General features: G+C 71.3%; 45 protein-coding genes and 3 pseudogenes. 22 read left to right on the top strand and 26 right to left on the bottom strand.

Annotation, left to right across the window (positions count from 1 at the left end):
• Positions 1-456, bottom strand: a 456-nt coding sequence (locus tag ABWI04_RS18625; RefSeq protein WP_502913136.1) for a DUF6928 family protein, incomplete at its 3' end; no start/stop codon positions are given.
• Between the two features lie 701 nt (positions 457-1,157).
• On the opposite strand from ABWI04_RS18625, the gene ABWI04_RS18620 reads away from it, so the two are divergent.
• Entirely contained in the window at positions 1,158-1,859 is a 702-nt protein-coding gene (locus tag ABWI04_RS18620; protein ID WP_353833204.1) for a VOC family protein, read from the top strand.
• Positions 1,860-2,019: 160 nt separating this feature from the next.
• Here the strand turns inward: ABWI04_RS18620 and ABWI04_RS18615 are convergent, their stop codons facing one another.
• Genes ABWI04_RS18615 through ABWI04_RS18600 form a run of 4 tightly spaced genes read right to left on the bottom strand, consistent with a single transcriptional unit; the run spans position 2,020 to position 7,295 of the window.
• A complete protein-coding gene (locus tag ABWI04_RS18615; RefSeq protein ID WP_353833203.1) occupies positions 2,020-3,453 on the bottom strand; it encodes an aldehyde dehydrogenase in 1,434 nt (477 codons plus the stop codon).
• 44 nt (positions 3,454-3,497) lie between these two features.
• Positions 3,498-4,916: a peptide MFS transporter gene (locus tag ABWI04_RS18610; RefSeq protein ID WP_353833202.1), complete on the bottom strand. Its 1,419-nt coding sequence runs from the start codon at positions 4,914-4,916 to the stop codon at positions 3,498-3,500.
• Between the two features lie 56 nt (positions 4,917-4,972).
• A complete protein-coding gene (locus ABWI04_RS18605; protein ID WP_353833201.1) occupies positions 4,973-6,040 on the bottom strand; it encodes a threonine aldolase family protein in 1,068 nt (355 codons plus the stop codon).
• The gene (locus ABWI04_RS18600) at positions 6,033-7,295 is read right to left on the bottom strand and encodes an amidohydrolase (protein WP_353833200.1); all 1,263 of its coding nucleotides are present in this window, start codon (positions 7,293-7,295) and stop codon (positions 6,033-6,035) included. The genes ABWI04_RS18605 and ABWI04_RS18600 overlap by 8 nt, the downstream gene beginning before the upstream one ends.
• A gap of 195 nt (positions 7,296-7,490) precedes the next feature.
• Between ABWI04_RS18600 and ABWI04_RS18595 the strand changes: the two genes are divergently transcribed.
• Positions 7,491-9,056 (top strand): GMC family oxidoreductase, encoded by a 1,566-nt coding sequence (locus ABWI04_RS18595; protein ID WP_353833199.1) that lies wholly within the window; start codon positions 7,491-7,493, stop codon positions 9,054-9,056.
• A 16-nt stretch (positions 9,057-9,072) separates the two neighbouring features.
• Positions 9,073-10,494 carry an aldehyde dehydrogenase family protein gene (locus tag ABWI04_RS18590; protein ID WP_353833198.1) on the top strand — a complete coding sequence of 474 codons (1,422 nt, stop codon included), beginning with the start codon at positions 9,073-9,075 and terminating at the stop codon, positions 10,492-10,494.
• Here ABWI04_RS18590 and ABWI04_RS18585 read toward each other — a convergent pair.
• Positions 10,482-11,273: an IclR family transcriptional regulator domain-containing protein gene (locus ABWI04_RS18585; protein WP_353833197.1), complete on the bottom strand. Its 792-nt coding sequence runs from the start codon at positions 11,271-11,273 to the stop codon at positions 10,482-10,484. The genes ABWI04_RS18590 and ABWI04_RS18585 overlap by 13 nt on opposite strands.
• A 115-nt stretch (positions 11,274-11,388) precedes the next feature.
• On the opposite strand from ABWI04_RS18585, the gene ABWI04_RS18580 reads away from it, so the two are divergent.
• From ABWI04_RS18580 to ABWI04_RS18560, 5 genes and pseudogenes are all read left to right on the top strand, one after another.
• On the top strand, positions 11,389-11,976 hold the full coding sequence (locus tag ABWI04_RS18580) for an NADPH-dependent FMN reductase (protein ID WP_353833196.1): 588 nt from the start codon (positions 11,389-11,391) through the stop codon (positions 11,974-11,976).
• Between the two features lie 79 nt (positions 11,977-12,055).
• Entirely contained in the window at positions 12,056-12,571 is a 516-nt protein-coding gene (locus ABWI04_RS18575; protein WP_353833195.1) for a DUF4863 family protein, read from the top strand.
• Positions 12,564-13,364, top strand: a complete 801-nt coding sequence (locus tag ABWI04_RS18570) for a nitroreductase (RefSeq protein WP_353833194.1) — start codon at positions 12,564-12,566, stop codon at positions 13,362-13,364. Before ABWI04_RS18575 ends, ABWI04_RS18570 begins: the two co-directional genes overlap by 8 nt.
• 15 nt (positions 13,365-13,379) lie before the next feature.
• A complete protein-coding gene (locus tag ABWI04_RS18565) occupies positions 13,380-14,063 on the top strand; it encodes a haloacid dehalogenase type II (protein WP_353833193.1) in 684 nt (227 codons plus the stop codon).
• 31 nt (positions 14,064-14,094) lie between these two features.
• Positions 14,095-14,271, top strand: a pseudogene (locus ABWI04_RS18560) (ACR3 family arsenite efflux transporter); the annotation flags it as partial.
• A gap of 96 nt (positions 14,272-14,367) precedes the next feature.
• On the opposite strand, the gene ABWI04_RS18555 reads toward ABWI04_RS18560, so the two are convergent.
• From ABWI04_RS18555 to ABWI04_RS18545, 3 genes are all read right to left on the bottom strand, one after another.
• Positions 14,368-15,654: a DMT family transporter gene (locus ABWI04_RS18555; RefSeq protein WP_353833192.1), complete on the bottom strand. Its 1,287-nt coding sequence runs from the start codon at positions 15,652-15,654 to the stop codon at positions 14,368-14,370.
• A 341-nt stretch (positions 15,655-15,995) separates the two neighbouring features.
• Positions 15,996-19,664, bottom strand: a complete 3,669-nt coding sequence (locus tag ABWI04_RS18550; RefSeq protein ID WP_353833191.1) for an nSTAND1 domain-containing NTPase — start codon at positions 19,662-19,664, stop codon at positions 15,996-15,998.
• 139 nt (positions 19,665-19,803) lie between these two features.
• Positions 19,804-20,796 (bottom strand): hypothetical protein, encoded by a 993-nt coding sequence (locus ABWI04_RS18545; RefSeq protein ID WP_353833190.1) that lies wholly within the window; start codon positions 20,794-20,796, stop codon positions 19,804-19,806.
• Positions 20,797-21,187: 391 nt separating this feature from the next.
• On the opposite strand from ABWI04_RS18545, the gene ABWI04_RS18540 reads away from it, so the two are divergent.
• Both ABWI04_RS18540 and ABWI04_RS18535 read left to right on the top strand, forming a co-directional pair.
• Positions 21,188-22,180 carry a DMT family transporter gene (locus ABWI04_RS18540; RefSeq protein ID WP_353833189.1) on the top strand — a complete coding sequence of 331 codons (993 nt, stop codon included), beginning with the start codon at positions 21,188-21,190 and terminating at the stop codon, positions 22,178-22,180.
• Between the two features lie 10 nt (positions 22,181-22,190).
• Positions 22,191-23,141, top strand: coding sequence for a LysR substrate-binding domain-containing protein (locus ABWI04_RS18535; protein WP_353833188.1), 951 nt, complete (start codon positions 22,191-22,193; stop codon positions 23,139-23,141).
• Between the two features lie 179 nt (positions 23,142-23,320).
• On the opposite strand, the gene ABWI04_RS18530 is transcribed toward ABWI04_RS18535, so the two are convergent.
• Positions 23,321-23,902 carry a DUF308 domain-containing protein gene (locus ABWI04_RS18530; RefSeq protein WP_345181878.1) on the bottom strand — a complete coding sequence of 194 codons (582 nt, stop codon included), beginning with the start codon at positions 23,900-23,902 and terminating at the stop codon, positions 23,321-23,323.
• A gap of 265 nt (positions 23,903-24,167) precedes the next feature.
• Between ABWI04_RS18530 and ABWI04_RS18525 the strand changes: the two genes are divergently transcribed.
• On the top strand, positions 24,168-24,797 hold the full coding sequence (locus tag ABWI04_RS18525) for a TetR/AcrR family transcriptional regulator (RefSeq protein WP_353833187.1): 630 nt from the start codon (positions 24,168-24,170) through the stop codon (positions 24,795-24,797).
• 392 nt (positions 24,798-25,189) lie between these two features.
• On the opposite strand, the gene ABWI04_RS18520 is transcribed toward ABWI04_RS18525, so the two are convergent.
• Positions 25,190-25,726 (bottom strand): dihydrofolate reductase family protein, encoded by a 537-nt coding sequence (locus ABWI04_RS18520; protein WP_353833186.1) that lies wholly within the window; start codon positions 25,724-25,726, stop codon positions 25,190-25,192.
• A 124-nt stretch (positions 25,727-25,850) separates the two neighbouring features.
• Here ABWI04_RS18520 and ABWI04_RS18515 point away from each other — a divergent pair, with 124 nt between their 5' ends.
• Together ABWI04_RS18515 and ABWI04_RS18510 are read left to right on the top strand one after the other, a co-directional pair.
• The gene (locus ABWI04_RS18515) at positions 25,851-26,501 is read left to right on the top strand and encodes a TetR/AcrR family transcriptional regulator (RefSeq protein ID WP_345181872.1); all 651 of its coding nucleotides are present in this window, start codon (positions 25,851-25,853) and stop codon (positions 26,499-26,501) included.
• Between the two features lie 322 nt (positions 26,502-26,823).
• Complete coding sequence (locus tag ABWI04_RS18510; protein ID WP_353833185.1) at positions 26,824-27,384, top strand: GNAT family N-acetyltransferase; 561 nt, start codon at positions 26,824-26,826, stop codon at positions 27,382-27,384.
• Positions 27,385-27,432: 48 nt separating this feature from the next.
• Here ABWI04_RS18510 and ABWI04_RS18505 read toward each other — a convergent pair whose 3' ends face one another.
• A complete protein-coding gene (locus ABWI04_RS18505; protein WP_353833184.1) occupies positions 27,433-28,266 on the bottom strand; it encodes a helix-turn-helix domain-containing protein in 834 nt (277 codons plus the stop codon).
• 165 nt (positions 28,267-28,431) lie between these two features.
• Between ABWI04_RS18505 and ABWI04_RS18500 the strand changes: the two genes are divergently transcribed.
• Positions 28,432-29,451 (top strand): aldo/keto reductase, encoded by a 1,020-nt coding sequence (locus ABWI04_RS18500; RefSeq protein WP_353833183.1) that lies wholly within the window; start codon positions 28,432-28,434, stop codon positions 29,449-29,451.
• Between the two features lie 88 nt (positions 29,452-29,539).
• Here ABWI04_RS18500 and ABWI04_RS18495 read toward each other — a convergent pair.
• The 4 genes and pseudogenes from ABWI04_RS18495 to ABWI04_RS18480 all read right to left on the bottom strand — a co-directional run.
• A pseudogene (locus ABWI04_RS18495) lies at positions 29,540-30,667 on the bottom strand (FAD-dependent monooxygenase); the annotation flags it as partial.
• An 18-nt stretch (positions 30,668-30,685) separates the two neighbouring features.
• Positions 30,686-31,549, bottom strand: a pseudogene (gene mca / locus ABWI04_RS18490) (mycothiol conjugate amidase Mca); the annotation flags it as partial.
• Positions 31,516-32,406 carry an alpha/beta hydrolase fold domain-containing protein gene (locus ABWI04_RS18485; RefSeq protein ID WP_353833182.1) on the bottom strand — a complete coding sequence of 297 codons (891 nt, stop codon included), beginning with the start codon at positions 32,404-32,406 and terminating at the stop codon, positions 31,516-31,518. The pseudogene mca and the gene ABWI04_RS18485, both read right to left, overlap by 34 nt.
• 12 nt (positions 32,407-32,418) lie before the next feature.
• Positions 32,419-32,547: a hypothetical protein gene (locus ABWI04_RS18480; protein WP_353833181.1), complete on the bottom strand. Its 129-nt coding sequence runs from the start codon at positions 32,545-32,547 to the stop codon at positions 32,419-32,421.
• Between the two features lie 259 nt (positions 32,548-32,806).
• Between ABWI04_RS18480 and ABWI04_RS18475 the strand changes: the two genes are divergently transcribed.
• The 4 genes from ABWI04_RS18475 (at position 32,807) to ABWI04_RS18460 (ending at position 36,863) form a co-directional block, all read left to right on the top strand.
• Positions 32,807-33,544, top strand: a complete 738-nt coding sequence (locus ABWI04_RS18475; RefSeq protein WP_353833180.1) for a VOC family protein — start codon at positions 32,807-32,809, stop codon at positions 33,542-33,544.
• A gap of 262 nt (positions 33,545-33,806) precedes the next feature.
• Complete coding sequence (locus ABWI04_RS18470) at positions 33,807-34,346, top strand: DUF1062 domain-containing protein (RefSeq protein ID WP_353833179.1); 540 nt, start codon at positions 33,807-33,809, stop codon at positions 34,344-34,346.
• Between the two features lie 129 nt (positions 34,347-34,475).
• Positions 34,476-35,603: a sensor histidine kinase gene (locus ABWI04_RS18465; protein ID WP_345181857.1), complete on the top strand. Its 1,128-nt coding sequence runs from the start codon at positions 34,476-34,478 to the stop codon at positions 35,601-35,603.
• A 219-nt stretch (positions 35,604-35,822) separates the two neighbouring features.
• The gene (locus ABWI04_RS18460) at positions 35,823-36,863 is read left to right on the top strand and encodes an AF_0692 family protein (RefSeq protein ID WP_353833178.1); all 1,041 of its coding nucleotides are present in this window, start codon (positions 35,823-35,825) and stop codon (positions 36,861-36,863) included.
• Positions 36,864-36,885: 22 nt separating this feature from the next.
• On the opposite strand, the gene rox is transcribed toward ABWI04_RS18460, so the two are convergent.
• Positions 36,886-38,313 (bottom strand): rifampin monooxygenase, encoded by a 1,428-nt coding sequence (rox, locus tag ABWI04_RS18455; RefSeq protein ID WP_353833177.1) that lies wholly within the window; start codon positions 38,311-38,313, stop codon positions 36,886-36,888.
• A 402-nt stretch (positions 38,314-38,715) separates the two neighbouring features.
• Between rox and ABWI04_RS18450 the strand changes: the two genes are divergently transcribed.
• The gene (locus tag ABWI04_RS18450; RefSeq protein WP_345181851.1) at positions 38,716-39,234 is read left to right on the top strand and encodes a MarR family winged helix-turn-helix transcriptional regulator; all 519 of its coding nucleotides are present in this window, start codon (positions 38,716-38,718) and stop codon (positions 39,232-39,234) included.
• A 27-nt stretch (positions 39,235-39,261) separates the two neighbouring features.
• Here ABWI04_RS18450 and ABWI04_RS18445 read toward each other — a convergent pair whose 3' ends face one another.
• Positions 39,262-40,248, bottom strand: coding sequence for a helix-turn-helix transcriptional regulator (locus ABWI04_RS18445; RefSeq protein WP_353833176.1), 987 nt, complete (start codon positions 40,246-40,248; stop codon positions 39,262-39,264).
• Between the two features lie 105 nt (positions 40,249-40,353).
• Here ABWI04_RS18445 and ABWI04_RS18440 point away from each other — a divergent pair, with 105 nt between their 5' ends.
• On the top strand, positions 40,354-40,779 hold the full coding sequence (locus ABWI04_RS18440) for a VOC family protein (RefSeq protein ID WP_353833175.1): 426 nt from the start codon (positions 40,354-40,356) through the stop codon (positions 40,777-40,779).
• A 72-nt stretch (positions 40,780-40,851) separates the two neighbouring features.
• Here the strand turns inward: ABWI04_RS18440 and ABWI04_RS18435 are convergent, their stop codons facing one another.
• Positions 40,852-43,161 carry an ATP-binding cassette domain-containing protein gene (locus ABWI04_RS18435; protein WP_353833174.1) on the bottom strand — a complete coding sequence of 770 codons (2,310 nt, stop codon included), beginning with the start codon at positions 43,159-43,161 and terminating at the stop codon, positions 40,852-40,854.
• A gap of 81 nt (positions 43,162-43,242) precedes the next feature.
• On the opposite strand from ABWI04_RS18435, the gene ABWI04_RS18430 reads away from it, so the two are divergent.
• Positions 43,243-44,049: a TetR/AcrR family transcriptional regulator C-terminal domain-containing protein gene (locus tag ABWI04_RS18430; RefSeq protein ID WP_353833173.1), complete on the top strand. Its 807-nt coding sequence runs from the start codon at positions 43,243-43,245 to the stop codon at positions 44,047-44,049.
• Between the two features lie 81 nt (positions 44,050-44,130).
• On the top strand, positions 44,131-44,790 hold the full coding sequence (locus tag ABWI04_RS18425; protein WP_353833172.1) for a hemerythrin domain-containing protein: 660 nt from the start codon (positions 44,131-44,133) through the stop codon (positions 44,788-44,790).
• A 32-nt stretch (positions 44,791-44,822) separates the two neighbouring features.
• Here the strand turns inward: ABWI04_RS18425 and ABWI04_RS18420 are convergent, their stop codons facing one another.
• The 7 genes from ABWI04_RS18420 to ABWI04_RS18390 form a co-directional block, all read right to left on the bottom strand.
• On the bottom strand, positions 44,823-46,634 hold the full coding sequence (locus ABWI04_RS18420) for a complex I subunit 5 family protein (RefSeq protein WP_353833171.1): 1,812 nt from the start codon (positions 46,632-46,634) through the stop codon (positions 44,823-44,825).
• Positions 46,631-46,984, bottom strand: a complete 354-nt coding sequence (locus ABWI04_RS18415) for a sodium:proton antiporter (RefSeq protein WP_345181837.1) — start codon at positions 46,982-46,984, stop codon at positions 46,631-46,633. The genes ABWI04_RS18420 and ABWI04_RS18415 overlap by 4 nt, the downstream gene beginning before the upstream one ends.
• Entirely contained in the window at positions 46,981-47,655 is a 675-nt protein-coding gene (locus ABWI04_RS18410; protein ID WP_353833170.1) for a Na(+)/H(+) antiporter subunit B, read from the bottom strand. Before ABWI04_RS18410 ends, ABWI04_RS18415 begins: the two co-directional genes overlap by 4 nt.
• Entirely contained in the window at positions 47,652-48,050 is a 399-nt protein-coding gene (locus ABWI04_RS18405; RefSeq protein ID WP_345181833.1) for a DUF4040 domain-containing protein, read from the bottom strand. The genes ABWI04_RS18410 and ABWI04_RS18405 overlap by 4 nt, the downstream gene beginning before the upstream one ends.
• Positions 48,051-48,056: 6 nt before the next feature.
• On the bottom strand, positions 48,057-48,347 hold the full coding sequence (locus ABWI04_RS18400) for a monovalent cation/H(+) antiporter subunit G (RefSeq protein ID WP_353833169.1): 291 nt from the start codon (positions 48,345-48,347) through the stop codon (positions 48,057-48,059).
• 13 nt (positions 48,348-48,360) lie between these two features.
• Positions 48,361-48,627 carry a monovalent cation/H+ antiporter complex subunit F gene (locus tag ABWI04_RS18395; RefSeq protein ID WP_345181828.1) on the bottom strand — a complete coding sequence of 89 codons (267 nt, stop codon included), beginning with the start codon at positions 48,625-48,627 and terminating at the stop codon, positions 48,361-48,363.
• Positions 48,624-48,964, bottom strand: a 341-nt coding sequence (locus ABWI04_RS18390) for a hypothetical protein (protein WP_353833168.1), incomplete at its 5' end; no start/stop codon positions are given. The genes ABWI04_RS18390 and ABWI04_RS18395, both read right to left, overlap by 4 nt.

Genomic DNA, 48,964 nt, shown 5'->3' with positions numbered 1-48,964 from the left:
TTCGCCTGCCCAGTAGGGGTGTTCGAATTCCAAGGGCGTCCCGATGTTCTCGGTGACTCCGGTGGCGGGTGACAGGCTGAGTGATCGCAGCAGGGCGCCGTTTTCCCAGATCGCGTAGGCGAACCAGTCGGTGCCGCTGTGCATGGCGTGCAGGATCACCTGGCCGCTGTGGGTGCCGGCGCGTAGGAGATGGGCGGGGACTTGGGACGGGCGGCCCACCATCACCTGCTGGTCGCAGAGCACGTCGATGCCGGGGAAGCTGCCTGCGTAGGCGACCCCTTGATCGGGATAGATGTAGTCGTCCAGGTTCCCCGGGGAGGTGGTGGATCCGTCCCAGCCGGGGTTGGTCCGACTGATCAGCGCCGCGGTGGCCGCCGGGTCGGGCTCGGGCGTGCTGCGCAGTAGGTCGGCGAGGTGGCCGTCGGTGTAGATGAGGACGGCCGTTTTGGCACCCATGATTGATCACCTTCCGTTGTCCACCAGCCCATCTGGTCACAACTGGAGGGAACTTACATGGTCATTCAGACAGCGGGCCGGGGAGATCCTCGTCCTCCTGCAACGAGAGGAAGGTGGGTGCCCCATCTTCCGGGAGTACGGGTATGCAGCGGCCGCGCGTAGGTACCGAAAGCCGGTCGTGGACCGCTTCAGTCTGCCGGGAGGCGGACGCTGAAGACGTCCGGGTAGTGATGCACCACGGCGGACTCCACCGCGGCACGCAGCGCCGCAACACGGTCCCCGTGAGCCGCCCGTCGCTGACGCCGCCGACCAGTTCGGCAGTGACGAGGCACCTGTAAGGCTGGCTGGCATGTACGCCTGGAACGCCTCAACCAGAACAATTCTGCCCGGCGAGAGATCATCGTCAACGTCATCCGTACCTACCTGGACATGCCGCCTTGGTCCACATCGCGATGACCGAACTCATGACCCACCGCTCACCGGCGAGAGCACCCCCACCTGGCGCGGCACCTGCCCGAACTAGGCAGAACCGCAGGACGGAACAGCCACGAATTAGTCAAGGGGAGTCCTTCTATGTACAAGGCGATTACTACCTGGGCGATAGCCTGGAGGTCTCTTGTATGGGGGGTCTCGTGAACGAGGTAGTGGCATACGAGGTAGGAGAGCCCTGTTGGGCTGGCTTGTACAGTCCGAATACCGAGGTGTCGACGGCCTTCTATGAAGGTTTGTTCAATTGGAATTCGTACACGATCTCCTATGAACGGCTCGGCGACTGCACCACTTTCACCATGGGGCCGGACTCTGTCGAGACAGCGGGGATGACGAGGCTCCAGGACGACACTGAGGCACCTGGCTGGACCTGTTTCTTCAGCGTCACCGACACCGATGCGGCCGTCGGTACGGTCGAGGGGGCGGGCGGGCGTGCCTACTCGGACCCGTACGACAACGCCCATCTCGGCCGGGCGGCGCTGTGCGCGGATCCACTGGGCGCCGGGTTCGGCCTCTGGCAGGCGTACATCTGGCGCGGCGCGTTGAAGAGCGGAGAGCACGGGACGCTTGCGTGGATCGAGTTGCTCTGCCCGGACGTCGAAGCGGCGAAGCGCTTCTACGCGGACGTGTTCGGCTGGACGTTCACCACCGAGGACCACGGCTCCGGCGCATACACCTTGTGCCGCCTCGGTGACCGCTATGTCGCGGGCATGTCCCAGGCAGACCGCCTCCAATACGGGGACGCGCCCGCCTGGGCTCCTTACTTCACGGTCACCGACTGCGATGCCTCTGCGGGCCGGGCCGTCGAGTTGGGAGGTAGCGTCGAGGTACCGCCGATGGAGGGCCCGGTGGGCCGCGTCGTCGTCATCGCCGATCCCACTGGAGCACAGGCGGGACTCGTTCAAGGCGGTTGACCGGGCCGCGTGAACTCCTTCTGCGTTCTGCTGCCATCGCGTTCGCTTGGCACGGCGCCAGGACCGCCAGGCAGTGCTGCACCTGACGGTCCCGTGTCGAGTTTCCTGCCGCGGTAGTCGTCTGGCCGGTGTTCGCCCGGTCGGAGCGGCGCTCACTGTGTCAGCAGTAGACGGACTTGAGTTGCTGGTAGCCGGCCATGCCCTCAGGGCCGAGTTCGCGGCCGATACCGCTGGCCTTGACGCCGCCGAAGGGCGCGGCCGGGTCGGGCATGTACCTGTTGATGCCGATCGTTCCCGTGCGGACCCTGCGGGCCAGGCGCAGTGCCCGGTCGGTGTCGGTAGACCAGACGGTGCCGCCCAGGCCGTAGTCGGAGTCGTTGGCGATTCGCACGGCATCCTCGTCGTCGCGGTAGGGGATGACGGTGAGGACCGGCCCGAAGATCTCCTCCCGGCTGATCGCGGCGTCGTTGTCAACGTCGGCGAACACGGTCGGGTCGACGAACCAGCCGCGGTCGTGGTCGGCGGGGCGGCCGCCGCCCGTCGTGACGCGGCCGCCCTCGGCCCGGCCCTTGGCGATGAAGGACTCCACGCGGTCCCGTTGGCGGGCTGTGGCCATCGGCCCAATCTGTGTGCCCGGATCGAGGGAGTCGCCGACGCTCATCGAGCGGGCGAACTCGGTGAAGACGTCCACGACCTCGGTGTACCGGTGCCGCGGCGCGAGCACCCGGGTTCCGAGGAAGCAGGTCTGGCCGTTGTTCGCCAGGGTGGCGACGAAAAGGTCGGCGCCGATGGTGCCCAGGTCCAGGTCGGCATCGTCCAGGACGATCGCGGCCGATTTGCCGCCCAGCTCCAGTGTGACCGGGCGCAGCAGCCGCCCGCAGGTCTGGGCGATCTCTCGGCCGGCGGCGGTGGACCCGGTGAAGGCGACCTTGTCGACCCCCGGGTGGGCGACGAGATGCGCGCCGAGGTCACGGCCGCCGGGGACGATGGTGAGGACACCCGGTGGCAGGCCAGCGTCGATCGCTGTTCGGGCCAGGAGGAAGGCGTCCAGGACGGTCTCGGGGGACGGCTTGACGACGACGGTGCAGCCGGCGGCCAGCGCGGGGGCGATCTTCATGAAGCCGAGCGTCTGAGGGAAGTTCCACGGCACGATCGCCGCGACGACCCCTACGGGTTCTCTGAGTACCTTGATGCTCCCGCCCAGCATGCCTGGGCGGTTCTCCTCCTGCTGCGCTTCGGCGAGATCGGCGTAGTAGCGCAGCAGGAGGGCCGGGTAGAGGGCTTCCAACTGGGATGCGACCGCCACCGGCATCCCGTTCTGGGAAGAGACGAGCTCGGCGAACCGGTCCTTGCGGGCTTCGATCAGGTCGGCGAAGCGGCGCAGCGTTGCGGCCCGCCCGGCGGGGTTGAGGTCCCGCCATGCGGGGAACGCGGCGCGGGCGGCTGCCACGGCGGCGTCGGCGTCGGCCGGCCCGGCGGCCGGCACCTCGCCGATCGGCTCCTCGGTGTTCGGTGACACGACGCGGATCGTCATTCGGGTTGTCGGGGCCACCCAGTCGCCGCCGATAGGCAGCGAATCGTATCGCTTGATCATTGGTTTCCTTCCTTCTGTGCCTTGCGGAGGCTGTGCTCGCCGATTCACCGGGAGCCGTTCAGCATGGATTTGATCCAGGGAATGGTCATCGCGAAGAGTGCGGCCGCCCCGAGCGAGGCGAGGCCGAGGACGGAGAAGTAGGCGCCCTCGCGTGCGGGGGAATAGAAGCCTGCCAGCATGCCCGAGGCGGCCGATCCCGCCGCTGTGGACAAGAAAAGCAGGGCGACTGTCTGGGTCTGGAACGCCTTCGGTGCGAGTTGGGTCGACAGCGCCAATTGCACGGGGGACACGAAGAGTTCCGCCAGCGTGAAGACCAGGAGGATCCCGGCCAGCGCGAGCGGCGGGTTGACCGCGCCGTCGTTTCCGGCCATGGGGAGAAAGAGCAGGAACGACAGGCCGATCAGGACGACTCCGACGAGGAACTTCGTCGGCGTGGACGGCTCGTGGGACCCGGCGCGGGCCCACAGCGACACGAGAATCGGGGTGAGGAGGATGACGAAGAACGGCACTGCTGAGCTGAAGAACTCCGGCGGCATGGCAAAGCCGAGGACGTGGAGGTCGAGGCGGGTTGCCGCGTAGACCTGCACGACCGTGAACTGCTGCTGGTAGAGCGCCCAGAAAACGCAGTTGATGAGGAACATCGGGATGAGCCCGTACACGCGGCGCCGTTCCGCGGCCGATACCTTCGCGCTGCACAGCATGGTCGTGAAATAGCCGACGATGACCGCCACCACGACGACGGTGATCGCGGTCGCCAGATGACGGATCGACAGCGCACCCACCGCGGCCGCCGGCACGAGGAGGAGGAGGACGCCGGCCGCTGCGGCGGCCGCCTTCACCATCGCGGACCGGGGCAGCTGGTCCGGCACGGTACGCCCGCGCGGGGCCAGGTGCCGACGTCCTCCGTAGAGCAGGACCAGGCCGATGGCCATGCCGATCGCCGCGATCCCGAAGCCGTAGTGGAATCCCAGGCGGGTGCGTGCGAGCCCGGTGAGAAGGGGGCCCGCTAGGGCTCCGATGTTGAGGCCCATGTAGAAGAGCAGGAATCCGTTGTCGCGGCGCCGGTCCCCTTCGCCGTACAGGTGCCCCAGCGAGGAGGTCAGGTTGCCGATCTGGCCACCGCTTCCCACCACGAGCAGGGCGAGCCCGATCCAGACGCCGGCGAATCCCGGAACGATGGCGAGTGCGACGTGACCGAGCATGATGAGCGTGACGCTGCAGAAGAGCGTCCGCTCCGAGCCCAGGAGCCGGTCGGCGACCCAGCCGCCGATCACCGTGCAGAGGTAGACCAGGCCGCCGTACGCGCCGATGACCGACGTGGCCTCTGCCTTGGACAGGCCCAGCCCGCCTTCCGACACCGGGAAGAACAGGTAGTACAGAAGGACGACCTGCATGCCGTAGAAGGAGAATCGCTCCCAGAGGCCGATTCCCGCTAGCGTCACCAGTCCTCGCGGCTGGCCCACGATCGTTGTCGGTCTCGCCGGGTCCGCATTCGTTGTGGTCATGGTGGCGCCCTTCTCTAGGCGGTCATCAAGGTCCGTGCCGTGGTGATGAAGTGGTCGATATCGGTGGTCTCGGTGTCGAAGGAACAGACGAACCGAACGGTGCCGGCCGCCGCGTCCCAGGTGTGGAAGGAGAATTCGTCCGCCAGGCGTGCCGTCATGGTCGGCGGCATCCTCGCGAACACCGCGTTCGCCTGAACCGGATGGAGGACCTCGACGCCCGGGACGGTGCTGAGGCTCGAGGCGAGGTAGGAGGCGGCGGAATTGGCCGCCATGGCGTTGCGACGCCACAGCCCGTCGGTGAGCAGGGCCACGAACTGCGCGCTCAGGAATCGCATCTTCGAGGCCAACTGCGTCACCTGCTTGCGGGTGTGCAAGTAGTGCTGCGCGGCGGCGACTCCTCCGGCGCTCCCCGCGAAGACGACGGCCTCCCCGAAAAGCAGCCCGTTCTTGGTGCCACCGAACGAGAGGATGTCGACGCCCGCCGCTGTGCTGACCTCGGCGAGCGAGCTTCCGACCGACACGGCCGCGTTGGCCAGCCGGGCGCCGTCCATGTGCACCAGCAGGCCCCGCTCGCGGGCCCAGGCAGCCAGCTCTGCCACCTGGGCCGGCCGGTACACCGTGCCGAGTTCGGAGGCGTTGGTGAGCGACAGGACCGCGGGGACGACCTGATGCTCGCCGCGACCGACGGGCGGCATGGCTGCTTCCAGCCGCTCGGGGGTGAGCAGACCGCGCTCTGCGGGCACAGGGATCACGGTGCTTCCGATGAGGCGGGCCGGTGCCCCGCACTCGTCGGTGTGCAGGTGCGCGTCGGCTGAGCAGATCACCGCCTGGTAGGGCCGCAGCGCCGCGGCGAGCGCGGACACGTTCGCGCCCGTACCGTTGAAAACCAGGAACGTCTGGCTGCCAGCCCCGAACTCCGCGGAGAGCAGGTCTTGCGCGCACGCGGTCCAGGAGTCCGCGCCGTAGCTCGGTGCGTGGCCGACGTTGGCCTCTGCCACCCTCGCCAGCACCTCGGGATGCACGCCGGACGCGTTGTCGCTGGTGAAGCCCCGCCGTGGCGACGGGGGCCGCCTGTCAGCCATGGGAGGTCCCCAGCCATTCCATGGCGGCGGCGACCAGCGCGCTCACCCCGGTGGTGAGCGTGGGCTGCACAATCGGCGCGAAGAGCGGGGAATGATTGGACGGGATGTCCTCGTCCACCGTGCCCGCCTTCAACGCGGTGGCGTACGCCTCGGGATCGGTGCCGCCCAGCGACCAGAACACCGAGGGGGCACTGGCGGCCTCGCCGAACTCGCCGAAGTCCTCGCTGCCCATGATGGGCGCGATCTCGGTGGCCGCGTCGTCTCCCAGCAGCGCCCGCAGGGCGCCGGCGACCCGCTCGGTCGCCACCGGGTCGTTCACCGTGGGGGAGAACCGGGCCAGCTCGTCGAACCGCGGTGGCCGGGGTGAACCAGAAGCGGCGCACTCGGCCTCGATGATGCGCCGCACTGAGGACACCATGCGCGCGCTGACCTCCCGGTCGAAGCTGCGGATGCTGAGGCTGAGGTCGGCGTGGTCGGCGATGATGTTGGCCTTGGCCCCGGCGCGCAGAGCGCCGACGGTCAGCACCGCCTGCTCGTCTGCGGCCACCTCACGCGAGACGATGGTCTGGAGCCGCATCACCGTCGAGGCCGCCAGAACCACCGGGTCCACCCCGGACTGCGGCCGCGAGCCATGCGCGCCCCTGCCGTACAAACGCACGTCGAAGCCGTCGGAGGCCGCCAGGAACGGCCCGCTCCGATATCCCACGGTCCCCGCGGCGTGGGGGAAGACGTGCTGGCCCAGCACGACGTCGGGCTTCCCAGTGATCTCGAAGAGACCGTCGGCGAGCATGCGCTGGGCGCCGCCGCGTCCTTCCTCAGCGGGCTGGAACACCGCGATGAGCGTGCCGGACCAGAGGCCGGCCGACGCCGCCATCAGCCGCGCTGCACCCAGCAGGCAGGTCACGTGGACGTCGTGGCCGCATGCGTGCATGAGCGGGACGATCTCGCCCGTATCTTCCGTCGCGGTCGCCGTGCTCGCGTAGTCGAGTCCCGTCTGCTCCTTGACCGGCAGAGCGTCCATGTCCGCGCGGAGCATGACGGCGGGGCCCTCGCCGTTGCGCAGAACGCCGACCACGCCGGTGGCGCCGATCCCATCGGTCACCGCGAACCCGTCCACCTGAAGCCGGGCGGCAACGATGGCCGCCGTCCGGTGTTCGGCGTAGGCGAGCTCGGGATGCGCATGCAGATCCCGATAGACGGCCTCCAGATCCGGCATGGCCTCGGAGAGGGAGCGCAGCACGTCCGGTGTGGGCATCGACACGACTCCAAAGTTCGATTAACGCACGTTTGTTCGCTAGTGGAGGCATCGTAAAGCGACCTGGGCGTGCTGGCAATGGTTGATTTCGGCGGAACCGCCACGTCAGGGCGTTGCGTCGACCGCCCGGACGTCGTAGCGTTGACCCCGAGCGAAAGACGAACATCTGTGCGTTAATCGAACATGGAGGGTGCTGTGAGCGGGAACGGCTGGGATCTGATCGTCGTGGGGGCGGGTTCGGCGGGGGCCCCGCTCGCCGCCCGGGCAGCCGAGAAGGGCGCGCGGGTACTGCTCCTGGAGGCCGGCCCGGACTACACCGCCGCCGAGATGCCGGAGGTGTGGCGGTCGCCGAACCCGATGCGTGCTCTCCTCGATCCCACCGCCTCCGAACGCCTCATCTGGCAGGGCCTCGATGCGACCAGGACCGACCGGCAGGCCCCGGCGCCCTTCTGGCGTGGCCGCGGGGTCGGCGGCAGCTCTGCGGTCAACGGGCAGATCGCGATCCGGCCGCCGATGGAGGACTTCGATGACTGGGCCGGCGCCGGATGCACCGGCTGGTCCCCGCGGGATGTGCTGCCTTACTTCGCCAGGCTGGAGGACGACGAGCAGTTCGGCGACGAGCGGTACCACGGTCGCGGCGGCCCCATCCCCATCCACCGGACACCCCAGGACCGATGGGGTGCGGTCGACGCCGCGCTGCACCGCGCGGCCACCGCGGCGGGCCACCCTTGGGCGCCGGACGTCAACGCGCCCGGCGCGACCGGGCTCTCGCCCTACCCGATCAACTCTCGCGGCGGGCGCCGAGTCACCACGAACGACGCCTACCTCGAACCGGCCCGGAGAGGGACTGGACTGACCGTCCGGGGGGACTCTCTCGTGGATCGCATCCTCGTCGCCGACGGCCGGGCCGTCGGCGTCCGCGTCGTCACCGGCGGCGCCGCGACCAGCGAGTACGCGGATCTCGTCGTGCTGAGCGCCGGAGCAATCCACAGCCCGGCGATCCTGATGCGGTCGGGCATAGGCCCGGCCGGCGACCTGCGAGCGCTGGGCATCGAGGTGCTGCGTGACCTGCCGGTCGGCCAGGGGCTCCAGGACCACCCTGTGGTCTTCTTCGGCATCCCGCTGAACGCCGAGTCGGCGGTACGCACGCCCGACGACCGGCATACCAACGTGTGCGTCCGGTATTCCAGCGGCGATCCGGAGGGGCAGCCGAACGACATGCTGCTCTCATCCGGCAACCAGAACGTGCTGGCGATGGAGTTCGCCGACCTGCGTTTCGGCGCCGGAGCCTTCGGGGTCTGGGTCAACCAGGTCTACTCCCGGGGGACGGTACGGCTGGCCTCACCCGACCCGACCGTCCAACCCGAAGTGCACGAGCGGATGCTCGCCGACCCCCGCGACCTCGCCCGGCTGCGAGCCGGCATACGGCACGTCGTCGACCTGGCCCGCAGTGACGACGTCGCGCCGATCACCGCCCACTCTCCGGACCGGCTCAACGAAGACCTGCTCAAGGTCATCGATGACGACACGGCACTGGACGGCTACCTGCTCGCCACCGCCTACGACGCCCAGCACGCGACCAGCACCTGCGCCATGGGCGACCCGTCGGCCCCGGCCACGGTGGTCGACCCGGACTGTCGCGTCCTCGGGCTGGACGGGCTCCGCGTTGTGGACGCCTCGATCCTGCCGACCGTGCCGCGCGCCAACACCAACCTCGTGGCGATCATGGCCGGCGAACTGATGGCGGACCGGATCGGCTGACGAGAAGGGAACGACCATGCGTACACTGCGCAACCTGGTCGGCGGAGCCTGGACCCCGTCCGCCGACCCCTCACTTCTCGACCTGGTGGACCCCGCCACCGAAGAGACCGTCGCCTGCCTCCCTGGCGGCTCTCCGCACGACGTGGACCGCGCCGTCGCCGCGGCGGCCAAGGCGCAACCCGGGTGGCGGGCGCTGGGCGTCGCCGAACGGGTGCGGCGGATCGGCGCGTACGCCGACGTCGTCGGCGCCCACGCGGACGAACTGGCGCGGCTCCAGTGCCAGGAGATGGGGCAGCCGGTCGTACTCGGCCGCTCCTTCGTCGAGGCCGGCGCGGCGGCACTGCGAAACGACGCCGAAGCCGCCCTGGACTACCCGTTTGCGACCTCGGTCGCCCATGACGGGGGCGCGACCGAGATCGTCCGGCATCCGCTGGGGGTGGCGGCGGTCATCACACCCTGGAACTTCCCCATCGCCACCCTGCTGTCGATCATCGGACCGCTGCTGGCCGCGGGCAACACCGTGGTCGTCAAACCCTCAGAGCGCTCGCCGCTGTCGGCGGCCCGACTGTGCGAACTGCTCTCGCTCCCGGACGGAGTCGTGAACCTCGTTCTCGGGGACGCGCGCGCGGGTGCACCCCTGGCCGAGCATCCCGGGATAGGCCTCGTCCATTTCACCGGATCCGTCCCGGCGGGCCGGGCGGTCGGCGCCGGTGCCGGCCGCCGGCTGCACCGCGCGATCCTGGAACTCGGCGGCAAGGACCCCGTGATCATCGACTCGGACGCCGATCCGATCGGTGCGGCCGCGGCGGTCGCGCACGGCGCCTTCGTCAATTCGGGCCAGATCTGCACCTCGATGGAACGCGTCTACGTCCACCGCGCCATCGCCGACCGGTTCGTCGACGCGCTGGTGGACGCCGCGCGCGGCTACACCTACGGCGACGGGCGCGACGCGTCGACGGTCCTCGGGCCGCTGGTCGACCGGCGCCAGCGCGATCTGGTCCACGGGCACGTCCTCGACGCCGCCGCCAAGGGGGCGAGGATCCGCATCGGCGGGGAGGTGCCGGCCGGGCCGGGCTTCTTCTACCCGGCCACGGTCCTGACCGGTGTGGACGACTCGATGGCGGTCATGACCGAGGAGACGTTCGGCCCGGTCGCCCCGGTGCGGGTCGTCGACTCCTTCAAAGAGGGGGTGGAGCTCGCCTCGCGCTCACGCTTCGGCCTTGCCGCGACCGTGTACACCGGGAACCCCGACCACGTGACCGCGGCCCGCACGATCCCCGCCGGGTTGCTCTGGGTGAACGAATGGCAGGGCGGCGGCCCCGGGCGGCTCTTCGAGCCGGCGGGGGACAGCGGTATGGGCGCCTGGGGCGCGCAGGCCGCCTACGACGCCGCGACCCGACCGGCGGCGATCCACACCGCCCCGGTTCAGAGGAGCTGAGCGTGCAGTTCGTCAGCGGCGTCCCGCAGGAGCGACAGGACCTCGCCGTGCATGACCTCCGCGGAGAACCGCTCGATGTTGCAGCCGACGTGGATGGCCGCGATGACGCGGTCGTCCCAGCGGCGCAGGGGGACGGCGATGGAGTGCGCGCCCGCATCGACGTCGTTGGCCACGTAGCAGTAGCCGTCCTCGCGGATCCGGTCGAGCGTCTCCTCGTCCACCGAGCCACCCGCCGCCTCGATCGCCGCTCGTCCGCGCGCGCTTTCGTCCGGAGGCAGGAAGGCGAGAAGGACCTTGCCCAACGAGGAGACTGCCGCGGGCGTCCGGTAGCCGATCCCGCTTCCCACCTGGATCAGGCGGTTGGGTACGGAACGGGCGACCATCACCGCGTCCGCCTCGTCGAGGACCGCGACCGAGCACGCCTCCTGCAGCCGAGCACAGATGCGGTCGCAGACGGGCTGCATGACGGCGCTGGTCATGTTGGACGTCAGGTAGCCGGACGCGAGCCGCAGGATTCGGGGTGTGAGCTCGTAGGCTCGGCCGTCGGCCGCCAGAAAGCCCAGGTGCTCAAGGGTGAGAACGGCCCGCCGCACCGTCGCACGGGAGAGGCCCAGCTCGCGGGCCAGGTCAGCCTGGGTCAGCCGCCGATTCTCGGCGGAGAAGGCCGACAGCACCGCCAGCCCGCGCGCCAACGCCTCGGAGAAGTCCGCCGCATTGGGTGCGTTGGCGATCCGCCGCTGCCGTCGTGCCTCACTGTCGCGTTCCGCCAAGCGTCCCATCGTGCCATTCCGTTCCGTAGTCAGACCCCAACCGTAGCGGGCGAACACTTGTGCGGCAATCGGACACCATGAGTACCGTTTCGTCACCCACACCGACAGCGAAGGGCACACGAGCATGCCTGACCTGACCTTCGTCGCGATCTCCGGGAGCCTCCGGCGCCGATCGCACAACACCGGCCTGCTCCGGGCTCTCCGGGAACTGGCCCCGCCTGGTGTCACCCTCGACATCGTCGAGTCTCTGGGATCCCTACCCCACTTCGACCAGGACCTGGAGGACGGCCCTGCACCAGCACCCATCGCGGACCTGCGCCGGCGCGTGCGGCGAGCGGACGGGGTCGTCATCGCCACCCCCGAATACAACTCCTCGATCCCGGGCGCCCTGATGAACGCCCTCGACTGGCTCTCCCGCCCAGCCCACGACCCGTCGCTGCGCGGCAAACCCGTCGCTGTGCTCGGGGCCTCCCCGTCACAGTTCGGCACCGCCCGCGCTCAGCTCGTCCTGCGCCAGATCCTCCACCGCATCCAGGCTCCCGTCGTCGCCCACCCGGAGGTGACGCTCTTCCGATCCCATGAGCGTTTCGACGCCGGGGGCGCCATGACCGGAGACGAGATCACCGAGGGCCTTCTCCGGGAGTTGCTCGCCGGCCTCATCGACCTGGCCGAGCGCACGTCCAAGGCGTCAAGAGGCGCCGCACCGGTCTGAGGGGCGGGAACCACTCGTCCGAAAACCAGCCCGCCCAAGGGCCTGCTCCCTACCCGTCACCAAGCAAGAAGGACACCTCATGACATCGAGTCCCAGCACCCTGGTTGAGCGCAGCATCCCCTTTCTCTCCGAGGTCAGGAACCGCACCGCGGGCCCTGACCTGGAATCCTGGCTCAACACGACCTACGGCCCGGGTTCTCCCCTGTGGGACGACCTGGCCGGAATGGTGACCGACGGCGTAGCGGCCGGCTGGGCGGCGAACATCGAAGTTGACGGCCCCGACTACCGGCGCAGCCGGATCGCCGAGCCGAGTGAGGAACTCCACTACTTCAGCATCACCGCCGTCTACATGAACAGCGTCCCGCCCTATCGCGGCCAGTACCACCAGCACCCCTACGGAGAACTCAACCTCGTAGTACCCCTCCACGCCGGCGCCCGCCTGGCGGGTCCGCTCGGCTGGTCGGGCGCGGGATGGACCGCACCGGCCCCGGGCAGTCACCACTATCCCGAGGTGAAGGGCGGCGCCCTGATCGCCCTCTTCTACCTGCCGGCAGGACGCATCTCCTACGACATCACCCCGCCCACAGATGCATGAGAACGGTTCCGGACAGAACGACGATCCCGTGATGCCCAGACCGCTCGCCCCCACCCGACCGCGAGCCGCGGTAACCGTCGAAGAGGCCCTTCGCACGCGCCGGTCCGTGCGGGCCTTCCGCCAGGTTCCGGTGTCTCGAGAGGAGGTCGAACGGCTGCTCGCACTCGCATCGATGTCAGCGAGCAACTCCAACAGCCAGCCCTGGCGAGTCCACATTCTGATGGGGGCGGCCAAGCACAGGTTGACAAGCGCGCTGCTCGAAGCATTCGAAAACGGTCGGCGGCTTTCGGAAACCGAGCTGGAATACCCGTACCAGCCCGCCCCCGATGCCTGGCCGGAGCCCTTCCGCACGCGACGGCATAGCTTCGGAGAATGGCTGTACGGAGACCTTCTGGGGATCAGTCGGGCCGACAAGGTACTGCGAGGCGCCTACCACGCCCGCAACTACACCTTCTTCGGAGCTCCGGTGGGCCTGGTCGTCACGGTCAGCCGGCACCTACTCGCCGGTGCGCTCATTGACGCAGGACTGTTCCTGCAAGCCCTGATGCTTGCCGCTCGCGGGGCCGGGCTGGACACATGCCCTCAGGCATCGCTGCTCCATTTCCATCCCGTTCTACGCGACCGGCTGTCGATCCCCGATGACCAGACCATCGTGTGTGGCCTCGCGCTTGGATATGCCGATCCCGAGCACGTGCTATGCACCCAGCGCACGACCCGCGAGCCGGTGGAGAACTTCGCGGTCTTCCACAGCGAAGACAAGTGGTCGCCTTTGGCCCGAGACACGGCACACTGACGGAAGGGAACCAAGTTGCCGAGCTCTGAAGCGCTCGTCTTCGACGTGTACGGAACCCTTGTCGATCCCATCGGGGTCGCGAGGGACTTGGAAGAATGGATGCCACCCGCCGACGCGGCCGAAGTCGCCAGGATCTGGCGCCAGAAGCAACTCGACATCAGTTTCCGTCTTACCGCCATGGGCCGGTACGAGGACTTCGGCTGGTGCACGCGCAAAGCGCTGGACCACGCGCTCGCCGTGTTGGACAAGAAGGTGGAGAACAGTGACAAGGAATCGCTGATCGCGCGCTATAACGACCTTGAACCGTTTCCTGACGCCGCCCCGGCACTGCAAGCGCTGCTCGACCGGGGACACGTCCTGGCCATCCTGTCGAACGGCGCGCCGTCGATGCTCGACGCGATCCTAGACGCCACCGAACTGCGACGGTACTTCGCCGAGGTCATGAGCGTGGACGAGGTCCGTGCGTTCAAACCGTCCCCGCGCCCGTACCATCATGCGGCCATACGTCTCAACCGGACACCATCGCGGGTGCGCCTGGTGTCGTGCAACTCTTTCGACATCATCGGCGCAGAGTCGGCCGGGCTCCGCGCGGCCTGGATTGACCGCTCAGGCGGCGCGTTCGAACCGGACGGCAGCCCACCGGACATCGTGATCCGCTCCCTCACCGACCTCCTCACCGCGCTCACCCCAGAGAGCTGACGCCCAGCCCAGGGACCCCGTAGCGGCCCGCCTGTCGGTGCTGGACCGGTTCCTGCCGGTGTGGATCGGCGCGGCCATGGCGCTCGGCCTGCTCGCCGGCTGCGCCGTCCCGGGCCTGAACGATGCGCTGGAGTCGGTGAAGGTCGACGGGATCTCCCTGCCGATCGCGCTCGGCCTGCTGGTGATGATGTACCCCGTTCTGGCAAGGTGATCGACGTTCTAGAAGGTCGAGCACCTTGGTCGAGGCTGGTGGCATGGGAACGGCGGGGAGGCATTTGCCTCCCCGCCGCGGTTCATGTGGGGATCACTGTTTCGTGATCTGGATGCGGTCCGCCACCGGTTGCAGCACCGAGGTGAGCAGGGTGGCGGCTTCGGTGTTGCCGCGCTGGACCAGCGGCCACAGTACGGCCGCCACCTCCAGCCAGTGGCTGTCGGCCGTGCCGGAGGCCGGTGCCTCCGGCTGCCGAGCCCCGGTGACCGCCAAGGACGATCGCCGGGCATCAGTTGGGGTTGGCACACCACCGGCCATGTCGGCGGGCACGGTGCCCGCCACCGCGGGGACGGCCGCACCTCCCGAAGGAATCACGGCCTCGGCGGCGAGGTGATGTCCGTGCGGCAGCCCGCCGGACCGCATGGCGAACAGCCGCCGGACCAGCGGCCTGTCCAGTTCAGTGGTGTTGGCCGCGATGGCCACCGCGAGGATCACCACTCCGGTGGCCACGAACCAGCCGGGGACTTCCCCCAGCAGCAGCAGCCCGACCGGCAGGCCCATGATCGGCTCACCGGCGGCCAGCACACCGAACTTCTCCTTGCCGAGGTAGCCGATGGCCCGCGCCTCCAGTACCGGAGCAACGGCCACCGTGAGCAGGCCGGTGAGCACGGCCAGCCCGATGATGTGGGGCTGGAACCATTCCAGGCCCCCCGAGATCACCAGCCAGCTGGCCGCGCCCGGGATGGTCAGCAGACCGGCCAAGGCCAGGCCGACCGTTTCGGCGCCCCGCTCCTCCAGCTTCTCCATCGCGCTGATGTTGACGGCGAAACACGCCGCGGCCGCGGCGGCGAAGGCGTAACCGAGCCAGTCGGTGTGCGCCTCCTCCTGCAGCGACATGATCCACAGGCCCGCGCCGGCGAGCACTGGCCAGAGCACCGCGGCGTAGCGGGACTCGCGCACCGAGCCCCACACCGCCACCAGCAGCGGGCCGCAGAACGCGATCGCGATCACCGTGGCGAAACTACCCACCCGCTGAGTCGCAGCGACCAGCAGCGGCAGATAGAACACGTTCGCCACCGCCACGCACCCGATCGGCCACCGGGCCGACCGTGCCGAGGCACGCTCCCGGCGGAACACTTCGGCGACCGCGCCGTTGGTGCGGAACGGCCGCACTTCCAGACCGAACCTGAGCGCGGCGTATCCCGCGAGGAACAGTCCACCGAAGATCGCGCCGAGCGCGCCCGGCGCGAAGGGGAACTGCTTCTCATCTTCGGCGCCAAGGGCGGAGAACGCGTCCCCCGCCACACAGAACAGCAACCCCAGCAGGCCGATGACGACCCCCCGCAGCGTGCCGTTCCCAGGCAATCGCACCTTGGACATGAGCAAGCCTCTCTTGTTTGTCTTGTCTCCCCGGCGCAGAGCCGGGCGGCGGGCAGCCTCTGCCCACAACGAGTACAGTCCAAGGTGAGGCAACAATGACAACCGTTATCAATCTCACGGTTCGTCGGCGAGATGTTCGGGCGTTCGTCTAACGGTGGCCGACGCTGCTCAAGCGTCACCCCTGGCAACGGCACCCGATGTCGGCGGGGCTACGCCGCCCTGAGTGTTGGTGGCGAGGGATAGCATCACGGTCTGGCCGGACGGGAAACTGCCAGGTTGTCCTCCTGTGGCCCGAACTGGCTCGCTATGGCCGTTGGACGTCACACGTGCGCACAGCACGGTCAACTTCGGCATGGGGGGCGGTACGGGATGCCGGGGAAGTGGGAGCGCCATGTGGGTTCGGCGATGCGCGGTGGGCCGAGGGGACAGAGGGAGGCGGCCGCGGTGTCGGTGGTCCACAGGCGGGCGGTGTAGTCGGCGCCGCCGGTCGCCAGGTACGGCATGCCGGGTGAGAAGGCGACCGCGTAGACCGTCCCGCGATGTCCGGTGAGCAGCGCAGACCGGACGGGTTCCGTCCCGAGCGTCCACAGCGCGGTGGCCCCGTCGGAGCCGGCCGTTGCGAGGAGCCGGCCGTCAGGGCTGAAGGCCACCGAGTAGACGGCGTCGGAGCCCGTGCTCAGGCGGTGGACCTCGTGCGGCCGGCGGGCGTTGGTGATGTCCCAGAGGATCGTGGTGCGGTCGGCGGCGCCGCTGGCGAGGAGCCGGCCGTCCGGGGAAAAGGCAACGGCGTTCACGCCGTTGGCGTGGCCCTTCAGGGTCGCGGTCCTGGAGTTGCCCCGGGTGTCCCAGAGCTGGACGGTATGATCAGCGCCGGCCGTGGCGAGGAGCCGGCCGTTCGGTGAGTAGGCGAGCGCCTGGACGCCGGAGGCGTGGCCGCGCAGCACGGCGGGCGGGCTCTGTGGCGCGTCGGAGGCCCAGACGGTGACGTCGGGATCCTCTCCGGCTATGGCCAGATGCCGTCCATCGGGCGCGAACGCTACGGCGAACACGTTGCCGCGGTCCGGACGGAGTGTGATGGCGAGCCGGGGACGGGCCGGAGCGGCCACGTCGTAGACGCCGACCGTCCCGTCGAGGTCACCGGCCGCTAGCCGCCGGGAGTCGGGGCTGAAGGCGACCGACTGCACATGGTCGCCGAGGCCGCCGACCGACGCGACGGCGCGTGGGACGTGCGGATCGGTGACGTCCCAGAGGCGCAACGCCTGGTAGCTGCCGATGGCCAGCCGCCTCCGGTCGGGGCTGAAGGCGAGTGAGTCGACCTCGCCGTTGTTGCCGCCGAGGATCGGGCGGCGCAGGTCCCACAGGCGGATCGTGTCGTCGGCGCCCGCGCTCGCCAGGGTCAGGCCGTCAGGGGAGAAGTCCAGCGAGTAGACGGTGTCGGAAGGGCCCTCCAGGACGACCGGGGCGCTCGGCCGCCGGGGATCCGTCGTGTCCCAGAGGCGGATCGAGTGGTCGTAGGAGCCGGTGGCGAGCGTCCGGCCGGCGAAGGACGCGCCGCTGACGCCGCTCGTGTGGCCCTGCAGGCCGGCGACGTGGTCGAAGCGCGTTCCGGAGACCGCCCACAGGTGAACGAGACCGTCGAAACCGCTGGCCGACAGGACGTCGCCGTCCGGGCTGAACGCGACGCTCAGGATCCGGTCGGAGTTTCCCTTCAGATCGGGCAGGCGGCGCGGCCGGCCGGGCGCCGAGACGTCCCAGACGTGCGCGTTCTTCTCGTAGGCCCCCGCGACGAGGACGCGCGCGTCGGGGCTGAAGGCCAGGGCGCTCACCCCCGCGCCCGCACCGGTCAGCACCGCGAGCGGCTTCGCCCGTGCGGGGTCGACGACGTTCCACAGCCGGACCGTCCGGTCGTATCCGCCGGACGCGAGGGTACGGCCGTCAGCGGCGAAGGCGAGCGCCCGGACGCCGTCGGAGTGGCCCCGCAGCGTCACGAGCGGCGCTGGTCGGGCCGGGTCGGCGACGTTCCACAGCCGGACCGTCCGGTCGTCTCCGGTGGTCGCGAGGGTACGGCCGTCCGGACTGAACACCGCGGCCGTCACCGCGGCGGAGTGGCCGGTCAACACGGTCAGCGGCGCGGGATTGCGCGGGTCCGCGAGGTTCCACAGCCGGACGGTGCCGTCCAGGCTCGCGCTCGCCAGCGTCCTGCCGTCGGGGCTGTACTGGATCTGGTAGACGGCGCCCGTATGGCCGGACATCTGGACCGCGTACGGCGCCGCGTATCCGCTGAGCAGGCTGCCGCGCGCCTCGGTCGTCGGGGCGAGCCGGAACGCCGCGAGAGACAGCTGCGCGGCCAGCGCCGGATCGGCCGCCCGCAGCGACGTCGCCTCATTGGCGACCTTTGCCGACAGCGCGTCGTCACGCTGACGGGACACGGTGCCCGTCGCCCGCAGCGCGACGAGGCTCGTCACGGCGGTCACCAGCACGAGGACGCTCAGGAACGCGACGAGGCGGTAGAGCCGGCGGATCCGGGCGCGTTCACGCCGCGCGCCCGCCACGACGAACTCCCGCACCCGTGACGGCACCGTGCCCGGTGCGGCCCCCTCCACCCACGCCCGCGCCTCCGCCAGGCGCAGGCCCTGGTAGAGGAGCGCGTCGTCGCCGGGCTCGCGTTCCCATTCCTGCGCGGCCTCCGCGAGGCGCTGGCCGAACAGCAGCCGGTCGCGGTCGAGCTCGATCCACTCCGACAGCCGCGGCCAGCAGCGGATCAGCGCCTCATGGGTGATCTGCAGGCCGTCGCGGTCCCGGGTCAGCAGCCGTGCGGCGACGAAGGGGGCCGCGACGTCGGCGAGCCCGTCGACGTCGGCGCTCGGGATCCGGTGCCGGGTCGCCGCCCTGGGACCGGAGATCCGCACGAGCTGGAGGAAGAGCGCCTTGACCAGCTCGCCCTCCGGTCCGTCGAACGTCTCGTACACCGCCTCCGCGGACTTGGCGATCGCGCCATGGATCCCGCCTCCTGCGGTGTAGTCGGCGACGGTGAGCCGCTTGCGGTTGCCGTGCTCCCACGCCGTGCGCAGCGCGTGGGACAGCAACGGGAGCGCACCGGGATCGTGCGCGGCGGCGGTGTCGAGCTCGGCCGGAGCCAAGTCCCGCAGCACCAGCTCGACCAGGCCGTCCTCGACGTCCAGCGCGGCCTCGCGGGCCGGGCCGAGGACCGCGCCTCGCACCTCCGTCTCGTTCATCGGAGTGATCAGGAGCTGCCCCGCGCGCAGCACCTCGGCCACCGGAGGGCAGGCCAGCGCCTCGCCGTAGAAGTCGGCGCGGAGCGCCACGACGACGACTGACCCGGCGGGTACTCCGCCGCCGGTGAGGCCGGCGACGAACGCGTGACGCCCGGCCTCGTCCTCACACTGGGTGAAGACCTCCTCGAACTGGTCGACGACCAGGCAGCACGGATCGTCGAGGCACAGCGCGCGCAGGGCGGCGGCCGGATCCCTGCCAGGTGTCATCCGCACGGGTGGGAGCCGCCGGTCCGAGCTCAGCGCCGCGACGAGTCCCGCGCCGAGCAGCGACGACTTCCCCGAACCCGACGGCCCGACGACGGCCAGCGTCCCGCCGCCCGCGGCGGCCAGGCCAAGGACCCGCTCCAGCAGGTCGCCGGTCAGCCGTTCCCTGCCGTGGAACCAGCGGACGTCGGCCGGCTGGAAGGCTGCCAGCCCCGGATAGGGCGCTTCGGCGTTCGCCGCCCGCGGCCCGGGAGCCCGACGGAGCGCGGCAAGAGCGTCCGTCCACGGCTCGGGACCGGTGGCGCCGCAGACGGTCAGGATCGTGCGCAGGTTCTGCTGGGTGGGCAGGTGACGGCCGGAGAAGTAGCCGCCGAGCGTCGCCACCGGGATCGCGGTGGCGCGGGAGACGTCCCGGATGGTGAGCCCGGCGCGCTCGCGGAGCAGCGAGAGCGCCTCGGCGAATTCGGTTCGGTTCCGCGGGACTCGGTCGGGTGGTGGCTCCGTGGGCAAGAACACCGCCTCGGTGGGGGAGTGCGCCGAGATGAGCGTAATCGCGCGAGCACGCATCGATAAGCGGAGTTGCCGGTTGCGGCCGGGAAAGGGCACGTCCGGCCAGGGCGCGGGCCCTCGCCGGACGTGCCCGCCCTGATCACGGGATTCTGCGGAGCTTCACCTCGTCGACCTGGATCCACTCGGCGCCGTTGCCGACTCCCCAGAGCCCGGCGAAGACGGTGGCCTGGGTCTGGGTCGTCGTGCGGAAGACCGATGTGAGCTGGACGTAGTCCTTCTTGATCGGCCCGAAGTGCACCTCGCCGGGCGGCGGCCACGTCCCGGCGAGCCGGGCGCCGAAGAACCCGGTGTTGACCTTGTCGGAGGTGCGGAGCCAGCCGGTGAGCTCGTAGTGGGCGTTGGGGGACACCGGCACCGTCTGCAGGATCGCGTTCCAGTTGGAGGCGGTGGAAAACACGAACGCGTTGTTCCTGCCGGTGAGCATGTTGTTCAGACCGACGTCGACGCCCTTCCAGTCGGGGCCCTCGGTGAACCAGGGGGAGGAGACCGGCGGACGCGGGTCGCCGTTGAGCGGCCGGTCGAACTCGAAGCCGCCGTTGAACAGGTCCTCGACCTGAAGGTCCCACGTCGGGTAGTTGCCGTCGAAGCGGTGCAGGGGTGCGCCCGACAGGTCGACGCTGGAGACCGTCTGGAATGCGCCGAGGGTGAACGAGCGGGTCGCCGCCTGTACGCGGTCCATGTTCCAGTTGTCGAAGACGCCGAACGGGTCGTTGACAACCTCCAGGCGCAGGCCGCTGACTTCGTCGGCGACCATCCCGTGGCTGTCCAGGCAGATCCGGACGGGACTGACCTCGCCGCCGCCCCAGTTCTTGCCGCGGTTGACGTTCTCGATGCGGAACGCCGGTTTGTTCCGCAGCACGACGGTGATCGCCAGGTTGGAGTCGCCGAGCCAGTTGTCGCCGCGCAGGTCGTCGGCGCCGGTCTTGAACGTCAGGAGGATGTCCTGTCTGGCCCCCGGGTCGCAGAAGTGCTCCTCCAAGGCCTCGGCGGCCGCCGACCCGACGCCGAGCAACGACCCGGCCAGAGCCACCGCGCCCACCAAGGCCGCGAGGGCCCTCTTCCTCGTTCTCATGTCTCTCCCATTTCGCTGGTGCCGTCCGGCGCACGGGCGCCGGCCCCGCCATTGCAGCGGCCCATGACCAGCGCGGGAACCCTCACGGGGGATAACCGAACAAGTCCGAACACCCCGTCGGCACAAGCCAGATCGGAGGGAATCTCGGAGACCGGGGGAACCATGGGAAACACCGAGTCGAACGCCTGCCTGGTGGACTGACGCGAGGCATCTCGACACCATCCCGCCCCCACAGGTGCAGTTGCCCTGGGCGGCGGCTGGCGGTTGGCACTGAGAACGATCATGGTTGGCCAGCGCACTGGCGAGCGCCGTCCTCTGGCCGCGCCGGAAGCGTTTCCGCAGGTAGATGCGGCGCGTAAGGAAAACTACCTGGTTTGCGAACTTATGCTAAATGGAACTTCTTCTTGTGGGGTGTCACGTTGAGGGGGTGAGAAAGCGATCCGCGCCCGAGTTCTTCGCCCTGGCGGGCACTGTCGTGCTGTGGGCCTGCGCCTTCCCTGCCATCCGGGTGGGCGTGGCGGGGCTTGGTCTGGCCGCGCTGTCCTTCCTGCGGCTCGCGGTCGCCGCCGTGGCGCTGCTGGCCATGTCCCCGTTCGCGGCTGTGCGCCTGCCGCGCAGGCGGGACCTGCCGCTGATCGCGTTGTGCGGCTTGACCGGCATGACCGCCTATCAGGTCCTTCTCAACTGGGGAGAGGTGCACGTCGCGGCCGGCACGGCCAGTCTCCTGATCGCGATCGCACCCGTGTTCAGCGTGCTTCTGGCCAGTGCGTTCCTGTCCGAGCCCCTCACCCGGAACGTCGTCTTCGGCAGCTTGATCGCCATCGCGGGCACCGCGGTCGTCACCTTGGCCAGGGGGTATGCCGGCTTCAGCGCGGCCTCGCTGGTGGTGCTGGCCGCAGCCGTCGTCCAGGGCGTGTACCACTTCGCCAGCAAGCCGCTGCTCAGGTACTACAGCGGACTGGAGGTGGCCACCTACGCAATGGTCGCGGGCACCGTCTTCGCGCTGCCCCTAGCACCCGAGGCGGCGAAAGCAACTGCCGGCGCCCCGCCAGACGCTCTGTGGTCGGCGGTCTTCCTCGGTCTACTGCCTTCCGCACTCGGGTTCGTGATCTGGGGGTACGCGGTGGCGCGCCTACCTCTGGCCGCCTCCACCGCGGCCTTGTACCTGGTCCCGCCGGTGGCCCTGGTGGTCTCTTTCGTCTGGCTGGGCGAGAGACCTCTCCCTCTCGAACTGGCGGGAGGCGCGGTCACCGTGGCCGGGGTCGTCCTGATCAACCGCCGTAGGACCAGAAGGCGCGGGCCGGCAGCGTATGCGACTGCACGCCCTCCGGCCGCCTCCGCCCACGCCGGCCCCGACCCTCGGACGACACCGCAACGCCACTGAAGAGGTCTCCATGCTTGATGTGCGACGGCTGCGCATGCTGCAGCACCTGGCCGCGTACGGGACGATCGCCGCCACGGCCGACGCGCTGCATCTGACCGGCCCGGCCGTGTCGCAGCAGCTGGCTGTGCTGGAGCGCGAGGCCGGCGTGCCGGTGGTCGAGAAGCGGGGGCGCACGCTGTGCCTGACCCCGGCGGGGGAACTCCTCGTGGCGCACGCCGAGGTGATCCTCGGCGACCTCGCCGCCGCGGAGTCCGACCTGGCCGCCCTGCGGGGCGGGCATCACGGGGTGCTGCGCGTGGCCGCCTTCGCCTCCGCCGCACGCACCCTGCTGCCCCGCGTGTACCGACTACTCGCCCAGCATGAGGACGAGTCGGCGCCCACGCTCACCCTCCGGCTCGACGAGCAGGAACCCGACCAGGCGCTGGAGGGTCTGCAGAAGCACCGCGCCGACGTGGTCCTGGCCCACAGCTACTCGGTGCTGCCCCGTAACTTCCCGCAGAACAGCCGGCAGGACGTTCTCATGGATGACCCTGTGCTGCTGTGCCTGCACCCGGATCGTGCCCGCAGTCTCGGGCTCTCTCCTGGTCAGCCGGCGGACCTCGGTCGGCTTGCCGACGCCCCGTGGCTCACCCCCGGTCCCGAGGCGTCCTGTTACGAGATGATCCAGCGGGCCTGCGGCGCGGCGGGATTCGTCCCGGACATCCGGGTCCGCAGCAGCGACTTCTCGGTGCTGGTGGCCCTCGTCGCCGTGGACGCCGGGGTCGCCCTGGCCCCCCGCCTGGCCATCCCCGAACCTCACGACGGGGTCAGCCTGCATCCCCTGCTCGCGCCGGTCACCCGCACCATCTTCAGCGTCGTCCGCTTCGGCACTGCCCGCAACCCGGCCGTACATCTGTTCCGCACGCTCCTTGAACAGGCGGCTGCCCAGCATGGCCCCGCTCATCAGCCGGATCAGACCTGACCGCGTGGTCGAGGGACAGGCGCCGTCGAACGGCTTGACGAGATGCTTCGGGCACTGTCCCGGCTCAGCGCTGGGCCCGCCGCGAGTACGAGAACCGGGTCGGCACGCTCGCACCCTGAACGTGATCGTTCTCAGCTAAGAGCCGGTAGCCCGGGTGTGGTCGGTCATGTCAATTCCTCTCACTCGTGACCCTGGTTGTCGCTCCGTCCGAGGCGTAGTGCGGAGACGAGGAAGAAGATGCCGCCGAGCAGGGCGTAGCCGGCCACGTTGGCCAGGGAGGCGTCTGCGCTCGACGCCATGAGGAAGAACGACGTGCCGGCCAGCACCGAGATCGCCCCGCTGGCGATCATCGCCCACTGTCCTCCCATGCGGCGCCGTCGGACGGCCACGACGAGCTGCACGATGCCGGCCACGACGGCCCATGCGCCCCAGACTCGCAGGACGGCCGGCACCCCGGAGGTGAGGGCGACGGCGAGCAGGACGGCGGTAAGGGTGCTGATCGCGACGTTGACGTAGAGACCTGGGACGGAGCCGTTCGCGGATCCGTCGCTCGCGTTGACGCGCGCGGAGCGGGCATCGATGACGGCGGCCGCCACGTCGAACGCCGGGTACAGCACGATCAGCGCCGCGGTCAGCGGGTTGATGCTCGACGCGGTCGGGAACAGCAAGGCCGCCCAGACGAGGGCGAACCCGAAACGCACGAGGTAGAGCCGCCGGAGTGCCGCTGCGACACCGGTCGCAGCCGGGGCGGTGATGGTCATGACGAATTCCCTTCATTCGGGGTGGATCAGCGCGGGACGAACCTGGCCGTCGGCCGACCGGGCTGCGGCGGCCGCGACGGTCGTCCTCGACGAACCCCAGCCCACGGCGTTCCTCCGCGCGGTGGGGCGGCCTGCCGCGAGCTGGACGCGGCGCGGTCCGGCGCGGCACCGTTAGGTAGAAAGACTGTTCTCTCTTGCATGGCCGAGCTTGGCAGACGTCGCCCACGAATGCAAGACCGATCGTTCTTTCTGCTACGGTCGAGACATGGCTACACCGATCCGTCCCGCGCACGACGGCCAGAACGGCGGCGCGGGGAGGCAGGGGCGGTCTGAGGCCCGGGAACGGCTGCTGTCCACGGCCAGCGCCCTGTTCTATCGGGAGGGAATCCGAGCGGTCGGGGTCGAGCGGATCCTCGCCGAGGCCCCGGCCACGCGAGCAACGTTCTACCGGCACTTCCCGTCGAAGGAAGACCTCGTACTCGCCTACCTCCGCGGCGTCGACGCCCACATCCGCGCCAACACGCAGGCAGCCATCGAGGCCGCGCCGTCGCCGGCCGACGCGCTGCGCGCGATCGGCGCCGCCGTCGCCGCCGACCTGGCCAGACCAGAGTTCCGCGGATGCGCTTTCCTCAATGCTGCCAACGAGTACCCCGACCCCGACGACCCCGTGCGGCAGGTGGTCCTCGATCACCGGGCCTGGTACGTGACCACTCTTACGGAACTGTTCACGCAGGTCTTCGGAGGCTCACCGCGACGCGGCAAGCCAGAGCACGCCGCAAGGCACTTCGTCATGATGCGCGACGGCGCCATGACCGGCGCCCACCTCGACGGCGTCGAGAGCGTCGGTGGCGCGTTCAAACGCGGCGTTGAGGGTCTCCTCACCATGCTCCACTGAGCACTCGCCCGCCTCGCAGCAACCGAGCTTCGTCCGGTCGCGTGACGCAGGGGGCATCCCGCAGCCTCGGGCCGATACTTCCCGATGCCGCCAGGCGCGAGTCAAGCGCTGATGCTCCGGAGGTGATGGAGGGCGGTCGGCGTGCGCTCCGAGGTTCGCTTGCGGGCCGTGCCAGCGGCTTTCCGCTGGCCAGCCCCACCGCGTGAAATGAATGGCCGCCGCCCGGAACCGAGAGCGGCGATATTTCCCTGTCGGAGTGGTCCAGGGCTCGAGTCCGTGCCACCGGCCCCAAGGCAGCTCTGTGTGATGAGCCCGGGAAGCTGACTCTCAGCTGGCGGGCTCTGCGGCCGGGGCCCCGACCACGGTGCCTGCCAGCTGAGAGTCGGTTCGTCTCAGGCGGCCGGGGTGTAGATCTGGTTGATCACGCCGGTGGTGAAGGTTTCGGATGTGGCCAGGTTCAGCTTGATGGTGTCGAGGCCGTCGAACCAGCGGGCGCCCTTGCCGACGACGATGGGGTGGACGAACAGCTGCAGCTGGTCCAGAAGCCCCGTCTCCAGCAGGGACCTCACGAGGGTGAGGCTGCCGGTGACGGCGATGTCCTTGCCCTCGGAGCTCTTGAGCGCGTGGAGCCCGGCAGCCACGTCACCACTGATGATCTCGGTGTTGTTCCAGGTGGCTTCGGTGAGCGTGTTGGTGACCACGTACTTCTTCTGGTCGTTCATGAAGCCGGCGAACTCGTCCTGGCTGGTGGGCCAGTAGGCGGCGAACTCCTCGTACTGGACACGCCCGAGCAGCATCGCGTCACAGCCGGCCATGGCCCCACCGACTGCGTTGCCCATCTCGTCGTTGAAGTACGGGAAGTGCCAGGTGTCGGGGGCCTCTGCCACGCCGTCCAGCGACACGAACAGGCTACTGATGATCTTGCGCATTGGATTCTCCTCGCCTAGGGGGTGAACCGTACCGTACGGTACTGCCCGACGGTACGGTACCGTACGGTACTGTTCGGACAGAGTCAATGTTCGTTCTGGCAGAGCAGAACCAGGAGAAGCGACGATGCCGAAAGCCGAACCTCCGCGGGCGGGCGCCGGGGAGGATCTCGCCGCGCAGACGCGGCGCCGGATCATGGATGCGGCGATGGAGGTGTTCCTACGCGACGGCTACGTCGGCGCGAAGACCGACGAGATCGCTTCGGTGGCTGGAGCGTCGAAGCAGACGATCTACAAGCACTTCGGGCGCAAGGAGAAGCTGTTCGAGCAGATCGTTCTCGATCGCCTGGGCGGCATCGATGAGCTCTTCCAGGCCGCCCTGGGGGAGCTGGCGATCACCGATGACGTCGAGACCACCCTGACGGCGGTCGCGCGCCAGTTCGTCCACGCCATCACGCAACCCTCACACCTGCGCGTGCGTCGCCTGGTCATCGCCGAAGCCGGTCGCTTCCCCGAACTCGGCCGTGCCTACTTCGAGGCAGGCCCCGAGCGAGTGCACGCCGCGCTGGCATCGTCCTTCGAGCAACTGACCCACCGCGGACTGCTGCGGATCGAAGACCCCGTCCTCGCGGCCAACCATTTCACCTGGCTGGTCGTCTCGATCCCGGTCAACAAGGTCATGTTCTGCGGTGAGGACGTCCATTTCGCGCCAGCCGAACTCGACCACTACGCCGACACCGCCGTTCGCGCCTTCGCCGCCGCCTACCGCGCGTCCTGAGCGGCTGAAACGTCCTCGGGTGTCGGTCTAGCGACGCCCGAGGACTCAGGAAAGTGGCAGGGATTGGCGAGCCACCGGAATCCTCGGCGAAGGGAGGCGCGTGCAGATCGTCTCGGCGGCCGCCGTGAGCTCGCCGAGACGATCCGCCGCTGTCTGGGGGCCGGGGAGTTTCTTGAGGCGGTTACGCACGTATGCGCGCGTACGGCGCCGAGGTCGTAGGAGGGCGAGCGGTCCGGGGACTCTCGCGGGTGTGGGCGTGCGGCGGGTGGTGCGGGATCGGCATCAGGTGCCGGGGGAACGGTGCCGCGGATATCGTCGGCCCATGAGCGAGCCCCTTCTCGGTGAGTCGGTGACGTTGCGTCCGGCGACGATGGACGATGTGCCCGCGCTGGCGGCGATTCGCGCGAGGCCGGAGGTCCGCCGGTGGTGGCGAGGTGGAACCGACCTGGTAGCCGAGGTGGCCCGCGAGCTCGCCGATACCGACACGGGGAAACTGGTCATCGAACACGAAGGCCGGACCGTCGGCCTGATCCAGTGGCACGCCGAGCAGGACCCCGACTACCGCCACGCCGGCATCGACATCTACCTCGACCCGTCAGTGCACGGTCGCGGCCTGGGGCCCGACGCGATCCGCACTCTCGCCAGGCACTTGTTCGAGGACCACGGCCACCACCGGATCACCATCGACCCGGCCGCCTCCAACGCCGCCGCCATCCGCTGCTACGAGAAGGTCGGCTTCCGTCCGGTCGGCGTCATGCGCCAGTACGAACGCGACATCGACGGCACGTGGCACGACGGCCTCCTCATGGACCTCCTGGCCGACGAGTTGGCCGACCGCGTCCAGGCGACGGGTGGCGGGATGAAAGCTCTGCCAGGCGAGTAGCCGCCCCGTGATGGGGCCTGCCAAATCCACTGTCCGTTCCGGCGCCCGTCAGACCGGGACGCCGACGACCTCCAGTAGCCGCAGCCGCTCGGCGGTCTCGCTGCCCTCCGCCACGGTGAAGGCCATGATCCGCAGATCGCTGCCGAGCGCCGCGAGGATGTCGCAGTCGAGGGTGAGTTCGCCGACGCTCGCGTGCCGGATCGTCTTGGTCAGGGGCTCGTGTACACCTACCACGCCGGAGTCCCACAGCGCCGCGAAGTCACCGCTCCGGGCACGGAGCTCATCGATCAGTGCGGCCAGTCCGGCATCCTTCGGATAGCGAGCCGCCGCCGCTCTCAGGTCGGACATGAAGGCGGCGCGGTTACCCGTCTCCCTGCTCATGGCCTGGGGGTATCCGGCGGGCGGTTCCACGAAGGACCACCACACCGCATTCCTCCCGAAGCCGCGCGACGTGGGCGGGTTGCCGAACAGCGCGGCCCACAACCGGTTCCACGTGATGAGGTTCCATGCGGCGTCGTACACGCTCAGCGGTGTGCCGGTCAGCCGATCCAGCAGGCGCTGCACGCCGGCTGGCACATGGTCGGAAATCTGTCCGGGGCCCGGCACCGCCTGACCGGCGAGCACGAAGAGGTGCTCACGCTCCGCCGTCGTGAGCCGCAACGCCCGAGCCAGCGCGGACAGTACTTGGGGGGACGGATTCGTCGACCTGCTCTGTTCGAGCCGCACGATGTAGTCGACGGACAAGCCGGTGAGCAGGGCGAGCTCCTCACGCCGCAGGCCTGGCGCGCGCCGGCGTCCGTCGTCCGGCAGGCCGGCCTCGGCCGGTTTCGTGCGATCCCGCCAGGCGTGCAGGGCCCTGCCAAGATCCGTGGATCCGGTCATCTCCCCAGTATGGGCAGTCGGCCGCGTCCCGTCGTGGTACTCCCGGTCCACTGGCTGCGGCGGGTACTGGTTGATGCCCGCAGGTCCGCGGAAGGTGGATGTACCGGCCGACGGGCGGTGGCCGGCCGGGATCCACTCGCCGGTCGGGACCGAAGGAGCACGTTCATGAAGTATCGCAACCTCGGGCGAACCGGGATCAAGGTGAGCCCCTATGCACTCGGCACGTTGATGTTCGCCAGCCAGATGGGCAACGACCCAGACGAGTCGGTCAGGATCATCCACAAGGCGATGGACGCCGGGATCAACCTCATCGATACCGCCGACCGCTACGCCGACTCCGAGGACATCGTCGGAAAGGCCCTCAAGGGCCGCCGCGACGAGGTGGTCCTGGCCACCAAGGTCGGCATGCCCATGGGCGAGGGCGTCAACCAACAGGGTGCCTCACGCCGCTGGATCACCACCGCCGTCGAGAACTCCCTGCGCCGGCTCGGCACCGACTACATCGACATTTATCAGCTCCAGCGGCCTGACCCGGACACCGACCTGGAGGAGACCCTTGCCGTTCTGACCGACCTCGTCGGGGCCGGCAAGGTGCGCGTGATCGGTTCCTCGACGACGCCCGCCTCGGTGATCGTCCAGGCTCAGTGGGCCGCCGAACGCGCCGGCCTGCAGCGGTTCCGCACCGAGCAGCCGCCGTACTCCATCCTGAACCGCGGCATCGAACGGGAGGTCCTGCCGCTGGCGCAGGAGTACGGCATGGGCGTCATGGCGTGGGGTCCATTCGGCCAGGGCCTGCTGACCGGCAGAGTGCGCAAGGGCGGTGAGAACGACCTCAAACGCGTCCAGTTCTCCCGCCACCTCACCGACGAGCGCCGCATCGACGTCGTCGAACATCTCATCCCGCTCGCCGAGGAGGCCGGCCTGCCCATGACCCACCTGGCCATGGCGTTCGCCATCGCCCACCCGGGCGTCACCGCCGCGCTCCTCGGCCCGCGCACCATGGAACACCTCGACGACCTTCTGGCCGGCGCCGACGTCGAGCTGCCCGACGACATCCTCGACCGGATCGACAAGATCGTCCCGCCGGGCACCGAGGTCAGCGCGCTCGACCAGGAGTACAAGCCCCCGGCATTGCTCGACCCCGCTCTCCGCCGTCGTCCCGCCGGGCTCCGGTCGGCGGCCTGAGCCAGGCGGCGGTCTGCCCAGGGAGGTGGTCCAACACGGTGTACGCGGTGGCGTTCAGCCCGGACGGCGAACGCTTGGCCAGCAGCTTTTAGTAGGTCTTCAGTGACAGGTCGGCGTCGGGCTCGTCGGACGGCTCGGTGAGCTGGGCGGCCATGGCGTCGAACATCTCTTGCGTGGGCTGGGCGAAGACGTACTGGCTGCCGTGGACGCCGATCTCCTGGTTGCGCGCGACATGCTCGCGCAGGGCCGATTCGTAGGCGGTGAAGGCCGCTTCGTGGTCGCCGTCCGCGGTGGCGAGCTCGCCGGCCAGGACGTACGCACCGATCAGTGCCTGGGAGGTACCGCGTCCGGAGGTGGGGGCGGCGCAGTGGGCGGCGTCGCCGACGAGCACGATGCGGCCCTTGGACCAGGTCTCCATGCGGATCTGGGTCATGGCGTCGAAGTAGAGGTCACGGGTGGTGTCCAGTTTCTCCAGCAGGGCGGGCGTCTGCCAGCCGAGGTGGGCGGCCCGCTGCCGGAGGATCCTCTTGTGCGCTTCGATGTCGCGCCGGCCGTAGGCCAGGAGCTCGTCGGACTTGAACAGCAGGCCCACCCGAGCGGCCGCGTTGTTCTTGACGCTGAAGATGCTCAGCGCGGCTGTCTCACCATCGCCGGTGGCCATCCCTTCGTGGTCGAGGCCGAGGTGGTTGCCGGTCTCCCAGTAGCCGTAGTAGCAGCCCAGGTAGTGGGCGAAGTCCTCCTCGGGACCGAACGCCAGCCGGCGCACCGCCGAGTGAGCGCCGTCCGCGCCGATCACCAGGTCGAAGCGCTCCGGGGGCGCGTGCTCGAAGGTGACGCTCACCCCGTCCTCGTCCGGTTCCAGTGCGGTGATCGAGTCGCCGAAGCGGTACTCGACCCCGGCCTGTACGGCCCTGCCGTACAGGATCTCGATCAGTTCGTCGACGAGGACCTCCAGCTCACCGGCGTACAGGATCGACGGTATGACGGCGTACGGCGTTCCCTTGGCGTCCACGATGGTGCAGTCGCCGATGCCGGTGTCATGTTCCTTCACCTGCTCCAGCAGGCCCATCCGCTCCAGCACGGTCAGCGCGGGGCCGCGGAAGTCGACGGCCTGGCCGCCCTGCCGCAGGGCGGGGGCCTGTTCGACGACGGTCGGGGCGAATCCGTGATGCCGGAGCCAGTAGGCGACCGTCGATCCCGCCACCCCGCCGCCGGAGATCAGCACCTTGCGGGGCCGCAGGCCGGAGAACAGGTCGTCCTCGGGGAGGGAGGTCTCTACGTGGGAGCGGGCCAGGTGGTAGTCCTCGGTGGGCCAGACCTCCCGCTCGACGTCGCGGTCGTGCAGCATGAGGCCGGCGTTCGGGTCGATCTGGGTGGCGTGTGCGAGCAGCGCCCGGTCCCTGACGCCGAAGTACTCCGCGCAAGGCACCTGGGTGGTGAACTGCGGCGCGGGGACGTCAGCGGGGAATTCGGCCAGGACGGCCTGCATGCCCGAATCGATGCCGCGGGCGGTCATCGCGTCGTGCATGGTCTGGAACCAGGCCTTGGACAGGGCCCCGTGGTAGTAGAGCTTGAGCGGCTGCCAGGGCTGCCCGGTGCCGGGAAACCGGTCGGCTTCGCCTGCCGCCTCGAACGCCGCGACGGTCACTTCATGGGTTCTGAGGTGGTCGGGGTGCGGATAGCCTCCGGTTTCGTCGTAGGTGACGATGACGTGCGGGCGGAACTCGCGGATCAGCGCCACCAGCCGTCCGGCGGCCTCCTGCAGCGGGGCGAGGGCGAAGCAGCCCTCCGGCAGCGGCTCGCCCGCCGCCGGCAGCCCGGAGTCGACGAATCCGAGGAATCGCTGCCGGACGCCGAGGACGTCCCGGGCGGCCTCCATCTCGGCCCGCCGGATCGCGGCGAGGTTCTCGCGCACCTCGGGCCGGTCCATGGCGGGGTTGAGCACGGTGCCGCGCTCGCCGCCGGTGCAGGTGACCACCAGGACGTCCGCGCCCTCGGCGGCGTATTTGGCGAGGGTCGCGGCGCCCTTGCTCGACTCGTCGTCGGGGTGGGCGTGCACGCTCATCAGGCGCAACGGTTCTCTTTGAGTGACTCGCATGCAGATCTTCCGTTGGTGAAGTCCGCCAGGCGGCGGAGGAATGTGGTCGTGGTCGTGAGGGGCGTTCCGGTCAGCATCGCCAGGTGGAAGACGTGGGGCATGCCTTCGTAGACGTCGAGGGCGGCGTGAGTACCGGCGCTCTCGGCCGCCGCGGCGAAGCGGCGCACGTCGTCGGCCAGCACCTCTCGGGAGCCTGCCACCAGCAGCAGGTCCGGCAGTCCGGCGAGGTCGCCGTGCAGGGGTGACTGCGGCGCCTGATCGGGTCGTGCGCCCGCCAGGTACTGGGCGCAGACCCGTTCCAGGACGGCACGGTTGATCAGGTCCTGCCCGTCGTCGGCCCTCGGGGAGAGGCTGGACAGGGTCAGGTCGGTCACCGGCGACACCGCGACGGCCCTGGGCAGCGGCTTCCCCGCGGCCTTGAGCGCCAGCAGGGCCGACAGCACCAGGGTGCCGCCCGCCGACTCGCCGAACAGGACGACCTCCGCCGCTCCGCGGGTGAGCAGGTCGTCGTGCGCGGCCAGCACGTCGTGCAGCGGCGCCGGGTAGGGGTGGGCGGGGGCCAATCGGTAGTCGATCGCGAAGACGGGGCGGCCGGTGGCCTTGGACAGGTGGTAGGCCAGGAGCCGTTCCGCTCGCGGTTCGGTGTGCGCGAAGCCGCCGCCGTGGACGTACAGCACTACTCCCGCGTCGGTGCCGGACCGCCCGGAGACGTTCACCCACTGGCCGGGCAGGCCGCCCGCGCCGGGGAGCGCGGGCGCCTGGTCGGAGTCGGCGGGCAGGTCGGGAACGCCGGCCGTCAGCAGGTCGAAACGGGCCCTGACGGCGGCGATCTCTTCGGTGGTGGCGCGGATGTGCATGGGTGCTTCTCCTCAGCGGCCTTTCCTGCCGCGCGGGGGCGGCGGTTTGCGGAGCAGGGGCCTGGGGTTGGGACGGATGTGCTTGCCGTACGCGAACGGGGTCTTCCTGGACGCCGGCGGTGGGGTGATGCGCAGGTTCATGCGCGCTCCTCTCGTTGAGACGTGAGCAAACTTAGGCTGAACATAAATATGTGTCAAGAATATTTTTGTCTGCGACCCATGGAACACTGGATCGCATGACCGCTGGACTTCGTGAGCTGGAGAAGCAGCAGACCCGACAGGCGATCTCCGACGCCGCGAGCCTGGCCCGAGCCGTCGCCGACGGTCGCCGGCCGGGAGGGTGTTTGGCCTGCTGGCCGGGTTCAGAAGACCTCGCCGTCTGGGCTTAGGGTTGGGCGTCATGGCGCTGCAACTTGTTCAGGTGAACTTCAAGGCTCGGGATGACTCGACGCTTGGCCGGTTCTGGGCGGAGGTGCTCGGCTGGGGCATTTCCAGCGAGGGACCCGGCGTGACCAACCTTGAGCCCGTGGGCTTCGACTGGCCCGACCCCACCGCCGTCTGCGTCGACCTCGTCACCGTTCCGGACCCCGAAACGGTGAAGAACCGTGTGCACCTCGATCTCGCCACCACCTCCGAGGCCCATCAGGCGGAGCTGGTCGCGCGCCTGACCGATCTCGGTGCGACGCCCGCGGACGTGGGCCAGGGCGACGTCCCGTGGACGGTCATGGCCGATCCGGAGGGCAACGTGTTCTGCGTCCTGGAGCCTCGGGACGTCTACCGGGACACCGGGCCGATCGCCGCGGTGGTGGTCGACTGCGCGGATCCGCGGGCCATGCTGCGGTTCTGGGGCGAGGCGATCGGCTGGACCGTGCACGAGGAGACCGATGATCGTGTGGTGCTGCGCTCCGCCGAGGGCGTCGGCCCGTATCTGGAGTTCCTCCGCGCGCCCAGTGTGAGGACGTGGTGGAGCCGCGTGCATATCGATCTGCTGCCCGACTCCGCGGAGGCCAAGGACGCGGAGGTCGCCCGCCTGCGGGGTCTCGGCGCCACGGACCTGGACCTCGGCCAGGGCGACGTGCCGTGGACGGTCCTCGCGGACCCGGAGGGCAACGAGTTCTGCGTCCTCGGCCGGGGCTGACGCGGGCCGCGAGGAAAACCGCTTGAGCCCTCCTCCGGGGTGCCGTAGGTTGCGTGCGGCCCTGTCGCAGTGAAGACAAAGGACAGAACCGCGTGACCCCGCCTGCTCTTCAGACCTGACACCTTTTCTCGCTCACCTGTAGCCGACGCTCTCGTCGGCTCCGCCGGGCTGCCGTTGCGCGCCCGGTCGTTCAGCGTTCGAGGCCGCGCGTAATCGGCCTCGTGTCAGGTCTAGAGGGCTCATGTCTTCACAACCTCATATCGTGCTGCCCTGGGTCGTCCACCGCACCAGGCTGCCTCTGCTCTCGCTGCGGTGCGTGGACTGCCTCTCGGAGTCGGCCACCACTGGGGAGGGCAGGTTCCGCGTCAACGCCAACGGCAAGCTGCTGGACGTGTGGCTGCTGGTTCGCTGCGTGTCCTGCGATCGGACGCGCAAGGTCCCCGTGCACGAGCGGGTGCCGGTCAGGTCCATCGATCCGGTCGAGCTCCACGGGTACCGCGTCAACGATCCGGAGCTGGTGGCGTCCAGGCTGCTGGATCCGCTGCTGGCCCGGCGCAACCGCTTCACCCTGGACTGGACGGGAGCCTGGCGGCTGGACGTCCCGTCGTCATGGCAGGACGGGGCGTGGCCGGTCCGGGTGGAGGTCGTCTTCGAGGATCCGGTGCCGGTGCGGCCGGACCGGCTCATCGCGCAGGGGCTCGGCCTCAGCAGGAACGATGTGCTGCGCCGGATCAAGTGCGACGTTCCGCTGCGCCGTCCGAGAACCACCGGATTCACCTTCACGGTGATGGCCAGGGACTAGCGAGGAAGGACCGGGCGGCCACCCGGCCCGCCCGGTCCTTGCCCCCGATGCCGGCGGCCCTGCGCGAGTCGTCCTGCGCGCTGCGGAGTTCGGTCGGTGGCCGAATCCGCGCTGGTAGCGTCTGCAGGCGTGCGAGACCGGTTCGAGGCGTCGTTGCCGACGCGGTGGAAGGCGCCGCTGGTGGCGGGCGCGCTCGCGGCGCTGTCACCGGTGCTGCTCCTGGCGCCCCGCGGCGTGCCGGCGGAGGCCGGGCGCCCGCTGGTGACGGCGCTCGTCGTCGTCCAGGCCGCGGCGCTGTGGTGGCTGGGTTCGCGGCCCGCCGTGGTCACCGCGGTCGCGGTGGTCTCCGGGGCGGCCCTGCAGTGGCTGGTTCCGGCGGCCGGGACGGGGATCGCGCTGGTGGTGCTGAGCACGTTCGCCTGGCTGCGGCCGGCGCGGACGTCGCTGTGGGCGGCGGTGGGAACGGCGGCCGTCCTCGGCGCGGCGGCCGGCGCCGGCGGCCGTGGCGTCGCGGCGATCCTGTGGCCGGTCGCGGCGGTCCTGGCGTGGAGCTGGGGCGCGCTCGGACGGGCGTGGGCGGCGCGGCGGCAGGCCGAGGCGCGCCGGGCGGTGCTGGAGGAGCGGGCTCGCATCGCGCGTGAACTGCACGACGTCCTGGCGCACACGGTGTCGGTGATGGTGGTGCAGGCCGCCGCCGCGGACGACGTGTTCGACACCAGCCCCGAGAAGGCGCGGGAGGCGGTGCGGAGCCTTGAGGCGTCGGGGCGGGAGGCGCTGGTCGAGCTCCGCCGCTTCGTGCGCACGGTGCGGCTGCTGGACGGGGAGACCGCGGCGGTTCCCGACGGCGACGCCCTGGTGCCGCAGCCGACGCTCGCGGATCTGGAGCGGCTCGCCGGGACGGTGGAGGCCGCAGGGCTCCCCGTCCGCGTCGTGCGGGAAGGGCTGGAGGACGCCGACGTCCCGCCGGGCGTGGCCCTGTCGGCGTACCGCATCGTGCAGGAGTCGCTGACCAACGCCCTGCGGCACGCCCGCGCGTCCACCGCGGTCGTCACGGTCCGCGCGCGGGACGGCCGGCTGACCGTGGAGGTCCGCGACGACGGGACGGGCGGCGGCCGGCCGGCGTGGACGGGCGCCGGGCAGGGGGTCGCCGGGATGCGCGAGCGCGCGGCGCTGCTGGGCGGGACGCTGGAGGCCGCGCCGGATCCCGCGGGCGGGTTCCGGGTCCGCGCCCACCTGCCGCTGGAGGAGACCGCCTGACGGCCCGGTGCTCACACTGCCTCGGAGCCCGAGATCGCGCGTCGTCTGACGGTCACCGAGGCGACGGGGAGGACGCGCGTGTCGTCGACTCTGCGCCAACTCGGGGGTTCGCCTACGACCGCGGAGTGGTTCGGGCCCTTCTCTCCGTCTGAAGACGGAGCGCGCAGACCAGTCCGCCGCCGGAGGCGCGGAGGCGGGGCCCGTCCCTACCGTCGAGGGATGGTCCCTCCTTCGAACCGGCGGCGGCAGCGGCGCGCCGCTGCGGCGCTGGTGCTCGTCGCGCCCGCCGTCGCCGAGCTCACGCTCGGCTCGGTCCCCGTGAAGATGCTGTGGCTCGTCGTCCTCTATGTGCCGATCTACGGGGCCGGGGTGCTGCTGATCCGCGAGGCGGTCCGCCGGACGGGCGGCGGGGCGGGCGCCCTGCTGCTGATGGGCCTCGCCTACGGCCTGGTCGAGGAGGGGCTGGCGCTGCAGAGCCTCACCAGCCCCCACCTGTACGGCGCCGCCGGGTGGGGGCCCAGGCCGTGGGGGGTCAACGCCCCCTACGCCGAGCTGAACCTTCCCTATCACGCGGTGTTCAGCGTCCTGCTGCCGGTCACGCTCGTCGAGCTGGCGTTCCGCGACCTCGGCCGGACGCCCTACCTGCGCCGCGCGGGGCTGGCCGGCACCGCCGCCGCGGCGCTGCTGGGGGCGGCGCTGCTGCGGGTGTCGGTGCCTCCGGTGGAGGACCCCGGCTACCTGCTGTCGGGCCGCGCCGCCCTGGTGGTCCTCGGGCTGGCGGCCGCGGCGGTGACGGCGGCGCTCGCCGTGCGGTCGGGGCGCGGGGTCCGCGCCCCGGCCCGCGCCGCGGTACCGGTTCCCGGGCTGTTCCGGCTAGGGGCCGTGTGCGCCATGGCGGCGTTCGCCTTCTTGGCGCTGCTGTTCCCTTTCGCCGGGGCGCACCATCCGGCGTTCCTGCCCCGCGCGTGGGCGCCGCTGCCGATGGCCGCAGCGGCGGCGACCGCCGCGGCGGCCTGCTGGGCGCTGCGCCGGTGGAGCGGGGCGGACGGGTGGACGGCCCGTCACCGGCTGGCCGCCGCGACCGGAGCGCTCGTCGCCCACACCGTCTTCGGCCTCGTCTCCCATACCCGCGATCCGCTCGACACGGCCGGCCTCGCCGTCATCGGAGCGGCGATGGTCCTGCTGCTTCACCGTCTCGACCTTCGTCTCGCCGCCGGTCCCGCAGCGTCCGAAAGCGCTTGGCCGCGGGCCGGTCGGTGAGCAGGTGCGGGCGTGCGCCCGTTCAGGCGGTGGGGGCGCCGAACCATTCGGCCATGGGGCCGCGCAGGCCGTCCTGGTCGTCGCCGACCCATGCCACGTGGCCGTCGGGCCGCAGCAGGGCCGCGGGGACGTCCAGTTCCTCGCTGGTGTCGGCGACGTGGTCGACGCGGTCCTCCCAGCCCGCGACCGACAGGCGGCCGGTCTGGTCGAGCAGCAGTCCGCGGCCGTCGTGCATCAGCTCGTAGAGGCGGCCCCGCTTCAGGACGACGTCCCGGAGCCTGCGGCCGACGAGCGGGTGCTCGCCGCCGAGGTCGTAGCGGATCCCGGTCGCGATGATCTTCTCGGTCAGGTGCCGGTTCACCTCGTCGAAGTCCATCAGCTCCGACAGCAGCCGCCGCACGGCCACGGGGCCCGGCTCGGTGGACAGCAGCTCCATCTGCACGCGGGTGTTGTCCAGGACGTCGGCCGCCACGGGGTGCCGTTCGGCGTGGTAGGTGTCCAGCAGTCCCTCCGGCGCCCGGCCGCTGACCTCGGCGGCCAGTTTCCAGCCGAGGTTGAAGGCGTCCTGGATGCCGAGGTTGAGTCCCTGGCCGCCGACGGGCGGGTGGATGTGCGCCGCGTCGCCGGCCAGCAGCACCCGCCCGACCCGGTAGCGCTCGACGAGCCGGGTGGCGTCGCCGAAGCGCGACAGCCAGCGGGGGGAGTGGACGCCGAAGTCGGTGCCGGCGACCGCCCGGAGGCGGCGCTTGAACTCCTCGAGCGTCGGCGGGGCCGAGCGGTCCTCGGCCACTCCCTCGGCGGGCACGATGACGCGGGTGACGCCGTCCCCGAGCGGTCCGATGCCGAACCGCTTCTCGGTCTCGCGGACCTCGGCCGTCACGGCGGCCATCTCCTCGGGCGGCGCGGTGGCCTGCATCTCGCCCAGGAGCGTGTCGACCCGGGTGGGCTCGCCGGGGAAGGCGACGCCGAGCAGCCTGCGGACGGTGCTGCGGCCGCCGTCGCAGCCGACGAGGTAACGCGCTCGCAGCCGCGTGCCGTCGGCCAGTTCGGCGGTCGCCCCTTCCTCGTCCTGGCTCACCCCGACGACCTCGCTGCCGCGCCGGATCTCGGCGCCGAGCTCGGCGGCGCGCTCGGCCAGCAGCCGGTCGGTGACGGGCTGCGGGATGCCGAGGACGTAGGGGTGCGCGGTGTCCAGCCCTTCGGGCGCGGGCTTGCGGATGGCGGCGAAGAAACCGCCGACCGGGTACGTCTTGCCGTGCGCGAGGAAGCGCTCCAGCAGGCCGCGCTGGTCCATCACCTCGATGCTGCGCGCGTGCAGCCCGAGCGAGCGCACGAACGGGGCCGGCTCCTCGTCCTTCTCCAGGACGAGGACGCCCACCCCGTGCAGCCGCAGCTCGCAGGCCAGCATCATGCCGGTCGGCCCGCCGCCGACCACGATCACGTCGATCATGAAACCCCATTCACGAGAGTGGTTCTCGGCCGTCCCCCGGCGCGGGTCGCGCGCGCCGGTTCCCCGCGGATGCCCCGCACTGGTCGCGTCCCCGTTCACGCAGGTACTGGCCTCGGCCGACGATTCTGCGGCACGACGGGGGCCTTGCCGCAAGCCCCCCGGTCCGCTATAAGTTGAAAATGGAGGGGGCGCGTCGACGTCTCCTCCCTCTCAGTTACCCCGGCCCGTGCATGTTGAGCACCGCCGCCGCACACCTCTCACCGCGCGTGCGGTGCGCCGCGTCTCCAGTCCGGTTCCGCGCCCACGCTCCGCCAGGTGCCACTTGCTTCATGGTCGACCTCAGCGCCGGCGCCTGTCCTGATTGATAATCTCAACGTTGAGATTGTCGCGGGAGGGTGGGACATGGCGGACGCGGTGGACGCGATCCTGGCGCAGTGGGGCCGCGAGCGTCCCGACCTGGACGTGTCGGCGATGGGCGTCGTCGGGCGGATCTCGCGGGCGCAGTCGCTGCTCGGGCGGGAGCTGAAGGAGTTCTTCGCCGCGCGGGGGCTGGAGAGCTGGGAGTTCGACGTCCTGGCGACGCTGCGGCGGCACGGCGCCCCCTACGAGCTGACCGCGGGTGCGCTGCTGCGGTCGGCGATGGTCACCTCGGGGGCGATCACCAACCGGATCGACCGGATGGAGGCCAAGGGCCTGGTGGAGCGGGTGCGCGACACCGGTGACCGCAGGTCGGTGCGGATCCGGCTGTCGCCGCGCGGCCTGGAGATCGTGGACGAGCTGGTCGGCCTGCACGTCGCCAACGAGGAGCGCCTGCTGGCGGCGCTGTCGCCGGACGAGCGGGGGCGCCTGGCGGCCGCCCTGCGGACGCTGCTGGAGTCGCTCGGCGACACGACCCTCGGCTCTGCGCCCGGCGAGCGCTGAGGTCCCGGCCGCGCGCACGCGGGCGGTTCACGGCTGGGCGGCGGTCAGGTCGCGGATGGCGCGGGTGGCGCGGTCGGCGATGGCGGCCAGGTGGCCGGCGAGTTCGGGCGGGTCCAGCAGCGTGTAGTCGATGGGCAGCAGGGTGACGCGGTAGGCCAGGAAGCGCATCGAGTCCGACCGGGTGTGCAGGAGGCAGGTGCGGTCGTCGGCGGGTTCCAGGACGCCCTGCCAGGCGGTGACGTGCTCGGCGGCCTCCTCGATGGGGGCGTGCAGAAGCAGCCGCGCCCGGATCGTGCCCGAGCCGCCGGCCAGGGTGTCCATGGCCCAGGATGCGGGGTCGGCGCCGCCGGGCAGGTGGAGTTCGGGGCCGCGCATGCCGGTGCGGTGCGGGTCGGTGACGCGGTCGGCGCGGAAGGTGCGCCAGGCGGCGCGGTCCTCGTCGTGGGCCACCACGTACCAGCGGCGGCCGGCGGTGACGAGGCGGTGGGGCTGGGCCAGCCGGCGGGTGCCGCGCCCGTCGGCGGCGGTGTAGGTGAAGCGGATCTTCTCGCGGGCGAGGCAGGCGGCGGCGAGCAGCGCCAGGACGGCGGGGTCGGCGGGGGGCGGCGCGCCGTCCTGCGGGGGGAGGGGCACGGCGGCCTCGGTGAGGGCGGCGACGCGGTGCCGGAGCCGGTGGGGAAGGACCTGGTCGAGTTTGGCCAGGGCGCGCAGGGAGGCGTCCTCGATGCCGGTGACGGCCCCGGCGGCGGCGGTGCGCAGGCCGATCGCGATCGCGGTGGCCTCGTCGTCGTCCAGCAGCAGCGGCGGCATCGCGGCGCCGGCGGTGAGCCGGTAGCCGCCGGTGTTGCCGTGGGTGGCGTGGACGGGGTAGCCGAGGTCGCGCAGGCGGTCGATGTCGCGGCGGATGGTGCGGGCGGTGACGCCGAGCCGCGCGGCCAGTTCGGTGCCCGACCATTCGCGGGGCGTCTGCAGGAGGGACAGCAGCTGGAGCAGCCGTCCGGACGGATCACGCATGCCGTCCATCCTGCCGCGCCAATAGGACCTTGGGTGACCTATTGGCCGTCTAGCGTTGCCTGCATCGGGTCGGAACGTCCGGTTCCGATGGATCGGAGGCACGACATGCTGCGGGGATTCGCCACCATCAACTTCTGGGCGGACGACGTGGAGGCGGCCAAGGACTGGTACGCCGAGCTGCTGGGGACGCAGCCGTACTACCGCGTCGCGGGCCCGGACGGCCGTGCCGCCTACTACGAGTTCCGGGTGGGCGACTACGAGCACGAGCTGGGGTTGGTCGACGCCCGGTTCCGTCCCGGGGGGCCGCCGGCGGGTCCGGGCGGGGCGGTCATGTTCTGGCACGTGGACGATCTGGAGGCGGCGGTGGAGCGGCTGCTGGCGATGGGCGCGGCGCTGCACGAGAAGATCACCGAGCGGGGCGAGGGCACGGGGTTCGTGACCGCGTCGGTGGTCGACCCGTTCGGCAACGTGCTGGGCGTGATGTCCAACCCGCACTACCTGGAGGTGCTGGCCAAGGCCACGCCCCGCTGACGGCGCCGACTGTGCCTGCGGACCGCGTTCGCCGGGCGGCCCGCCGGGGCCGCCCGGCGGGCCGGGGCCGGGTCAGGCGTCCTGGACGTACTCGCGCAGGTGGCGGGCGGTGAGGGTGTCGGCGCCGGCGACCAGCTCGGCGGGCGTTCCGGTGAACACGACGCGGCCGCCGTCGCTGCCGGCGCCGGGGCCGAGGTCGATGATCCAGTCGGCGTGGGCCATGACGGCCTGGTGGTGCTCGATGACGATGACGGTGTTGCCGCCGTCGACGAGCCGGTCCAGCAGGGCCAGGAGCTGGTCGACGTCGGCCAGGTGCAGGCCGGTGGTGGGCTCGTCCAGGACGTAGGTGGCGGCCTTCTCGGCCATGTGGATGGCGAGTTTGAGGCGCTGGCGCTCCCCGCCGGACAGGGTGGTGAGGGGCTGGCCCAGCCCGAGGTAGCCCAGGCCGACGTCGGCGAGGCGGTCCAGGACGGCGCGGGCCTGGCCGGTGGTGAAGAACTCGCGGGCCTCGGCGACGCGCATGGCCAGGACCTGGCTGATGTCCTTGCCGCGCAGGGTGTAGGTGAGGACCTCGGCGGTGTAGCGGCGGCCGTGGCACTGCTCGCACACCGAGGCGACGCCGGCCATCATCGCCAGGTCGGTGTAGACCAGCCCGATTCCCTTGCAGGCCGGGCAGGCGCCTTCGGAGTTGGCGCTGAACAGGGCGGGTTTGACGCCGTTGGCCTTGGCGAAGGCGGTGCGGACGTGGTCCAGCAGGCCGGTGTAGGTGGCGGGGTTGCTGCGGCGGGATCCGCGGATGGGGGACTGGTCGACCACGACGACGCCGTCGCGTCCGGGCAGGGACCCGTGGATGAGGGAGCTCTTGCCCGATCCGGCGACGCCGGTGACGACGGTGAGGACGCCGAGGGGGATCTCGGTGTCGACGTCCTTGAGGTTGTGCAGGTTCGCGCCCTTGATGGCGAGGTGCCCCGACGGCTCGCGGACCTTGTCGCGCAGCCGGGCGCGGTGGTCGAGGTGGCGTCCGGTGAGGGTGCCGGAGGCGCGGAGCCCGGGCAGGTCGCCGGTGTAGCAGATCCGTCCGCCCTCGGCGCCGGCGCCGGGGCCGAGGTCGACGACGTGGTCGGCGATCGCGATGGTCTCGGGCTTGTGCTCGACGACCAGGACGGTGTTGCCCTTGTCGCGCAGGCGCAGCAGCAGGTCGTTCATGCGGGCGATGTCGTGGGGGTGCAGGCCGGCGGTGGGCTCGTCGAAGACGTAGGTGATGTCGCTGAGGCTGGAGCCGAGGTGGCGGACCATCTTGACGCGCTGGGCCTCGCCGCCCGACAGGGTGGGGGACTCGCGGTCGAGGCTGAGGTAGCCCAGGCCGATCTCGACCAGGGAGTCCAGGGTCTCCTGGAGGGCGGCGAGCACCGGCGCGACGGACGGCTCGGTGATCTCGCGGACGACGGCGGCCAGGTCGCTGATCTGCATGGCGGCGCAGTCGGCGATGTTGAGCCCGCCGATGCGGCTGGCGAGGGCGGCCTGGTTGAGGCGGGCGCCGCCGCAGGCCCCGCACGCGCTGAAGGTGACGGCGCGCTCGACGAACGCGCGGATGTGGGGCTGCAGCGACTCGGTGTCCTTGTCCAGGTAGAGGCGCTTGACCTTGACCAGCAGGCCCTCGTAGGTGGTGTTGATGCCACTGCTCTTGATCTTGGTGGCGGGCTTGTGGAGCAGGTCGTCCCACTGGGCGGGGGTGTAGTCGCGCAGCTTGGCGTCGGGGTCGAACAGCCCCGAGTCGGCGATCACCTTCCAGTACCAGGATCCGACGGCGAAGTTCGGGACGGTGACGGCGCCCTCGTTGAGGGACAGGTCCCGGTCGACCAGCTGGTCCAGGTCGATGCGGGAGGCGCGGCCGAGCCCCTCGCAGTCGGGGCACATGCCCTCGGCGTTGTTGAAGCTGAACGCCGAGGAGGTGCCGGCGTGCGGCCGCCCGAGCCGGCTGAAGATGATGCGCAGCATGGTGTGGGCGTCGGTGGCGGTCCCCACGGTGGAGCGGGAGTTGGCGCCCATCCGCTCCTGGTCGACCACGATCGCGGCGCTGAGGTTGCGCAGCGCGTCGACGTCGGGGCGGCCGACGCTCGGCATGAAGCCCTGCACGAACGCGGTGTAGGTCTCGTTGATCAGGCGCCGCGACTCGGCCGCGATGGTGCCGAACACCAGGGACGACTTGCCCGATCCCGACACCCCGGTGAACACGGTCAGGCGGCGCTTGGGGACGTCCAGGCTGACGTCGGCGAGGTTGTTCTCCCGCGCGCCGCGGACCTCGATCACGTCGTGGGCGTCGGCGGCGCGGAGCCCGCCGGCGGGCGGCTCGGGCTGCGCGGTCGTCGGCTGGAGCGGCATGGGGGCTTCCTCACTCGCTTGATATCTTAGGGCGTAAAGAGATCCTCGATTTCGATAGTTTATGGCATAAGGAGATGCAGGTTGGTCGTCTTCGCCGGGCAGGGCGATCCACGCCGCTCGATGGACCTGCTGTGGCGCGGCGCGCAGGCGCCCCGCACGGGGCCGGGGCCGCGGCCGGGGCTGAGCGTGGAGATCATCGTGGACGCCGCGATCGCCGTCGCGGACGCCGAGGGCATGGCGGCGCTGTCGATGCGCGCGGTCGGGGAGCGGCTCGGCCGCACGGCGATGGCCCTGTACACCTACGTGCCGGGCAAGGTTGAGCTGGTGGACCTGATGTACGACCGCGCGCTGGCGGAGTTGCCCGGCGGCTACGACGCCGCGGACGGCTGGCGGGCGGCGCTGACCCGGTGGGCGCGGGACTCCTGGGAGTTCTACCTGCGGCATCCGTGGATGCTGCAGGTGTCGCAGGCGCGGCCCGTGCTCGGCCCGAACGAGTACCGGGCGCTGGAGGCGCTGCTGGGCGTGCTGGCCGCCACCGGGCTGCCGGCGCGGCGGGTGCGGCGCGCGGTGTCGGCGCTGTCGAGCGTGGTGCGCGGCGCGGCGCAGACCCTCGCCGAGTCGCGGCAGGCGGTGCGGGCGACGGGACTGTCGGAGGAGCAGTGGTGGCACGGCCGGGCGGGGGCCCTGGAGGCGCTGGCGCCGGGGTTCGCCGAGTGCTTCCCGCTGGTGGCCTGGCTGAACTCCGAGGACTCCCTCGGCGACGCCGAGGACGTCCCCTACCTGGAGCAGGCGGCGCGGGAGGCGTTCGAGGGCGGCCTGGCGCTCGTCCTGGACGGCATCGCCGCCGCCATGGCAGCCGGATCGGACGGCGGAGGGGACGGCGGCTGACCGGGTGGCGCGGGGCGTGTGACGTGGGTCTCTCGGGCGCGCCGGACGTCACATCGGGGCCGCCGGAGCCCTCCTATGGGTATGGAGACCTTCGCAGGTTCGGAGACTTCCGCGACGCGGCCGCGGGACATGACGTGCCGCACCCTCCTGTACGCCGCCCACCAGGCGTTCCGCCGGGATCTGGACCGGCTCGCGGCGGCCGCGGCGGCGGGCAAGGGCCGGGCGGGGCACGTGCGCGCGGGCTGGGAGAACCTCAAGGAGCAGATCCGGCTGCACCAGGAGCTGGAGGACGGGTGGCTGTGGCCGCGGGTGGAGCGCGCGGTGGCGGGGCGCCGGGCCGAGCGGGCGGTGCTGGAGGAGATGCGCGCCGACCACGCCCGCCTGGCCCCGCTGGTCGCCCGCGTCGACGCGGCGATGAACGGCGCGGCGGGGGAGGGCGGTGATCTGCCGGCGGCGGTGCGCGAGCTGCGCGAGGCGCTGGAGCGGCATCTGCGGCACGAGGAGATGAGCGCGCTGCCGCTGGCGGAGTCGGTGCTGTCCGGCGCGGAGTGGCGGGCGCTGGCCGGGGAGGCGCGGGACCGCTGCGCGGCGGGGACGCCGCTGTTCGTCCCGTGGGTGGTGGACGGGATCGGCCCGGTCGAGCGGAGCCGGTTCCTCACGGCGTTGCCCAAGCCCCTGCGGGAGCTGAACCGGGTGATGTGGGAGCCCCGCTACCGCAAGCGCCGGCTCTGGAGCATCTGACCCGCCGGAGGCTCCGGGAAGCTCCGGGGCGGTCAGAAGCGGGTGGTGAGCAGGGCCAGGACGGCGACGCCCGCGGTGAGCCAGGCGGCGTAGTCGCCGACGTGCCCGGAGTGCAGTTCGTGCAGGCGGCGGGTGGCGGCGCCGACGGCGCGCCCCAGCGGGGCGCGTGCGGAGGGGGCCGCTGAGGGGGTGTGAGCGGCGCGGCGGACGCCGGCGGCGGCCACGGCCAGTGCCAGCAGCACGGTGACGGCCGAGCCGGCGAGGCCCGTGGCCGTCCAGGGCTCGGCGGGCGGCGCGTGGGGGTGGGTGAGGCGGCCGTCCAGGACGAGGGCGGCGTAGGCGTCGCGGTCGGCGAACAGCGCGGCGGCGTCGGCGACGGGCCCGCCGGGCAGCAGCCCGATCGCCAGGCCGGCGGCCAGCAGCGCGACGGCGGGCGCGACCATCACCCAGGGGATGGACGTGAGGGTGACGGGCGTCTCGGGTCCTTCGTGCTCGTCCTCCTCCGCGGGTCCGTTCTCGCCTGGGTCGCGGCGCGGGGGCATGCCGCGCCACACCACGAGCCACACGCGCAGGACGGCTCCGGTGGTGACGGCGGAGGCGGCGATGGACAGGGGCGTGAACCACCACCAGCCCTGCTCCAGGACGGCGTGCTCGGTGACCGAGTGCCCGGCGAACAGCCCGGAGGGCGGGAGCCCGGCCAGGCACAGCCCTCCGATGAGGACGACGGCGCCGGTGACGGGCATGACGCGTCCGCGTCCGCGCAGGTCGCGGGCGTCGACGGTCTGGTACCGGTTCAGCAGGGCCCCGGCGGCGAGGAACAGCGCGCCCTTCACGCCGGCGTGCCCGGCCAGGTAGTAGGCGGTGCCCGACAGCGCCGCGGGGGTGCCGGCGGCGACGCCGAGCAGGAGCAGCCCGGCGTGGCTGATGGTGGAGTAGGCCAGCAGCCGCTTGATGTGGTGCTGCAGGACGCACATGACCGCGCCGAGCAGCGCCGCGGCGGCGCCGAGGACGGCGACGGCGCGCAGCGGCACCAGTCCGGGGAACACGGCCCAGTAGGTCCGCGCGACCCCGTACACGCCGAGTTCGACCATGACGCCGGAGAACAGGACGCAGACGGGGGTGGGGGCGACGGCGTGGGCGTCGGCGAGCCAGAAGTGGAAGGGGACGGCGGCGGCCTTGACGAGGTAGCCGGTGCAGACGAGCACGAACGCGGCGGTGATCAGGGCGCCCGGGCGGCCGTGGTGGCCGGCGCCGGCGAGGTGGCGGCCGATGGCGGCCAGTCCGAGCTGCCCGGTGCGGCCGTAGACCAGGGCGATGCCGGCGAGGGTGAGGTAGGCGCCCAGGGACTGGACGATGCCGAAGTTGAGGGCGCCGTGGACGGTGGCGGGCTCCTCGGAGCGGTAGCCGGTGAGCGCGAACGCCACGACGCTCATCAGCTCGAAGAACACGAAGGCGTCGAACAGGTCGCCGGTGTAGACGAACGCGCACATGGAGGCCAGGAACAGCAGGATGAGCGCGTGGAAGACGGCCTGGATCTCGGTGAAGTAGCGCCAGGAGAACGCCAGGGCGGCCAGGGTGAGGGCGGCGGCGACGCAGGCGAGCGCGGCGGCGAGGGGGTCGGCGGCCAGGGGGATGCCGACGCCGGTGGCCGGGCCCCAGCCGCCGAGCCAGGCGACCTGGGGGCGGTGGGGGGCGCGGGCGAGGGTGAGGCCGGTCAGGGCGGTGACGGCGGCGGCGGTGGCCAGGGCGGTGATGTCGACGGCGGGGCGCGGCAGCCACCGTCCGGTGGCGGCGAGCAGGGCGGCGACCAGGACGGGCAGCGCGACGGTGGCCTGCAGGATCACGGTTCGAGGGGGCGCAGGGCGCCGGGGTCCAGGGTGCCGCGCCGTTTGGCGACCTGGACGGCCAGGGCGAGCAGCAGCGCGGTGACGGTGGCGCCGACGACGATGTCGGTGAGGGTCATGGCCTGGACGACGGGGTCGGTGACGGGCCCGCCGGCGGGGGGCGGCGGGCGGTCGGAGAACACCGGGGCGGTGGCGCCGGAGCGGTACCCGATGGCCAGCAGCAGCACGTAGGTGCCGGACTGGGTGACCGACAGGCACACCACGGCGTGCACGAGGTCGCGGGTGGTGACGATGCCGTAGAGGCCGGCGAGCATGATCCAGCCGGCGGCGAGGTAGGGGACGGTGCTCATGCGGGCTCCCGCGGGTCGCCGGTCCCGGGGTGCTCGCGGACCAGGAGTGCCTGTTCGAAGAACTTGCCGAGCAGCAGGACCGAGGCGCAGCCGACCTCGATCCCGACGGCGGTGTTGAGGGCGGGGACGCGCACGGCGGGGGAGGCTCCGGCGGACTCGAACACCGGGATGGGCCGCAGCCGCTGCAGGGCGGGGTAGTCGCCGGCCAGGTAGAGCAGGTGGATCGCGGTGCCGAGGACGACGCCGCCCTGGAAGCCGCCGCCGGGTGACTGGGCGCCGTGGGCGACGATGTAGACGCCGGTGAGCAGGGTGAAGGGGAGCAGGAGGTGGCCGACGACGCGCAGCGCGTCGGAGACCTCGGCGGGCCCGTGCCGGTGGGTGGCGCCGTCGCTCTCGTCCTCGCTGCGCACGACGCGCAGCAGCGCCACGGCGGCGAGCGCGGCCGACAGCAGGATGAGCTCCTCGCCGAGGGTGTCGAAGGCGCGCTGGTCGAAGTTGACGGAGGAGACGGCGTTGGAGGTGCCGCGCCGCAGGGCCTGGTGGACGGCGCGGTCGGAGTAGGGGTGCAGGGGGCCGCCGAAGGCGGGCAGGCCGAGCGTCCCGGCGGTGAACAGGGCGGCGGTCCCGGCGGCGCCGGCGGCGAACAGCGAGACGCGGGTGCGGGGCCTCACCGGCGCGTCCGCCCGCCGCCGCGGCCGTGGCTCTCCCCGGCTTCTGTTCCGCGCTCGCCGTTCCCGCCGTTCCCGCCGTTTCCGTTGTCGCGGTAGCGGCGGGTGGCGTGCAGTGCCAGCACGACCAGCAGCGGCACCAGGACGGTCCCGACGCCGATCTGGGACATCGCGACGTCGGGGGCCTGCAGGACGAGGAACAGCAGGCCGAGGACCATCCCGTAGCCCGACAGCACGATCGCCTGGCGGACGGGGTCGCGGGTCAGGACGACGGCGGTGGCCATCAGCGCGGCCAGGGCGAGGGAGACGGCGATGAGGGCGTCGGACAGCGGCCCGGACAGCGCGTCCGGCGCGGCGGCCACCAGCGCGGGCGCTGGGGCGGTGAGGACGGTGGTCACGGCGGGTCACTCCGTCCGGCCGGCGCGTTGGACGGCCTGCCCGGCGGTGCTGATCGTGGCGGGGCCGGTCGCGGCGAGCAGGACGGCGATGACAGCGAGTTTGGCGACGTCGTGCCAGGACGACCAGGGCCGCAGCGCCAGCCCGGCGATGAGCAGCGGCGCGGCCAGGACGGTGACGGGCGCGACGGCGTGCAGGCGGGCGGCGGCGCCGCGGGTGAAGGGCAGCCGCAGTCCGGTGGCGACGGCGAGGGCGGTTCCGGCCCAGGTCAGCGCGTCGGCGAGCAGGTTCAGGCTCATGGGGGCTCCCCTTTCACAGGGTCCGGCTCAGGAACCGGGCGAACACCAGGGACCCGGCGAACGACAGCAGCGCCAGGACCAGGGCGACGTCGAGGTAGGCGGGCCGGCCGTAGGCGGCGGACAGCAGCAGCAGCGCGAGGGTGACCAGCGGGCCGGTGACGATCAGCCCGGCCAGCCGCCCGGCGGGCCGGCCGCGCAGCGTGGCCAGCAGCACCGGCGGCAGCGCGCCGATCATGAGGACGAGGGCGGGGATCGCGGTGCCCGCGACGTCGGTCGTCACCGGTCGCCTCCCCGGTCGCCTCCGGCGGGCGGGGAGCCGTGGGCGGCGCGGTGTCGGGGGTCGTCGACGAGCCCGGCGCGCCGCAGGCTCCGCTCGAACGGCGACGGACCGGTCAGGCGGTGCACGCGCAGCAGCGCGCGTTCGGGGTCGACGCCGCCGACGTAGGCGCCGGGGGAGGCCGACATCAGCAGGGTCGCGGCGGCGCGGCCGGCGGGGCCGGGCGGGCAGGCCAGCGTCGTCCAGTCCCCGCCGGACGCGCCGCGCGCGGTGATGCGGGCGGTGTCGGCGACGACCTGGGCGGGCAGCCGGGCCAGGGGCGGGAGGAGGCGGGCGGGTG

Origin of the sequence: Actinomadura sp. NPDC000929, assembly GCF_040492065.1 — a bacterium.
Taxonomy (GTDB): Bacteria; Actinomycetota; Actinomycetes; order Streptosporangiales; family Streptosporangiaceae; genus Spirillospora; species Spirillospora verrucosospora.
This window is presented reverse-complemented; position numbering and strand designations above follow the sequence as displayed.

What these genes read in the sequence shown, in the direction of transcription:
- ABWI04_RS18475 (WP_353833180.1), top strand. Translation starts at nt 32,807, where the DNA reads ATGGCGCTGCAACTTGTTCAGGTGAACTTCAAGGCTCGGGATGACTCG.
- ABWI04_RS18435 (WP_353833174.1), bottom strand. Translation starts at nt 43,161, where the DNA reads ATGCCGCTCCAGCCGACGACCGCGCAGCCCGAGCCGCCCGCCGGCGGG.
- ABWI04_RS18615 (WP_353833203.1), bottom strand. Translation starts at nt 3,453, where the DNA reads ATGATCAAGCGATACGATTCGCTGCCTATCGGCGGCGACTGGGTGGCC.
- ABWI04_RS18580 (WP_353833196.1), top strand. Translation starts at nt 11,389, where the DNA reads ATGCCTGACCTGACCTTCGTCGCGATCTCCGGGAGCCTCCGGCGCCGA.
- ABWI04_RS18590 (WP_353833198.1), top strand. Translation starts at nt 9,073, where the DNA reads ATGCGTACACTGCGCAACCTGGTCGGCGGAGCCTGGACCCCGTCCGCC.
- ABWI04_RS18485 (WP_353833182.1), bottom strand. Translation starts at nt 32,406, where the DNA reads ATGCACATCCGCGCCACCACCGAAGAGATCGCCGCCGTCAGGGCCCGT.
- ABWI04_RS18520 (WP_353833186.1), bottom strand. Translation starts at nt 25,726, where the DNA reads ATGCGCAAGATCATCAGTAGCCTGTTCGTGTCGCTGGACGGCGTGGCA.
- ABWI04_RS18415 (WP_345181837.1), bottom strand. Translation starts at nt 46,984, where the DNA reads ATGAGCACCGTCCCCTACCTCGCCGCCGGCTGGATCATGCTCGCCGGC.
- ABWI04_RS18525 (WP_353833187.1), top strand. Translation starts at nt 24,168, where the DNA reads ATGGCTACACCGATCCGTCCCGCGCACGACGGCCAGAACGGCGGCGCG.
- ABWI04_RS18460 (WP_353833178.1), top strand. Translation starts at nt 35,823, where the DNA reads ATGGTCCCTCCTTCGAACCGGCGGCGGCAGCGGCGCGCCGCTGCGGCG.
- ABWI04_RS18505 (WP_353833184.1), bottom strand. Translation starts at nt 28,266, where the DNA reads ATGACCGGATCCACGGATCTTGGCAGGGCCCTGCACGCCTGGCGGGAT.
- ABWI04_RS18600 (WP_353833200.1), bottom strand. Translation starts at nt 7,295, where the DNA reads ATGCCCACACCGGACGTGCTGCGCTCCCTCTCCGAGGCCATGCCGGAT.
- ABWI04_RS18425 (WP_353833172.1), top strand. Translation starts at nt 44,131, where the DNA reads ATGGAGACCTTCGCAGGTTCGGAGACTTCCGCGACGCGGCCGCGGGAC.
- rox (WP_353833177.1), bottom strand. Translation starts at nt 38,313, where the DNA reads ATGATCGACGTGATCGTGGTCGGCGGCGGGCCGACCGGCATGATGCTG.
- ABWI04_RS18605 (WP_353833201.1), bottom strand. Translation starts at nt 6,040, where the DNA reads ATGGCTGACAGGCGGCCCCCGTCGCCACGGCGGGGCTTCACCAGCGAC.
- ABWI04_RS18500 (WP_353833183.1), top strand. Translation starts at nt 28,432, where the DNA reads ATGAAGTATCGCAACCTCGGGCGAACCGGGATCAAGGTGAGCCCCTAT.
- ABWI04_RS18575 (WP_353833195.1), top strand. Translation starts at nt 12,056, where the DNA reads ATGACATCGAGTCCCAGCACCCTGGTTGAGCGCAGCATCCCCTTTCTC.
- ABWI04_RS18555 (WP_353833192.1), bottom strand. Translation starts at nt 15,654, where the DNA reads ATGTCCAAGGTGCGATTGCCTGGGAACGGCACGCTGCGGGGGGTCGTC.
- ABWI04_RS18585 (WP_353833197.1), bottom strand. Translation starts at nt 11,273, where the DNA reads ATGGGACGCTTGGCGGAACGCGACAGTGAGGCACGACGGCAGCGGCGG.
- ABWI04_RS18480 (WP_353833181.1), bottom strand. Translation starts at nt 32,547, where the DNA reads ATGAACCTGCGCATCACCCCACCGCCGGCGTCCAGGAAGACCCCGTTC.
- ABWI04_RS18515 (WP_345181872.1), top strand. Translation starts at nt 25,851, where the DNA reads ATGCCGAAAGCCGAACCTCCGCGGGCGGGCGCCGGGGAGGATCTCGCC.
- ABWI04_RS18400 (WP_353833169.1), bottom strand. Translation starts at nt 48,347, where the DNA reads ATGAGCCTGAACCTGCTCGCCGACGCGCTGACCTGGGCCGGAACCGCC.
- ABWI04_RS18450 (WP_345181851.1), top strand. Translation starts at nt 38,716, where the DNA reads ATGGCGGACGCGGTGGACGCGATCCTGGCGCAGTGGGGCCGCGAGCGT.
- ABWI04_RS18510 (WP_353833185.1), top strand. Translation starts at nt 26,824, where the DNA reads ATGAGCGAGCCCCTTCTCGGTGAGTCGGTGACGTTGCGTCCGGCGACG.
- ABWI04_RS18535 (WP_353833188.1), top strand. Translation starts at nt 22,191, where the DNA reads ATGCTTGATGTGCGACGGCTGCGCATGCTGCAGCACCTGGCCGCGTAC.
- ABWI04_RS18530 (WP_345181878.1), bottom strand. Translation starts at nt 23,902, where the DNA reads ATGACCATCACCGCCCCGGCTGCGACCGGTGTCGCAGCGGCACTCCGG.
- ABWI04_RS18545 (WP_353833190.1), bottom strand. Translation starts at nt 20,796, where the DNA reads ATGAGAACGAGGAAGAGGGCCCTCGCGGCCTTGGTGGGCGCGGTGGCT.
- ABWI04_RS18570 (WP_353833194.1), top strand. Translation starts at nt 12,564, where the DNA reads ATGCATGAGAACGGTTCCGGACAGAACGACGATCCCGTGATGCCCAGA.
- ABWI04_RS18540 (WP_353833189.1), top strand. Translation starts at nt 21,188, where the DNA reads ATGGAACTTCTTCTTGTGGGGTGTCACGTTGAGGGGGTGAGAAAGCGA.
- ABWI04_RS18440 (WP_353833175.1), top strand. Translation starts at nt 40,354, where the DNA reads ATGCTGCGGGGATTCGCCACCATCAACTTCTGGGCGGACGACGTGGAG.
- ABWI04_RS18445 (WP_353833176.1), bottom strand. Translation starts at nt 40,248, where the DNA reads ATGCGTGATCCGTCCGGACGGCTGCTCCAGCTGCTGTCCCTCCTGCAG.